At 65.0% G+C, this 57543-nt stretch carries 51 protein-coding genes and 1 pseudogene (1 of these 52 only partly in view); 22 read left to right on the forward strand and 30 right to left on the reverse strand.

Going from position 1 to position 57543, the window contains the following annotated elements; genetic code table 11:
- From nadD to CSC74_RS05425, 7 genes are all read right to left on the reverse strand, one after another.
- Positions 1 to 94 carry the beginning of a nicotinate-nucleotide adenylyltransferase gene (gene nadD, locus CSC74_RS05395; RefSeq protein ID WP_162313351.1) on the reverse strand. Its footprint begins 569 nt before the window's first position, so only the first 94 of its 663 coding nucleotides appear in the window; it begins with the start codon at positions 92 to 94; the stop codon falls past the left edge of the window.
- A gap of 176 nt (positions 95 to 270) precedes the next feature.
- Positions 271 to 1299 (reverse strand): DNA polymerase III subunit delta, encoded by a 1029-nt coding sequence (gene holA, locus CSC74_RS05400; protein WP_425501418.1) that lies wholly within the window; start codon positions 1297 to 1299, stop codon positions 271 to 273.
- A 5-nt stretch (positions 1300 to 1304) separates the two neighbouring features.
- Positions 1305 to 1838 carry an LPS-assembly lipoprotein LptE gene (locus tag CSC74_RS05405; RefSeq protein ID WP_162313353.1) on the reverse strand — a complete coding sequence of 178 codons (534 nt, stop codon included), beginning with the start codon at positions 1836 to 1838 and terminating at the stop codon, positions 1305 to 1307.
- 176 nt (positions 1839 to 2014) lie between these two features.
- A complete protein-coding gene (gene leuS, locus CSC74_RS05410; RefSeq protein WP_162313354.1) occupies positions 2015 to 4654 on the reverse strand; it encodes a leucine--tRNA ligase in 2640 nt (879 codons plus the stop codon).
- A gap of 373 nt (positions 4655 to 5027) precedes the next feature.
- On the reverse strand, positions 5028 to 5633 hold the full coding sequence (locus CSC74_RS05415; protein WP_162313355.1) for a DUF998 domain-containing protein: 606 nt from the start codon (positions 5631 to 5633) through the stop codon (positions 5028 to 5030).
- The gene (locus CSC74_RS05420) at positions 5630 to 5845 is read right to left on the reverse strand and encodes a helix-turn-helix transcriptional regulator (RefSeq protein WP_162313356.1); all 216 of its coding nucleotides are present in this window, start codon (positions 5843 to 5845) and stop codon (positions 5630 to 5632) included. Before CSC74_RS05420 ends, CSC74_RS05415 begins: the two co-directional genes overlap by 4 nt.
- Positions 5842 to 6486: a hypothetical protein gene (locus CSC74_RS05425; protein ID WP_162313357.1), complete on the reverse strand. Its 645-nt coding sequence runs from the start codon at positions 6484 to 6486 to the stop codon at positions 5842 to 5844. The genes CSC74_RS05420 and CSC74_RS05425 overlap by 4 nt, the downstream gene beginning before the upstream one ends.
- A 134-nt stretch (positions 6487 to 6620) precedes the next feature.
- Between CSC74_RS05425 and trxA the strand changes: the two genes are divergently transcribed.
- The 8 genes from trxA (at position 6621) to CSC74_RS05465 (ending at position 16485) form a co-directional block, all read left to right on the forward strand.
- Complete coding sequence (gene trxA / locus CSC74_RS05430; RefSeq protein ID WP_162313358.1) at positions 6621 to 7484, forward strand: thioredoxin; 864 nt, start codon at positions 6621 to 6623, stop codon at positions 7482 to 7484.
- 210 nt (positions 7485 to 7694) lie between these two features.
- Entirely contained in the window at positions 7695 to 9299 is a 1605-nt protein-coding gene (locus CSC74_RS05435; protein ID WP_246192947.1) for a FecR family protein, read from the forward strand.
- The gene (locus CSC74_RS05440) at positions 9296 to 10933 is read left to right on the forward strand and encodes a CHASE2 domain-containing protein (RefSeq protein ID WP_162313360.1); all 1638 of its coding nucleotides are present in this window, start codon (positions 9296 to 9298) and stop codon (positions 10931 to 10933) included. Before CSC74_RS05435 ends, CSC74_RS05440 begins: the two co-directional genes overlap by 4 nt.
- A 65-nt stretch (positions 10934 to 10998) precedes the next feature.
- Complete coding sequence (locus CSC74_RS05445; protein ID WP_162313361.1) at positions 10999 to 11451, forward strand: DUF4442 domain-containing protein; 453 nt, start codon at positions 10999 to 11001, stop codon at positions 11449 to 11451.
- A 255-nt stretch (positions 11452 to 11706) separates the two neighbouring features.
- Entirely contained in the window at positions 11707 to 12378 is a 672-nt protein-coding gene (locus tag CSC74_RS05450; protein ID WP_162313362.1) for a DUF502 domain-containing protein, read from the forward strand.
- Positions 12379 to 12411: 33 nt separating this feature from the next.
- Complete coding sequence (locus CSC74_RS05455) at positions 12412 to 13674, forward strand: PQQ-dependent sugar dehydrogenase (protein ID WP_211369550.1); 1263 nt, start codon at positions 12412 to 12414, stop codon at positions 13672 to 13674.
- Positions 13671 to 14468: a queuosine precursor transporter gene (locus CSC74_RS05460; RefSeq protein ID WP_162313364.1), complete on the forward strand. Its 798-nt coding sequence runs from the start codon at positions 13671 to 13673 to the stop codon at positions 14466 to 14468. The genes CSC74_RS05455 and CSC74_RS05460 overlap by 4 nt, the downstream gene beginning before the upstream one ends.
- 187 nt (positions 14469 to 14655) lie before the next feature.
- Complete coding sequence (locus CSC74_RS05465) at positions 14656 to 16485, forward strand: DUF885 domain-containing protein (protein WP_162313365.1); 1830 nt, start codon at positions 14656 to 14658, stop codon at positions 16483 to 16485.
- Between the two features lie 126 nt (positions 16486 to 16611).
- Here the strand turns inward: CSC74_RS05465 and CSC74_RS17640 are convergent, their stop codons facing one another.
- Positions 16612 to 16746, reverse strand: coding sequence for a hypothetical protein (locus tag CSC74_RS17640; RefSeq protein WP_281349714.1), 135 nt, complete (start codon positions 16744 to 16746; stop codon positions 16612 to 16614).
- A gap of 144 nt (positions 16747 to 16890) precedes the next feature.
- Positions 16891 to 18507 (reverse strand): phytoene desaturase family protein, encoded by a 1617-nt coding sequence (locus CSC74_RS05470; RefSeq protein ID WP_162313366.1) that lies wholly within the window; start codon positions 18505 to 18507, stop codon positions 16891 to 16893.
- A 272-nt stretch (positions 18508 to 18779) separates the two neighbouring features.
- On the opposite strand from CSC74_RS05470, the gene CSC74_RS05475 reads away from it, so the two are divergent.
- The 3 genes from CSC74_RS05475 to CSC74_RS05485 all read left to right on the forward strand — a co-directional run bounded on the left by CSC74_RS05475 (position 18780) and on the right by CSC74_RS05485 (position 21309).
- Entirely contained in the window at positions 18780 to 20471 is a 1692-nt protein-coding gene (locus CSC74_RS05475; RefSeq protein WP_162313367.1) for a CHASE2 domain-containing protein, read from the forward strand.
- Between the two features lie 16 nt (positions 20472 to 20487).
- A complete protein-coding gene (locus CSC74_RS05480; protein WP_162313368.1) occupies positions 20488 to 20994 on the forward strand; it encodes a hypothetical protein in 507 nt (168 codons plus the stop codon).
- Between the two features lie 69 nt (positions 20995 to 21063).
- Positions 21064 to 21309 carry a hypothetical protein gene (locus CSC74_RS05485; RefSeq protein WP_162313369.1) on the forward strand — a complete coding sequence of 82 codons (246 nt, stop codon included), beginning with the start codon at positions 21064 to 21066 and terminating at the stop codon, positions 21307 to 21309.
- Between the two features lie 127 nt (positions 21310 to 21436).
- Here the strand turns inward: CSC74_RS05485 and CSC74_RS05490 are convergent, their stop codons facing one another.
- Entirely contained in the window at positions 21437 to 21757 is a 321-nt protein-coding gene (locus CSC74_RS05490) for a type II toxin-antitoxin system RelE/ParE family toxin (protein ID WP_162313370.1), read from the reverse strand.
- Positions 21745 to 22002: a type II toxin-antitoxin system prevent-host-death family antitoxin gene (locus CSC74_RS05495; protein WP_162313371.1), complete on the reverse strand. Its 258-nt coding sequence runs from the start codon at positions 22000 to 22002 to the stop codon at positions 21745 to 21747. The genes CSC74_RS05490 and CSC74_RS05495 overlap by 13 nt, the downstream gene beginning before the upstream one ends.
- A 324-nt stretch (positions 22003 to 22326) precedes the next feature.
- Between CSC74_RS05495 and CSC74_RS05500 the strand changes: the two genes are divergently transcribed.
- The 3 genes from CSC74_RS05500 to CSC74_RS05510 all read left to right on the forward strand — a co-directional run bounded on the left by CSC74_RS05500 (position 22327) and on the right by CSC74_RS05510 (position 29142).
- Positions 22327 to 24408: a M13 family metallopeptidase gene (locus tag CSC74_RS05500; protein WP_162313727.1), complete on the forward strand. Its 2082-nt coding sequence runs from the start codon at positions 22327 to 22329 to the stop codon at positions 24406 to 24408.
- Positions 24409 to 24820: 412 nt separating this feature from the next.
- Positions 24821 to 26866, forward strand: a complete 2046-nt coding sequence (locus tag CSC74_RS05505) for a M13 family metallopeptidase (protein ID WP_162313372.1) — start codon at positions 24821 to 24823, stop codon at positions 26864 to 26866.
- A gap of 254 nt (positions 26867 to 27120) precedes the next feature.
- Positions 27121 to 29142: a M13 family metallopeptidase gene (locus CSC74_RS05510; RefSeq protein WP_162313373.1), complete on the forward strand. Its 2022-nt coding sequence runs from the start codon at positions 27121 to 27123 to the stop codon at positions 29140 to 29142.
- A gap of 244 nt (positions 29143 to 29386) precedes the next feature.
- Here the strand turns inward: CSC74_RS05510 and CSC74_RS05515 are convergent, their stop codons facing one another.
- Positions 29387 to 30049, reverse strand: coding sequence for a rhomboid family intramembrane serine protease (locus tag CSC74_RS05515; RefSeq protein WP_162313374.1), 663 nt, complete (start codon positions 30047 to 30049; stop codon positions 29387 to 29389).
- A gap of 38 nt (positions 30050 to 30087) precedes the next feature.
- Between CSC74_RS05515 and CSC74_RS05520 the strand changes: the two genes are divergently transcribed.
- Positions 30088 to 30702 (forward strand): 2OG-Fe(II) oxygenase, encoded by a 615-nt coding sequence (locus tag CSC74_RS05520; protein ID WP_162313375.1) that lies wholly within the window; start codon positions 30088 to 30090, stop codon positions 30700 to 30702.
- Between the two features lie 3 nt (positions 30703 to 30705).
- On the opposite strand, the gene CSC74_RS05525 is transcribed toward CSC74_RS05520, so the two are convergent.
- On the reverse strand, positions 30706 to 31041 hold the full coding sequence (locus tag CSC74_RS05525) for an MGMT family protein (RefSeq protein ID WP_162313376.1): 336 nt from the start codon (positions 31039 to 31041) through the stop codon (positions 30706 to 30708).
- Between the two features lie 40 nt (positions 31042 to 31081).
- On the opposite strand from CSC74_RS05525, the gene CSC74_RS05530 reads away from it, so the two are divergent.
- Positions 31082 to 31492, forward strand: coding sequence for a type III secretion system chaperone family protein (locus CSC74_RS05530; RefSeq protein WP_162313377.1), 411 nt, complete (start codon positions 31082 to 31084; stop codon positions 31490 to 31492).
- Between the two features lie 79 nt (positions 31493 to 31571).
- Here CSC74_RS05530 and CSC74_RS05535 read toward each other — a convergent pair whose 3' ends face one another.
- Entirely contained in the window at positions 31572 to 32693 is a 1122-nt protein-coding gene (locus CSC74_RS05535) for an inorganic phosphate transporter (protein ID WP_162313378.1), read from the reverse strand.
- Positions 32693 to 33319: a DUF47 domain-containing protein gene (locus CSC74_RS05540; RefSeq protein WP_162313379.1), complete on the reverse strand. Its 627-nt coding sequence runs from the start codon at positions 33317 to 33319 to the stop codon at positions 32693 to 32695. The genes CSC74_RS05535 and CSC74_RS05540 overlap by 1 nt, the downstream gene beginning before the upstream one ends.
- Positions 33320 to 33584: 265 nt before the next feature.
- Between CSC74_RS05540 and CSC74_RS05545 the strand changes: the two genes are divergently transcribed.
- Positions 33585 to 34898 (forward strand): hemolysin family protein, encoded by a 1314-nt coding sequence (locus CSC74_RS05545; RefSeq protein ID WP_162313380.1) that lies wholly within the window; start codon positions 33585 to 33587, stop codon positions 34896 to 34898.
- Positions 34879 to 35535: an exopolysaccharide biosynthesis protein gene (locus CSC74_RS05550; protein WP_162313381.1), complete on the forward strand. Its 657-nt coding sequence runs from the start codon at positions 34879 to 34881 to the stop codon at positions 35533 to 35535. The genes CSC74_RS05545 and CSC74_RS05550 overlap by 20 nt, the downstream gene beginning before the upstream one ends.
- 145 nt (positions 35536 to 35680) lie before the next feature.
- On the opposite strand, the gene CSC74_RS05555 is transcribed toward CSC74_RS05550, so the two are convergent.
- The 3 genes from CSC74_RS05555 to CSC74_RS05565 form a co-directional block, all read right to left on the reverse strand.
- Entirely contained in the window at positions 35681 to 37798 is a 2118-nt protein-coding gene (locus CSC74_RS05555) for a putative bifunctional diguanylate cyclase/phosphodiesterase (protein ID WP_162313382.1), read from the reverse strand.
- Positions 37795 to 38688, reverse strand: a complete 894-nt coding sequence (locus tag CSC74_RS05560; RefSeq protein WP_162313728.1) for a phosphate/phosphite/phosphonate ABC transporter substrate-binding protein — start codon at positions 38686 to 38688, stop codon at positions 37795 to 37797. The genes CSC74_RS05555 and CSC74_RS05560 overlap by 4 nt, the downstream gene beginning before the upstream one ends.
- 104 nt (positions 38689 to 38792) lie before the next feature.
- Positions 38793 to 39581: an RNA methyltransferase gene (locus CSC74_RS05565; RefSeq protein WP_162313383.1), complete on the reverse strand. Its 789-nt coding sequence runs from the start codon at positions 39579 to 39581 to the stop codon at positions 38793 to 38795.
- Between the two features lie 101 nt (positions 39582 to 39682).
- Here CSC74_RS05565 and CSC74_RS05570 point away from each other — a divergent pair, with 101 nt between their 5' ends.
- Positions 39683 to 40507 (forward strand): inositol monophosphatase family protein, encoded by an 825-nt coding sequence (locus tag CSC74_RS05570; protein ID WP_162313384.1) that lies wholly within the window; start codon positions 39683 to 39685, stop codon positions 40505 to 40507.
- 151 nt (positions 40508 to 40658) lie between these two features.
- Here CSC74_RS05570 and secF read toward each other — a convergent pair whose 3' ends face one another.
- From secF to CSC74_RS05600, 6 genes are all read right to left on the reverse strand, one after another.
- Positions 40659 to 41624: a protein translocase subunit SecF gene (gene secF, locus CSC74_RS05575; RefSeq protein ID WP_162313385.1), complete on the reverse strand. Its 966-nt coding sequence runs from the start codon at positions 41622 to 41624 to the stop codon at positions 40659 to 40661.
- 15 nt (positions 41625 to 41639) lie between these two features.
- The gene (gene secD / locus CSC74_RS05580) at positions 41640 to 43520 is read right to left on the reverse strand and encodes a protein translocase subunit SecD (RefSeq protein WP_162313386.1); all 1881 of its coding nucleotides are present in this window, start codon (positions 43518 to 43520) and stop codon (positions 41640 to 41642) included.
- A gap of 145 nt (positions 43521 to 43665) precedes the next feature.
- Positions 43666 to 44010, reverse strand: coding sequence for a preprotein translocase subunit YajC (gene yajC, locus CSC74_RS05585; RefSeq protein WP_162313387.1), 345 nt, complete (start codon positions 44008 to 44010; stop codon positions 43666 to 43668).
- 387 nt (positions 44011 to 44397) lie between these two features.
- Entirely contained in the window at positions 44398 to 45519 is a 1122-nt protein-coding gene (tgt, locus tag CSC74_RS05590) for a tRNA guanosine(34) transglycosylase Tgt (RefSeq protein ID WP_162313388.1), read from the reverse strand.
- A gap of 151 nt (positions 45520 to 45670) precedes the next feature.
- Positions 45671 to 46705 carry a tRNA preQ1(34) S-adenosylmethionine ribosyltransferase-isomerase QueA gene (queA, locus tag CSC74_RS05595; protein ID WP_162313389.1) on the reverse strand — a complete coding sequence of 345 codons (1035 nt, stop codon included), beginning with the start codon at positions 46703 to 46705 and terminating at the stop codon, positions 45671 to 45673.
- 37 nt (positions 46706 to 46742) lie between these two features.
- Positions 46743 to 47174, reverse strand: a complete 432-nt coding sequence (locus CSC74_RS05600; protein ID WP_162313390.1) for an Lrp/AsnC family transcriptional regulator — start codon at positions 47172 to 47174, stop codon at positions 46743 to 46745.
- A gap of 122 nt (positions 47175 to 47296) precedes the next feature.
- On the opposite strand from CSC74_RS05600, the gene CSC74_RS05605 reads away from it, so the two are divergent.
- Positions 47297 to 48793, forward strand: coding sequence for an aminotransferase class III-fold pyridoxal phosphate-dependent enzyme (locus tag CSC74_RS05605; RefSeq protein ID WP_162313391.1), 1497 nt, complete (start codon positions 47297 to 47299; stop codon positions 48791 to 48793).
- A 121-nt stretch (positions 48794 to 48914) separates the two neighbouring features.
- Here CSC74_RS05605 and CSC74_RS05610 read toward each other — a convergent pair whose 3' ends face one another.
- Positions 48915 to 49547, reverse strand: a complete 633-nt coding sequence (locus CSC74_RS05610; protein WP_162313392.1) for an inorganic diphosphatase — start codon at positions 49545 to 49547, stop codon at positions 48915 to 48917.
- A 251-nt stretch (positions 49548 to 49798) separates the two neighbouring features.
- Between CSC74_RS05610 and CSC74_RS05615 the strand changes: the two genes are divergently transcribed.
- Positions 49799 to 52168: a TonB-dependent receptor plug domain-containing protein gene (locus CSC74_RS05615; RefSeq protein WP_162313393.1), complete on the forward strand. Its 2370-nt coding sequence runs from the start codon at positions 49799 to 49801 to the stop codon at positions 52166 to 52168.
- 205 nt (positions 52169 to 52373) lie between these two features.
- Positions 52374 to 53006, forward strand: coding sequence for a uracil phosphoribosyltransferase (gene upp / locus CSC74_RS05620; protein ID WP_162313394.1), 633 nt, complete (start codon positions 52374 to 52376; stop codon positions 53004 to 53006).
- A 59-nt stretch (positions 53007 to 53065) separates the two neighbouring features.
- Here the strand turns inward: upp and CSC74_RS05625 are convergent.
- From CSC74_RS05625 to CSC74_RS05645, 5 genes and pseudogenes are all read right to left on the reverse strand, one after another.
- A pseudogene (locus CSC74_RS05625) lies at positions 53066 to 53479 on the reverse strand (REP-associated tyrosine transposase); the annotation flags it as partial.
- Between the two features lie 237 nt (positions 53480 to 53716).
- The gene (locus CSC74_RS05630) at positions 53717 to 54607 is read right to left on the reverse strand and encodes an MBL fold metallo-hydrolase (protein WP_162313396.1); all 891 of its coding nucleotides are present in this window, start codon (positions 54605 to 54607) and stop codon (positions 53717 to 53719) included.
- Between the two features lie 96 nt (positions 54608 to 54703).
- Entirely contained in the window at positions 54704 to 55285 is a 582-nt protein-coding gene (locus CSC74_RS05635) for a hypothetical protein (protein WP_162313397.1), read from the reverse strand.
- Between the two features lie 99 nt (positions 55286 to 55384).
- Positions 55385 to 57094: a gamma-glutamyltransferase gene (ggt, locus tag CSC74_RS05640; protein ID WP_425501434.1), complete on the reverse strand. Its 1710-nt coding sequence runs from the start codon at positions 57092 to 57094 to the stop codon at positions 55385 to 55387.
- 37 nt (positions 57095 to 57131) lie between these two features.
- Positions 57132 to 57383 (reverse strand): YfhL family 4Fe-4S dicluster ferredoxin, encoded by a 252-nt coding sequence (locus CSC74_RS05645; RefSeq protein ID WP_162313399.1) that lies wholly within the window; start codon positions 57381 to 57383, stop codon positions 57132 to 57134.
- Positions 57384 to 57543: the final 160 nt, after the last annotated feature.

Raw genomic sequence — 57543 nt, forward strand, 5'->3', positions numbered from 1 at the left:
CCGTGCAACCCAACTCGTCGCGCGCCGCACGCGCGATCGCGAGATGGCCGTTGTGGACCGGGTCGAAGGTGCCGCCGTAGAAGAGTTTCAGCATGGGGCGGAGTGAGGAGTGAGGAGTGAGGAGTGAGGAGTGAGGAGTGAGGAACGAGGAACGAGGAACGAGCGTGACTCGTTTGATGGCTGCTGGCTTGTGATTTCTTCTTGATCGGGATGAAGTCGGAATCAATATCCCTCTACTCACTACTCGTTCCTCACTCCTCGTTCCTCGCTTCAAGCCACCAGCAAACGCACCGCCCGCGCCTCCGCTATCGCCAGCAGCAAACGTTCCATCGCCACCCAGGCGTCGCCGTCGGCGCGGCCCTTGGCGATGCGGTCGATGCGCGAAGCCTCGGCGACGAAGCGGTCCCAGCGTGCGGGATTGGGATGCCGTTGCAAGGCGCGCTTGAACGGCGCCTGCCGCGCTTCCCATATGCCCTGCGATTTCATCTCCGCGCCCAGGTTGGCGCCGCGAGCCTGGGCCCGTGCCAGTGCAGCGGTGCGCAGCAACTCCCTGATCACCATCGGCATCAGGCCAGCCACCGCGTCGCCCTCGGCGCGCAATCCGGCAAGCATGCGCGATACCTGCGCCGCCTGGCCGTCCAGCACCGCATCTGTCAGCCGAAACACGTCGTAGCGCGCCGCATCGGCGACCAGCAACTGCATGGTCGCCGCATCCAGAGTGCCGCCCCCCGCCAACAGGACGAGCTTGTCGATTTCCTGCGCGGCGGCCAGCAGGTTTCCTTCCACGCGTTCGACCAGGATCTGCACCGCATCGCGGTCCGCACTCAATCCTTTCATGCGTAGCCGGCTTTCGACCCAACCTGCCAATTCGTGCGGCTTGATCGCCCAGGCGATTGAAATCATCCCGATCCGCGAAACCGCCTCGGTCCATTTCCCGTGGTGCGCCTTGCTCCATTCGCCCGCGGTGATCAGCAGGACCACGTCCGGCGGCGGGTTGGCGCAGAACGAGGAAATGGTTTCGATGCCGTCCTTGCCCGGCTTGCCGGTCGGCAGCCGTACTTCCACCAGACGCCGCGCGCTGAACAGACTGGGGGCGTTGAATGTGGCTTCGAGCGTGCCCCAGTCGAAATCCCGACCGTCGGCGTCGAACACCGCGCGTTCGCCTATGCCCTGCGCACGGGCGCGGCGGCGGACCGCGTCCGCGGCTTCCAGCACCCGCAGCATCTCTGGACCGGCGATGAGATAGACCGGATGCAGCGTCCCGTCATCGGGCAGTGCGACCATCCGCTCCGGGGTCATTTCCACTACTGCGCAGGACCCTGTTCCAGCGCTCCGCCCTGGATCACGCCATCCACGCGGCGCAGGATCGAAGCGGCCATCTCGCGACGGAGTTCCGTGGCCAGCACTTCCCTTTCCGTGGTCGTACCCGTGACGTTGACCGGCGGCGAGACGTAGTCGCGCGACAGTTCCACCACCTGCTGTGGCACGAGGATGCTGCCGTCGGCCCGGCGGAATACGAATACCGCCGCATAGCGCAGGCTGAATTCCTGGGCACGACCGAAGGCATCGATGCTGATCGGCAGGTCGCCCCAGCGCTCGGAAAGCACCTGCAAGGTCGCCACGTTCTTCGCATCCGCTGCGGCAGGGATCGCGCCTGCATGCTTGAGTCCGGTAGCCAGGGAGTCGGCCAGCGGGCTGTAAGGCGTCGTCGAAGTGACCCGCACCGGGCCCAGGTCCGCCGGCAGCGCGATCTTGCTGCGCAGGTGGAAGCCGCAGGCCGACAGGCCAAGGGCCAGGGAAAAAATCGCCGTCAGGCGCAGTGCGGGATTCTTGATCATGGGCGAAGTCTGGACGAGCCCGGCATGGGCGGCAATAGCGAACCCGGATGGCAGGTGAATATCCTCTTGCGGGAGCGGTCCGTGGAGCAATCTGCGGGAGCGGCGTAAGCCGCGAGCTTTTCAAGGGAAAGCCAAAGGCTCGCGGCTTACGCCGCTCCCACAGGCCGTGCCCACACTCAGGCGGCGACGATGTTGACGATCTTGCCCGGCACGATGATCACCTTGCGGACCTCCATGCCGTGCATGAACTTGGCGGTATTGGGTTCGGCCCTGGCCAGGGCCTCGACCTGGTCGCGCGGCAAGTCGGCGGCCACCATTATCGTGCCGCGCAGCTTGCCGTTGACCTGAATCGCCAGGGTCACCTGATCGCGTACCAGCGCCGAAGTGTCGACCTGCGGGAACGGCAGGTCTTCCAGCAGGGTTTCCTCATGCCCCAGCACCTGCCACAGGGCGTGGCTGGTATGCGGGGTGATCGGGTTCAGCAGCAGCACCGCCGTTTCCAGCGCTTCCTGGCGGATGGCCCGACCCTGGTCGCTGGCATCGTCGAACTTGCCCAGCGTGTTCGACAGTTCCATCACCGCCGCAATGGCGGTGTTGAAGCTGTGGCGTTGACCATAGTCGCCGGCGACCTTGTCGATCGTCTGGTGGGTCTTGCGACGCAACGCCTTCTGTTCCGCGGACAGCGAAGACGGGTCGGGAACCGGACCGGCGTGCGTACCCGAAGCCGCATGCTTCTGCGCCTGCGCCCACAACCGCCGCAGGAACCGCGACATGCCTTCCACGCCGGCCTCGTTCCATTCCAGCGACTGTTCCGGCGGCGCGGCGAACATGGAGAACAGGCGCACCGTGTCGGCGCCGTACTTGTCCACCATCGCCTGCGGATCCACGCCGTTGTTCTTGGACTTGGACATCTTCTCGCTGCCGCCGATCGACACCGGCCGGCCATCGGCGATGAGCTTGGCGCCGGTCACGCGGCCGCGCTCGTCGCGCTGCACTTCGACGTCGGCGGGATTGATCCATTCCTTGTTGCCCGTCGCCGATTCCCGGTAGTAGGTATCGGCGATCACCATGCCCTGGCACAGCAGATTGGTCGCGGGCTCGTCGCTGTCCACCAGCCGCGCGTCGCGCAGGAGCTTGTGGTAGAAACGGAAATACATCAGGTGCAGGATCGCGTGTTCGATGCCGCCGATGTACTGGTCCACCGGCAGCCAGTAGTTGCCGCGCTTGTCGACCATGTCCTTCGCCCCAGGCGAGGTGTAACGCGCGTAGTACCAGCTCGATTCCATGAAGGTATCGAAGGTGTCGGTTTCGCGTTCGGCCGCGCCGCCGCATTCCGGACAAGTGGTCTTGCGCCATTCCGGATCGGCCTTGATCGGCGACTTCACCCCGTCGAGCACGACGTTCTCCGGCAATACCACCGGCAACTGCGCTTCCGGCACCGGCACCGCACCGCAAGTCGCGCAGTAAATGACGGGAATCGGGCAACCCCAATAACGCTGCCGCGAGACGCCCCAGTCGCGCAGGCGGTAGTTGATGCGCCGCTGGCCGCGGCCCTGGCGTTCGAAGCGCTCGGCCAGCGCCTCGAAGGCGCCACGGAAACCGAGGCCATCGAACTCGCCCGAATTCACCAGCTCCAGGTCGGCACGGGTCTTGTCGCCGTACCAGTCGTGCCAGGTATCGGCATCGTAGGTCCGCTCGATCTCGTTCTTCGGCGCCTTCAGCGCGATCACCTGCTGGATCGGCAGCTTGTATTTGTGCGCGAATTCGAAATCGCGTTCGTCGTGCCCCGGCACCGCCATCACCGCGCCGGTGCCATAGCCCATCAGCACGAAGTTGGCGACCCATACCGGCACCCTGTCGCCAGTGACCGGATGCACCGCGCGCAGGCCGGTGTCCATGCCGCGCTTTTCCTGGGTTTCCAGTTCGGCTTCGGACACGCCGCCATGTTTCAGTTCTTCCAGGAAAGCGGCGAGCTCCGGATTGCCGGCTGCCGCTTTCAGGGCCAACGCGTGTTCGCCGGCGATGGAAATGAAGGTCACGCCCATCAGCGTATCCGGGCGCGTGGTGAACACCGTCAGGGGATCGCTCCCTTCCACCGCGAACTTGATTTCAAGCCCTTCCGAGCGCCCGATCCAGTTGCGCTGCATGGTCTTGACCGAATCCGGCCAGCCCGGCAATGCATCCAGTCCGTCCAGCAGCTCCTGTGCGTAATCGGTGATGCGCAGGAACCATTGCGGGATCTCGCGCTTCTCCACTATCGCACCGGAACGCCAGCCGCGGCCGTCGATCACCTGTTCGTTGGCCAGCACGGTCTGGTCCACCGGATCCCAGTTCACCACCGAATTCTTGCGGTAGGCCAGCCCCTTGCGCAACAGGCGCACGAACATGCGCTGCTCGTGCACGTAGTAATCGGGACGACAGGTGGCGAACTCGCGGGACCAGTCGATGGCGTAACCCAGCGACTTCAGCTGGCTGCGCATGTGTTCGATGTTGGCGTAGGTCCACTTGGCCGGCGCGGTATGGTTCTTGATCGCGGCGTTTTCCGCCGGCAGGCCGAACGCATCCCAGCCCATGGGCTGCATCACGTTCTTGCCGGTCATGCGCTGGTAGCGGCTGATCACGTCGCCGATGGTGTAGTTGCGCACGTGGCCCATGTGCAGCGCGCCGGACGGATACGGCAGCATCGACAGGCAGTAGAACTTGGGCTTGTCGGAGGTTTCGTTGACCTCGAAAGCCTTGTTCCGGTCCCAGAAGGACTGGGCGGCGGTTTCGACGGATTTGGGATCGTGGACGACGGGTTCGGTAGAGGCAGGCATGAAAGGCGGACTTCGGCGCGGAAATCAAGCTGCGAAGCGTACCGCAGTGCACCAGACACTGCCATCGCATTGGCTGCCATTGCACGCTTTCAGCGGGGGAATTCACTGGAAATCGACGATCTGCGGCGGAAACGCCAGTACGGGCGAGTCATGTTCCGCCAGGAACGACCTCGTCCGCGAACCCTCGGCTCAAGGAAATCTCCAGAAACCTCAAAACAAATCGTCATTCCCGCGAAAGGGGAAACCCAGCACCGTTGCTTTCAACGACCTTTAAAGTCACTGGATTCCCGCTTTCGCGGGAATGACGATCAAAAACAGGATTCCCCCTACCAGGCATGGGCGTGGACATACGCCTCTCGCTCATCGGCACGGATCAGGGTTTGCCTCCTGCGGCGCCTTGCGGCAAGCCAGCCAGGATCAGCCAGCCTAACCACGCCCCGAATGCCAGGCGCTGGGCGATGCCGGCAGCGATCACACTGGTCAGCACGAATGCGGCGACCAGCACGACCAGGGCGGCAAGCAGGCTCAAGCGCGCGAACCGCCTCCATCCGGGCCGGCGCAGCAGTCCTGCCGCCAGCAGGCAGGCACCCGGGACGAAAGCCACGCACCACAGCATCCACGCGGTGCCGTGGAAACGACTGGCATCGCTTTCCAGGTCGCGCGGATCCAGTGGCAACAAGCCCATGGCGATGAATCCCAGCGCCGACAGGAACACCAGCTGCGCGCCTATGCGCAACGGCCAGCCGGCGTCGCCCGGCAGGCGCCGGCGCAAATCCATTGCCACGACCCCGGCCAGCATCCCGGGCAACACGAATGCCATCAGATTGAAGGCCAGCGCATGCGGAAATCCCTTCGCACCCAGCAAGGCGACCGGATATTGCGATTGCAGGTAGCCCTCCAGCGCCGCACCGAATCCGGCGACCGCCGCCGCGAACAGAACGGCGGCTGCGATAGCTGCGTAACGGGTCGCCCGGTTCATTCCGTTTTCCATCTGAAGACCTCGTCGATGCCTACGCCGAATGCGCGCGCGATGCGGAACGCCAGTTCCAGCGATGGCGCGTATCTGCCTGCTTCCAGCGCGATGATGGTCTGCCGGGTCACCCCGCAGGCCTGGGCCAGCGCTTCCTGGGTCATCTCGCCGCGCTCGAAACGCCAGCGGCGGATTTCGTTGGCGATGGGCGTGCCGGTCATTGCCCGCTCCGATCGCGCCAGTAGAGGAACACCACTGCAGCGTATTCCACCAGCCAGCCCCACAGCAGCGCGAACCAGAGTTGCGAGGCGATGACCAGTGGTGTCGCCCAGCGCAGCTTTTCGGCAGGTGACAAACCCAGCATCACCATCAGGCCGACGACGCAGAGCACCAATGCCCCGCGGCCCCAGGCCGCCGCCCGTGCCTTGATTTCCAGATCGCGCTCGTCCTCCAGGATCGCCGCGCCGCGCCGAACGCGCAGCAGGTGGGCCAGGATCAGGTAGAACAGCACCAGTGCGGCCAGTTTCGAACCCAAGTGCATGGCTCCGCGCGCGGACAGACCAGTCGCCAACAGGTCGGCGTTGCCCAGCGACACCGCGATGATCGCGCCGAGGAACAACAGCATGACCCAGGCATTGATCTCCGCGGGCGCGGCCACGTGCTCGAATCCGGTCTTGCGCCACAACGCAAGCTGGATGGCCGCCAACGCGCTGCCGCAACCCAGCAACGGCCCGCCCATGCCGAGCCATGTCGTGCTCCCGGAAGGAGGCCAGAACACCAGCCACAGGCCGGCAACCAAGCCTGCAAGCCCCAGCAGGAGCCAGAGGGGATGCGACGACTTGAAAGGATGCGGCAGAACCATGGTGTCACTCCATGCATACATAATGTAATAAAAACATTACATACGATTTTTCCAATGTCAAGTTCTCTTTACATCAGCTTGTATCCTTTCCACCCGGCACCATCTCCTTGTCCAGATTTCCGAACGAGCCCGCCATGTCCGACCAAGCCCACGTTTTCGACGCCACTACCGAGACCTTCGAGGCCGAAGTCCTGCAGCAATCCCTGCAGACCCCGGTGCTGGTCGACTTCTGGGCCACCTGGTGCGGGCCGTGCAAGGCCCTGGGTCCGATCCTGGAAAAGCTGGCCGGCGAATACAACGGCGCCTTCCGTCTGGCCAAGGTCGATGTGGACAAGGAACAGGAAATCGCCGCCGCCTTCCAGATCCGCTCGGTACCCACCGTGTTCCTGGTCAAGGGCGGGCAGATCGTCGATGGCTTCCCCGGCGCGGTGCCGGAAGGCCAGTTGCGCGAGCTGCTGAAGAAACACGGCATCGAACCCGGCCAGGCTGCCAACGACGAGCCGGTGGCCGCGGAAATCGCGCCACTTGATCCGCATGCGGAAGTCATGAGCCTGCGCAAGGCCATCGAAACCGAGCCGGAAAAAGCCGAGCTCAAGCTGGACCTGGCCCTGGCCCTGCTCAGGACCGGCGCCGCCGGCGAAGCCGAAACCCTGCTCGATGCCCTGCCCGCCAACCTGGCCACCGACGATCGTGCCGTCCGCGCACGCTCGCGGCTGGGCTTCGTCCTGCTGGCGAAGGACGCACCGCCCGTGGAAGTGCTGGAAGCGGCCATCGCCTCCAACCCCGACGACCTGCGCGCACGTCATCTGCTGGGCGCGCAGCAGCTCGTTGGCGGCAAGGCAGAAGCAGGGCTGGAGCAATTCCTGGAGATGCTGCGCCGCGACCGTGGCTACGAGAATGGGCTGCCGAAGAAGGTGCTGATCGACGCCTTCCGCGTGGTCGAGGACGACAGTCTGGTAGGCCAGTACCGGCGGAAGATGTCCTCGCTGTTGTTTTGAACCCGCTGCCTCGGCAGGGCCAATAAGCGATAATCGTCACAGAATCCGGGCCGGTGACGACCCGGAATGGTTTTGACGCAGTGTCGAAGCCTTGCCGCCTGGGGGGCGGAACACGGTCCGGGCCATCCGGGAGTGGTAGGTCCCCGGAATGAAGAGCCCGCCGTGCCTGTGATCCGACGTTTTCCCTATCTTCCCCCATCGCTTCGTTTCTTGCTGATCTTGTTCTTCGCGCTCGGATCCAGTTCCCTGGCCAATGCCCAGGACTGGTCCTACCGCGTCCGCCCCGGCGATACGCTCTGGGACCTTGGCGCCCGGCACTTGCGATCCGACCGGCCTTGGCAACAACTGCAGGCACACAACAACATCGCCGACCCTTACCACTTGCGGCCTGGGCAGACGCTGCGTTTCCCGATCGCATGGCTGCGGCTGCGACCTGCCCCGGCCAGACTCCTGGCCCGTCGTGGCACGGTCACCTTGCGCGATGCCGAAGGCGCCGCGTCACATCAGGCGGTGGAAGGCCAGGTCCTCGGGATCGGCAACGAACTGGCTACCGGGCCGGACTCCAGCGCCACGCTCGAGTTCGCCGACGGATCCAAGCTTCAATTGCGCGAGAACAGCGTGGTCCGCCTGGACAGACTGAGCCAGTACGGGCATACGGGCATGGTCGACACGCGCGTGCGCCTGCAACAGGGACGTACGCAACAACAGGTCACCCCGGCCAAGGGCCCGGCGTCGCGCTACATCATCCAGTCGCCAGCGGCGACCAGCAGCGTGCGCGGCACGCGCTTCCGCGTGAGCGCCGGCGATGCAGGCAAGCATGCTGCGACGGAAGTGCTGGAGGGCAAGGTCCTCGTGAGCTCATCGCTGGGTAAAGGCCTGTTCCTGCCAGGGCAGGCGGCACTGCAGCACGAAGGTGCAGGACCCGCTACCGTCGCATTGCTGCCCGCACCCGTGCTGAAAGGTTCGCAGCAACCATTGGGCACGCTTCCCATCCATGTCTCATGGGAGCCTGTCGCCGGCGCGGCGGCTTATCGCATCGAGGTGGTGGACGCGCTGATTCCCGAGATTCTGGTTTTCGCCCGCGACACCGGCCACCTGGAAGCCGGGATCGACAGCTTGCCGCCCGGCGAATACCGCTTGCTGGTACGTGCGGTCACCGTCGAGGGCGTGGAAGGCGAGGACGCGCAAGCCCCCATGACGGTGGCCGATGCACCGGCGCCTCCCTTGACCATCCGCCCGGCGCAAGGCGAAACGGTTTCCAGCGCCCGACCACGCTTCGAATGGACCCGCAACCCCCAGGCCGCCGCCACCATCCTGCAGATCGCCCGCGACGCATCCTTCCGCGACCTGCTGGCCGAGCAGAGCACCAACGGCACACGCCTGCGCCCGGACCAGCCCCTGGCCCCCGGCGACTATTTCTGGCGTGTCGCATCCCGCGGCATGCAGGGCCAGCAAAGCGCCTTCAGCCAGCCCCAGCCGATGACGGTCACGGACGAACCGGTGGTCACCGGAATGCAGCCTCCGGTCGCGCGCAGGGGGCAGCTCACGATCCGCTGGCAACAAAGCGAATCGGCGCAGCGCTACCGCGTGCAGATATCCCGCGATCCGGCTTTTTCAAAGTTGTTGCTGGATCGCGAAGTGGAAGCTCCCGAGGTGGCCCTGGACCGGCCATCGGCCGGCACCTGGCACATCCGCTTCCAGCGCATCGAAGATGACGGCTATGCGGGGCCGTTCTCGGCACCGCAGGAATTCAAACTGCCTTGCCGGCTGTGCTATGTCGGCGGTGGCGCCTTGTTGCTCCTGCTGGCCTTATGACCCAGCGCGCGCACCTGTCGTGGCCGTTGCGGTGGCTCGCCGCCACAGCCGTGGCGACTGCGGCGGCGGTGCTGACTTTCAGCGCTGTGTTCTGGCGCCAGGACGATGCGCTTTACGATTTCCTGGTCGGGCGTTGGCATTACCCGGCCCAGCCCAGTGTGGTCCTGGTCGCGATCGACGACCGCAGCCTCGAGGCCCTGGGCCAGTGGCCATGGCCGCGTGAAGTACACGCACGCCTGCTCGACCGGCTTACCGAAGCCGGCGTGCGCAACGTCGCCCTCGACATGTTCTTCAGCGAGCCGGACCGCAACGGCGCAGGCAACGACCAGCGCCTTGCGGAAGCGATGCGCCGCAATGGGAAGGTGATCCTTCCAGTCACCGCAACCATGACCGATGCCGGCTCACCGCCAGTGGAACTGCTGCCCATGCCCGAACTGACGGCGGCAGCCGCCAGCCTGGCCCACAGCGATATCGAAGTGGACGCGGATGGCGTGGCGCGAGGGCTGTACCTGCGCGCCGGCCTGGGCGAACCGCACTGGCCCGCATTGGGCGCGGCGATCGCCGAAGCGGTCATCGAACTGCCGGGCCAGCCGGCCACGCCCGCGCAGCGCACATCCTCCCCTTATCTGTGGTCGCGCGATCGATACGTCGGCATCCGCTACGCGGATCTGCCTGGCACGTTCCCGCAGGTGTCGTATGTCGACGTGCTGGAAGGCCGGGTGCCGCCCGAGGCGCTGCACGATCGCCGCGTGATCGTCGGCCTGACCGCGACCGGGGTCGCGCCGCGCTTCCTGACTCCGACCTCGCGTGAAGTGTGGATGAGCGGCACCGAGTACCAGGCCAACGTCGCCTCGATGCTGCTCAGCGACAAGGCCATCGTGCCCATGCCCCGTTGGCAGCAAGCTGCAGCGGCGGCCTTGTTGCTGCTGGTGCTCGGTCTGGGCATGGTCAGCCGCTGGCGTTACCTGCCTGCCTGGCTCATCGTCGTATCCGGTGCGGCGCTGATCGTCGGCGTGAATGCCAGCCTGTTGCATGTCTTCAATCGCTGGTTCCCACCGACCGGCAGCCTGGTCACCCTGGCGCTCGCCTCCCTGCTCCTGTTCGGCAGTCGCATCCTGCGTCTGCAGAATCTGGCCCAGCGCGATTCGCTCACCGGCCTGGGCAACCGCCACCGCTTCGACCTGGCCTTGCGGCAGGAGATCAAGATCGCCCAACGCAGCGGCAAGACACTGACCCTGCTGCTGATCGATGTCGATCACTTCAAACGCTTCAACGACACGTTGGGGCACCACGCCGGGGATCTGGTGCTGACGCGCGTCGCAACGGCGATCAGCGGCTACGCGCGCCCTCGCGACGTGGCCACGCGCTTCGGCGGAGACGAATTCGCACTGATCCTGCCGGACACCACGCGCGAAGGAGGCATCCGCATGGCCTCGTCGCTACTGGCCGCGGTGCGCAAGCTGCCCGTGCCCGGCAACCACGCGGATCTGACCGGCATAACGGTCACCATCGGCCTGCATTCGCGGGTGCCCGACGAGATCACCACTCCGCGGGAAATCTTCGACCAGGCCGACCTGGCCCTGTACCAGGCCAAGACCGAAGGTCGCGACCGCTATTGCGCCTTGCCGGGGTAGTGTGGAGAAATTAACCATACTTATACGTATGGTAGGATTACCGCCCCTCCTGATTCTCCAAGCGCATGAAAGCCTCCACGCTGCGCCTGATCTTCAACCTCTGGCCTCCTTTCCTAGCCAGCGCCATCCACGTCACCCGCATCGCCCCCGACTGGCGCTACGTGCGGGTCGAGCTGCGTTCCCGCCCCTGGAACCGCAACTACGTCGGCACCCACTTCGGCGGCAACCTGTTCGCCATGACCGACCCGTTCTGGATGATCCCGATCAAGGAATGCCTGGGGAACGACTACATCGTCTGGGACAAGGCTGCCGAGATCGAGTTCGTCAAACCCGGCAAGGGCACCGTGCACGCCGAGTTCAATGTCGAAGACAGCGCGCTGGATGAAATCCGCGCGGTCACCGCCAGCGGCGAGAAAACCCTGCGCTGGTTCCCGGTGGACGTGGTCGATGCACAGGGCGACGTGGTGGCGCGGGTGCGCAAGCAGATCTACGTACGGCTGAAGCAGCGCAAGCGCTGAACGCGTTTTTTACTCGTCATGACCAGCCATTCGGCTGTTGAAAACCCCGCGCAGGCGGGAATCGCTCTTGCTCTTGCTCTTGCTCTTGCTCTTGCTCTTGCTCTTGCTCTTGCTCTTGCTTGGTAGCGTCGAGCTTTCTCGATTGCTTCGGCGATGAAGCGCGGAAAGCGAAGAGCGATTCCCGCCTGCGCGGGAATGACGATGAGAAGGGGCTCTGCAGCCCTCTGCCGCCCCACCCGCCGTTACAATGCCCGCATGACTACCCCGCCCACCGCCCAACGCCCTTCCCTGCAGAAACTGTTCCTGACCGGCCTGCTGACCCTGTTGCCGATCTGGCTGACCTGGGTGGTGGTGAAGTTCGTGTTCGTGCTGCTGTCGGATATCAGCCGGCCGCTGGTGGAGCCGATGTCGCACCAGATCGCCGCCTCGTTCCCCGATTCGATGGGCTGGTTCAACGCGCAGTGGGTGCAGGCCGGCATCGCCCTGGTGGCCACGCTGTTCGTGATCCTCGCGGTCGGCGTGCTGACCCGGCGCGTGATCGGGCAGCGCATGCTGGGCTGGTTCGAGTTGCTGATCCTGCGCATCCCGCTGGCCAGCACCATCTACACCAGCGCGCGCCAGCTGCTGGACATCCTGCAGACCAAGCCAGGCAATACCCAGCGCGTGGTGCTGGTGGATTTCCCGCACAAGGAAATGAAATCGGTTGGCCTGGTGACGCGCATCCTCAAGGAAGAAGGCACGGGACGCGAGCTCGCCGCCGTGTACGTGCCGACCACGCCCAACCCGACTTCCGGTTATCTGGAGATCGTGCCGATCGAATTGCTGACGCCGACCGACTGGACCGTGGACCAGGCGATGAGCTTCATCATCTCCGGCGGCGCGGTTTCGCCGGAGAGCGTGCCCTTCACCCGCGCAGGTGATCGCTAGGTCATGGAGTCGCGGTGGCGGAACGATCGCGCGTTGCGGTTGTCCGCCGCGCTCATCGCTTTGCTCTGCGCCGATGTGGTTCTGGCCGGTACCGATGCCAGCGCCGCCCGATCGGCGCCACTGTCGCTGACCGCACACCGCATCGAACTCGACGGCGGCCGCCGGTTCGACCTGCAACTGCCGGCCGGTTACACAATCAGCCCCGCCCTCCAGGGCCTGAAGCGAGTGCGTTTCTTTGCTCTCAGCCCCGACCGGCGAGTGTTCGCGACCGACATGCACGACCTCGGCGACAACCGGCGCGGCGTGGTCTACATCCTCGACGGATGGAATGCGGCGGGCGGCCGCTTCAGTGGTGCGATTCCCTATCTCACCGGCCTGCGCAACCCCAACAGCATCGCCTTCCATGTCGATACCGAAGGACGGCAATGGCTGTACCTGGCACTGACCGACAAGCTGGTGCGCTATCGCTACCGGAATGGCGACGACGCGCCGTCAGGCGAAGCCGAAACCGTGGCCACGTTTCCCGATTACGGCCTGTCCTACAAGTACGGCGGCTGGCACCTGACCCGCAGTATCGCCTTCGCCGACAACGGCAAGCTGTATGTCTCGGTGGGCAGCAGCTGCAATGCCTGCCTCGAGAAGGAGCCGATCCGCGCCTCGGTGCTGGAAATGAATCCGGATGGCAGTGAATCGCGCGAGTACGCGCGCGGATTGCGCAATGCGGTCGGACTGGCGTTCATCGACCATGGTCTGGTCGCGACCAACCAGGGCGCCGACCACCTTGGCCGCGACCGCCCGGAGGAAACCCTGTATCGGCTCGAAGATGGCGCCGACTACGGCTGGCCGCATTGCTACCAGTGGCAGGGCCGCGTCCGTGCCGATCCCAAATTCCCGCGCAGCGCTGGCTGCGATGCGGTGCCCAAGGCACTGGCGACATTCCCCGCCCATTCCTCGGCGCTGGGACTCGCGTACTTCAGCGCGACCGATACCAGTTCCCCGGCCGATAGCCCGGCATACCCGCGTCTCGCCGGCAGTCATCTCGTTGCCCTGCATGGCTCGACCAATGCGCGCCTCGGCCGTGGCTACCGCGTAGTGCAGACAACCGCGGATGGGAGCGAAACCCGTACATTCATCGATGGCTTCCTGCAGGGCGGCAAGGTGCTGGGCCGACCCTGCGGCATCCTCGCTTTCGGCGACGACTCGTTCCTGCTCAGCGACGACCGCCGCGGCGTGGTCTATTACGTCCGGCCCAGCCTGCCACCCACTCCACCCATCGCTCTTCCGGTCACGCCATGAACGATACCGCGCCACCACGCAGCCCCACCCGCACCCTCGACGATCGCGCAGTCCGCCTGTTCATCGCCCTGGCCGCGTTCTTCTGCGTCAACGCGGTGCTAGCCGAATTCATCGGGGTCAAGATCTTCGCTCTGGAAGACACTCTGGGCATGGCGCCTTTGCAGTGGAACCTGTTCGGCGAGAAAGGATCGCTGAGCTTCACCGCCGGCACCCTGCTGTGGCCGGTGGTGTTCATCCTCACCGACACCATCAACGAATTCTTCGGCAAACGCGGGGTGAAATTCATTTCCTGGGTGGCGGTCGCGCTGATCGTGTACGGCTTCCTGTTCGCCTTCGCCGCGATCGCGCTTGCGCCCGCCGACTGGTGGGTGACGGCCGCGCAGTCGCAGGGCGTGCCCGACTACCAGAAGGCCTTCGCCGCGATCTTCGGCCAGGGCATGTGGACGATCGCCGGTTCCATCGTCGCCTTCCTCCTCGGCCAGCTGATCGACGTCGCCGTGTTCCACCGCATCCGCAACGCAACGGGCGAGAAGCACGTGTGGCTGCGCGCGACCGGTTCCACCGCGGTGTCGCAACTGGTCGACAGTTTCGTGGTCCTGTACATCGCCTTCGTGCTGGGGCCACAGAAATGGCCGACATCCTTGTTCCTGGCGGTCAGCACGGTGAATTACGCCTACAAGATGCTCGCTGCCATCGCGCTGTTGCCGTTGCTGTACCTGATGCGGCACGGCATCCGCGCCTATCTGGGCCATGCACGCGAGAAAGAGCTGCGCGAGGAAGCCGCCTCCGATTGACCCGTCCCCACAGTGACTTCCTCCGGGGCGTAGGAGCGGGCCTTGCCCGCGATGCTTTTCGTGACGCAATCGCAAGAGCATCGCGGGCAAGGCCCGCTCCTACAACGGCAGTTCCGTGACTTTTGTCGCTGGCCTTGCGGGCACGCATGCGGCACTCTCGCTGGCTACCGCCTTCCGGAGCCTCGCGATGACCCGTCTGCTGCCCAGCTTGCTCGCCCTTGCCACTGCCACCATTCTGTTCACCGCAGTTCCACAGGTCGAGGCCGCAAGCAGGAATGCTGCCGGAACCGCCCAGGTCGCCAAGTCCGAGGGCGTGCACAAGGGCGCCCGGCTGACCAGGCTGTATGCCGAATACTGGGAAGAGGTGCTGAAGCTCAACCCGGTCCAGGCCACCTTCCAGGGCGACAACCGCTACAACGACCAGTTGCCCGATTTCGGATCGGCGGGGTACCGCAAACAGCAGCACGAATTCAGCGTGCGCTGGTTGAAGACCATCGAAGGCGTGGGCAGCGACGGCTTGGCCGGTCAGGACCTGTTGAGCTACGAAATCTTCGTCCGCGACGCGAAGAATTCGCTCGAGGGCGAACGCTTCCCCGACTGGATGATGCCGGTCAACCAGATGGGCAGCATCGCCAGCTATGCGGTGATGCTGGGCGGCGGCACCAGCGCGCAACCGTTCAAGACGGTCAAGGACTACGACAACTGGCTGGCCCGCGGCAACAAGCTGCCGCAGTTGTTCGACACCGACATCGCCAACATGCGCGAAGGCATGAAAGCCGGCGTGGTCCAGCCGCGCGCGCTGATGGTCAAGGTGATCCCGCAACTGGACGCGCTGATCAAGGACAAACCCGAGGACACCCTGTTCTGGGGTCCGATCAGCAACCTGCCCAAGGATTTCAGCGATAGCGACAAGCAACGCCTCACCGTCGCGTACCGCACGATGATCGCCGACCAGCTGCTGCCCGCGTATCGCGAGCTGCGCGCCTTCATCAACGACGAATACCTGCCGGCGACGCGCGACAGCGTGGGCATCGACAAGCTGCCGGACGGCCAGGCCTGGTATGCGTACAACGCCCGCAACACCACCACCACCGACATGAGCCCGGCGACGATCCACCAGATTGGCCTGGATGAAGTCGCACGCATCCATGGCGAGATCCGCAAGCTGATGGCCGAGACCGGTTTCAAGGGTTCGCTGCAGGATTTCTTCAAGTTCATGCAGACCGACCCGCGCTTCAGTTTCAAGGACGAGCCCGCACTGCTTGCGTACTACCGCGCCCTGGAAGCCCGCATCAACAAGCGTATTCCGGAACAGTTTTCGCTGATCCCCAAAGCGCCGTTCGAGATCCGCCCGGTGGAAGAGTTCCGGGCCAAGTCCGCCGCCGGTGGCGAATACCAGAGCCCCAGCGAAGATGGCAGCCGTCCGGGCATTTTCTACGTCAACACCTACGACCTGCCGACGCGCAAGACCTGGGACGCGGAAGACCTGTTCCTGCATGAGGCGATCCCGGGTCACCACTTCCAGCTGGCCCTGCAGCAGGAACTCGGCGACGTGCCGGCGTTCCGCCGCTTCGGTGGCGAGACCGCCTTCATCGAGGGCTGGGGCCTGTATTCGGAATCGCTGGGCAAGTCGCTTGGAGTGTACGAGACGCCTTACGACTACTTCGGCTACCTGCAGAACGAACTGTGGCGCGCGATCCGCCTGGTCACCGACACCGGCCTGCACAGCAAGGGCTGGACCCGCGAGCAGGTGATCAAGTACATGCTCGATAATTCGGCCGAGAGCGAAACACAATCCACCGCCGAAGCCGAGCGCTACATCGCCTGGCCGGCGCAGGCGCTGGCCTACAAGATCGGCGAACTGAAGATCCAGCAGGTCCGCGCCAAGGCCGAAAAGGAACTGGGCGACAAGTTCGATATCCGCGGATTCCATGCCGAGGTCCTGAAGGACGGCTCGGTGCCGCTGGACGTGCTGGAAGCCAAGATCGACCGCTGGATCGCGAGCAGGAAAGGCTGATCAGCGCAGGGAGGGTACTTCGTATCCGCCCTGCCGATCATTGTAGGAGCGACGCAAGTCGCGAAGCCCGGAAAATCGAGTTATCGGACTTCGCGACTTGCGTCGCTCCTACAGCACGCTGCATCGTCAGCCAGCCGCGATCGGATGCCGGCTCCTCCATTCCGCGAACAGCGCGCGCATCTGCGCCTGCTGGCGCGGCCGCCAGTATTTTGTTTTCTGCTCGAATCCCGAATCCGTTCCCCACTCGGGAATGGCGCGCACCGTTGCCTCGAACCACCGCAGCGCAAGCTCTCTGGAACCCATCGTCCAGTACGCCAGTGCATACGTGTAGGTGACCCAATAGGGATGGCCCCATGCAGTTGTTCGGCTCGGGCATCAGCGTGCGCTCCAATGAGGGAGGCTCCATCAACACAGATCGGAGATGATGACCTTCGCCGCATTATGCCCCGGCGCACCGGTCACGCCGCCGCCCGGATGGGTGCCGGCGCCGCAAAGGTAAAGCCCCGGCACGGCGCCACGATAATCCGCCTGCCCGATCATCGGGCGTGCGCTGAACAACTGGTTGAGCGACAGCGCGCCATGGAAGATGTCGCCGCCGATCAGACCGAAGGTGCGTTCCAGGTCCAGCGGCGTCAACACCTGCCTGCCGAGGATCGAAGCGCTGAAGCCCGGTGCGTACTTTTCCACCGTCGCGATCATCACGTCGGCGACTTCGTCGCGATGGTCGTCCCAGCCGCGTCCACCGGACAGTTCCGGTTGCACCTGCTGGCAGAACAGGCTGGCGACGTGCTGGCCCGGTGGCGCCAGCGTGCCGTCCAGGGTGGAGGGAATCAGCATCTCCACGATCGGTTCGCGCGACCAGCCGTGTTCGCGCGCATCCAGGTAAGCGCGATCCATGTAGTCCAGGTCCGGCGCCATGATGATGCCGGCGGTGAGATGGTCGCCCTCGCCCGGCAAGGCGCTGAAATCGGGCGACTTCGACAGCGCCACGTTCATGCGCAATGTGCCGGAGCCGCAGCGCCAATTCGCCATGCGTTCGCGGGTCGGCGCGGGCACCACGTTCGGCGACATCAATCGTTCGTACAGCAGTTTCGGATTGACGTTGGCGACCACCGCACGGGCGCGCAGGGTTTCGCCGGACTCGGTGACCACGCCGCTGGCGCGCCCCGGCTTTCCATCGGCTTTCTCGACGATGACCTCGCGCACGCCCGCATCGGTGCGGATCTCGACGCCGGCGGCGATGGCGGCTTTCGCCATGGCCTGGGTGATCGCGCCCATGCCGCCGATGGCGTGGCCCCACGCCCCCTTCACTCCGTCCACTTCGCCGAACACATGGTGCAGCAGCACATAGGCCGAACCCGGCGTGTACGGGCTGGCGTAATTGCCGACGATGCCGTCGAAACCCAGCACCGCCTTGATCGGCGTGCTCTCGAACCAGCGATCCAGGTATTCGCCGGCCGAGATGGTGAACAAGTCCAGCAATTCCTGGCGCAGGGTTTCATCCAGCGCGTGCAGGCGCTTGCCGAGGCGGCCGGCGCGCATCAATTCCGGCAGGGCCTTCCACCAGCCGTTGTCGGTGACGTTGGGTGGCGGCTGCAAGGCCAACGCGCGCAGCACATCGGCGATGGCTTCGAGGCGGCGTTCGTATTCGGGCAGGCGTTCCGCATCGCGGCGCGAGAACTTGGCCACTTGCCGTTCGGTCTCGCCGCCGCCGGTGAGCAGGTAGCGGTTGTCGGGCAACGGCAGGAAGTTGCTGCGCTTGCGTTGCACGATGCGTAATCCGTGCGCATGCAGGTCCAGGTCGGCGATGACCCTGGGCTGCAGCAGCGACACGGTGTAGGAGGCGACCGAATTGCGGAAGCCCGGGTGGAATTCCTCGGTCACCGCCGCGCCGCCGACCACGTGCCTGCGCTCGAGCACGGTCACCTTCAAGCCGGCCCTGGCGAGGTAGGTCGCACAGACCAGGCCGTTGTGGCCGCCGCCCACCAGCAGCACATCGCATTTGTCCGAGGCCTTGGTCATTCCGCTGCTCCCCGGCGGGAATCGCCGGTGTGGACGAATCATCGCCCGAAACGGCGACCATAACGCGGCCCCGCCTACAAAGAGGCCACTTGGCCCGTCTGCGCTCCTATAATCGGCTGAACGGGGTCCAGGCAACGCAATGGTTATGGGGAGCGGTCCGATGTCGACAATGCCGGGGGCCATGACATGCCATTCCCGCAGGCGTGTCTTGTGCAAGCATCGCTCCGCGCGCCTCAGGCACTCCTTGCCTTGTCGTGGATTCGATTGAGCCCGTGAACATCCCGCTTCCCTGGATCGCGCGATTCAAGTCCCGTCTGCTGACCGGGCTGGCGGCGGCATCGCTGGTGACCCTGTTGATCCTGTCCGGGCTGAGCTGGCGTGCCGACACTTGGCTCTACGATTCCGTCGCCCATGCCACTTCGCGTCCCGCCGATGATCGCATCGTGGTGGTGGCGATCGACCAGAAAAGCCTGGCCGAACTGGGGCGCTGGCCGTGGTCGCGGCGCACGCATGCCGAGTTGGTCGATCGCCTGACCACCGCCGGCGTGCGTGGCATTGGCCTGGACATCCTGTTGTCCGACCCCGCCTTGTACGATCCCGAAGGCGATGCCTTGCTCGCGCGGGCCTTGAACAGGAGCGGCAAGGTGGTGTTGCCGGTGTATGCCGAAGCCGGGATCCGCCACGGCCCCACCGTGGAATTGATGCCGATTCCCGAGTTCGCCGCCTCCGCCGCCGCGCTCGGGCACGTGGAGGCAGGCCTTGATGCCGACGGTGTGGCCCGCTCCGCATTCCTGCGCGCAGGCGTGGGTTCTGCGCACTGGCCTTCGCTGGCGCTGGCATTGAGCCAGTTGGGAGCACCCGGCGCGATCACCGCGCCCCTGCCCGGCCTGCGCATTCCCGAGCCGGAACAGATAGCGCCGCAAAGCTGGGTGCGCGACTACCAGGTGCGGGTGCCTTATGCCGACCCCGCTGATGGCTACCAGCGCGTTTCCTATGTCGATGTAGTGAAGGGCCGCGTTGCAGTGTCGAAGTTGCGCGGGCGCTGGATCCTGGTGGGCGCCACCGCCCCTGCGATCGGCGAGCAACTGGTCGTGCCGGGCGGCCACGCCGCGGATTCACGCCTGTCTGCGGTGTATTACCAGGCCAATGTGCTGAACATGCTGCTGCGCGGCGATACCATCGTCCCGCTCGGCCTGCCCACGCAATTGCTGTTGTCGATCGCAGTGGTCATCGCGCCCTTGCTGTTGTTCGGCTTGCGCGGCCCGCACAGGATCTGGCAGCCGCTCGCGGTCGCCGCCGCACTGGCGCTCCTGCTTTCGTTCCTGCTGTTGCGCTTCGGCCACGCCTGGTTTCCGCCGATGTCGGCGCTGGCGGTGCTGGGGATCGGTGCATTGCTATGGCTGGTGCGCTTGTTGCGGCGCACGCGCCATCAGGCGCAGTCCGATTCGCTGACCGGGCTTCCCAACCGCCTCCGCTTCGACGAGGAACTGGGGCAGGCGTTGCGCCAGGCGCAACGCAGCGGCCAGCCGCTGTCGCTGCTGCTGCTGGACGTGGATCATTTCAGGCGGCTCAACGACAGCCTCGGCCAGCAAGCCGGCGACGAAGTGTTGCGGATCCTGTCCACGATCCTGCGCGGCCGCGCGCGACGGCCGCGAGACTTGGTGGCGCGGTTGGGCAGCGACCAGTTCGCGGTGCTGTTGCCGGAAACCACGCCGCAATCGGCGGCCGCAATCGCCACTACTATCCACGTCGACCTGGCCAACCTGGCGACGCGCCCGGCCTGCCCCGAATCGACCCCGCCCTTCACCGCCAGCATCGGCATCCATACCGCCCGCGCCGGCGAGGAGACGACGGTGGAAGAAATCTTCCAGCGCGCCGACAACGCGCTCTACCAGGCCAAGCAGGATGGCCGCAATCGCAGCTTCAGTCATGCTGCGGAAAGCGGATCTATAACAACTAGTTAGCTTGCAAGGGGAGATCATGGAGGCTTGGCTAGGCCTTATAGGCGCACTCGCAGGCACCGCAATCGGCGGGCTTGTCACGTACAAGGTCGCGAACCAGCAGCATGTTCATGAGCGTCGCACGGAGAAGGAGCGGCGCCTGATTGCCGCATACGAATCCATCCATGACCTTCTTACGACAATTGCTGGTCAAGCATCTACGTTAAATCTTGGGGTTCTTGGTGCAGTCGGGTTCAATTCTCCAATCAAGGGTGACCTGCTAAAAGAAAAGATACAGCTAGATCGCTTGCGCATGCTCACCGATTTCTACGCTCCGACACTCGCGTCGGACGTAAAGGCTATTTCTGACCAATTTGCAATCGTCAGTCGCGCAGTTGGCGAAACAATGCTGCAAAAGCAGCATACGGACGAGTGGCGGTCAAAGATGGCTGAGACGGCAGCACTTGCCTCAGCCGAGCTAACTAATCTTGTTCAATCCGCGCAAAAAAAACTGGCCGATCTTGCCAGATCCGTCGTTGCAAGCTAACAATTCATTCAAGCCGAACCCGCTTCGTGGATCGGCTTAATTAGGCCTCAGGTGGCACGGGAAGGTTTCATGGCAGACAAAAAGGATTACTGGTTTTCGGCCAAGACCTACGGGTGGGGCTGGGGCCTGCCCTATGTGTGGCAAGGGTGGTTTGTTTATGGCATTGCAGCTGTCTTATTGATTGCCGGCGTTTTTATTTTTCCGCCAATCACTCGTCCCGTTGTTTTCCAGATTTACACATGGAGCGTAGTCTTGCTCCTTGTAGTCATATGTTGGATTAAAGGTGAGCCGCCACGTTGGCGCTGGGGCAAGTAGGTTGCCGTCGGAAACGGCGTCAGAGTCACTTCCTCGGCATGATCTGGGGTAAGTGTCTCTGACACCGTTCTTATCCGTCCCCGTTAGACCGGCCAAGCCGCAACGCACCTTCAGCTTCAATGAACTGTCAGACCTTTGTCTGCGTAGCGCGAGTGGTGAGTCGCCCTTTGCGGAGCACGCGCTCGGAACGCATGACATGCAACACGAAGACACGATAGCCGTCATGACGATAGAAGACGCGGCAGGGTGGCTCGATGATCTGTCGGTAGCGCGATCGCTTCAGCTCTTGCGGGCGGCTGCCGCTCTCGGGGTGATCCGCCAACTGCCCGACGTGCCCCACGATGCGCTTGACCAACTCCGCGGCCGCGGCCGGATTCTCAAGCGCGATGTAATCGGCGATAGCGTCCAGGTCGCTTAGCGCCGGCTCTGACCAGACTATTTCAGCCATCGCGCGAGGCGCGTCTTGGCTTGGGCATGGGTAGCTACGCGACCTTCGGCTATCGCCTGCTCCCCGCGAGCGATGCCCTCAAGGACGCTCATGCGTTGCTGCATGAGCTGGTAGGTCTCGACATCCACCAGGTACGCGCTGGGCAGACCATGCTGGGTAATGAGGATGGGCTCTTTATCCCGCTCGATATCCGAGAGCAGCTCAGTAGCCTGACGCTTGAGGGTAGTGACGAGTTCGGTGCGCATGAAGTGATACTAAAGTGCCACTACCGGACTCGCAAGGACTTCGGCAAAATCCAACATTCGCGGGCCTTCAACAACCGAATGGCTGCTCATGGCGATATGCAGCATATCCAGACCTTCCCCGCTCGCCTCGCCCTATCGCCAAAGCCCCGCCAAGCAAGGACTTAACCCGGTTTGTGAAGGAATGGTGACGTAGCCGGCATTACCTTCGACACCCTCAGGCCAGCGGTCGCAGGCGTAGAGTCTGCGCACGCCCCGGTCCGGGGCCTTCCTTTGTCCTATGCCCTGTCGGGCCGGAGTTTCCTAGTGATCCGCAAACCCCAGATCCTGTTGTTGTCCCTTGCCGTGACCGCGGCGCTGGCTGGCTGTTCCAAGAAGGAAGAGACGGCCGCATCCGCGACCGACGCCACCGCTGCGGCCACGGAACCGGCCAAGCTGACCCTGGACGAATCCAAGCTGCCGCCGGTCAACCGCTTCCTGGTCACCGACCTGGACACCAGCAAGAACGCCTGCACGGACTTCGGCGGTTACGTCAACGGCAAATGGCTTGAAGCCAACAAGATCCCCAACGACCGCACCAGCTGGGGCGCATTCGAGATGCTGGATGAGCGCTCCACCGGCGTGCAGCACCAACTGGCCGAACAGGCCGCAGCCGACAAGAACGCCACCGGCGTGGAGAAGATCGTCGGTGACCTGTGGTCCACCGGCATGGACGAGGCCAAGATCAACGCCCAGGGCATCGACCCGATCAAGGGCGAACTGGCCGCCATCGATGCGCTGAAGGACAAGGACGCCATCGTCGGCTACCTGCGCAGCAGCGCGGCCAAGGGCCAGAACGGCCTGTTCGGCTTCGGCGCCGAGGCCGACTTCAAGAATTCCAGCATGAATATGGCGTACGCCTCGCAGGGCGGTCTCGGCCTGCCGGACAAGGAGTACTACATCAAGGCCGAGAACAAGGCCAAGCTCGACGCCTACCAGGCGCATATCGCCAAGGTGCTGGAGCTGTCCGGCGTGGCCGCCGCCGATGCCGCGGAACAGGCCAAGGCCGTGATCGCGTTCGAGACCCGCCTGGCCAAGGCTTCCAAGTCCAGCGAGGAACTCTCGCGCGACGTGTCGCTGTACTACAACCCGGTCAGCCTGGCCGATGCCGACAAGCTGACGCCTAACTTCTCGTGGACCGAATTCTTCAAGTCGCAAGGCGTGGCCCCGCAGGAGAAGTTCTCCCTGGCCATCCCCGCCTTCCATGAGGAAGTCAGCAAGATGCTGGGCGACACCGACCCGGCAGCCTGGCGCAGCTACCTGCGCTTCCACACCGTCGATAGCGCCGCGCCGTACCTGAGCGACGCCTTCGCCAACGAGAACTTCGACTTCTACAACAAGACCCTGCGCGGGCAGAAGGAAATCAAGCCGCGCTGGAAGCGCGTGCTGGGCACGATCGAAGGCCAGGCCGGCGAAGCTCTGGGCCAGTTGTACGTGAAGGTCGCCTTCCCCGCCGAGTCCAAGGCCAAGATGGAAACCCTGGTCGGCAACCTGCGCACCGCCCTGAAGGCGCGCATCGAAAACCTGTCGTGGATGAGCGCCGAGACCAAGCAGAAGGCCATCGCCAAGTGGGAAACCTTCACCCCGAAGATCGGCTACCCGGACAAGTGGCGCGAATGGAACGGCTTGGCCACCAGCCGCGACAGCTACATCGGCAACGTCATCGCCGCCACCGAGTTCAACTACAAGTGGAACCTGGGCAAGGTCGGCAAGCCGGTCGACAAGACCGAATGGGGCATGAGCCCGCAGACGGTCAACGCCTACTACAACCCGCTGCAGAACGAGATCGTGTTCCCAGCCGCGATCCTGCAACCGCCGTTCTTCGACGCCAACGCGCCGGATGAGGCGAACTACGGCGGCATCGGCGCGGTGATCGGCCACGAGATGACCCACGGTTACGACGACCAGGGCGCGCGCTTCGGGCCGACCGGCAACTTCGAGAACTGGTGGAGCGAGGCGGACGCCAAGGGCTTCTCGGGCCTCACCGACAAGCTGATCCAGCAGTTCAACGAATACGACGCCAACGGCACCAAGGTCAACGGCAAGCTGACCCTGGGCGAGAACATCGCCGACCTGGGCGGCCTCAACACCGCCTACGACGCGATGAAGAAGGCGACCGACGGCGTGCCCGATCCGAAGACCGACGGCCTGACCCGCGACCAGCGCTTCTTCCTCAACTGGGCCACGGTGTGGCGCCGCAACTTCACCCCGGAAGAACTGACCGTGCGCCTGAAGACCGACCCGCATGCGCCGGCCAACTTCCGCGCCATCGGCACTCCGTCCAACATGCCCGCGTTCGCCGCCGCGTTCTCGTGCAAGGCCGGCGATCCGATGGTGCGGGGCGACGACAAGAAAGTCGTGATCTGGTAAGCCAGGCGCGATGAAGCAATGAGCACAGGCCCGGCATGTCCGGGCCTGTGCTTTTCCGGACACTACGAACCAGCAATGCAGGCAAAGGCTGGCGCGCGAATACCCGAGGAGCACGACCGATGAACACCACCAATCCACGACTGCTGACGCTGTCCCTTGCGATCATCGCCACGTTGGCGGCATGCAAGGCCGGCGATTCGATGGTGCGTGCCGATGATGGGAAGGTCGCGATCTGGTAGCTAGGGGGAGGGGGCGGGAAGCAAGAAGCAAGAAGCAAGAAACGAGAAACGAGAAACGAGGAAAAAGTAAAAGCTCCTCTTCCCTCACTCCTCTTCCCTCACTCCTCGTTCCTCGTTCCTCGTTCCTCGTTCCTCACTCCTCGTTCCTCCTCACTCCTAACAACGAGACCTCCATGCCCACCCGCACCCTCAAACCACTCGCCATCGCGCTCGCGCTGGCTCTCGCGCAGTCACAGGCAAGCGCCGCCGAGGCGGCCAGGCCCGTGTACGACGTGCATGAGCTGGATCCGGCCATCTCCGCCTGCCGGGATTTCAACGGCTACGCGAACGGCAGATGGATCGCGGCCAATCCGATCCCCGCCGACAAGACCCGCTGGGGCGCCTTCGACCAGTTGCGCGAACAAAGCCTCGATGCGCAGCACAAGCTGGTCGATGCCGCGAATGCGAATGCCGACAAGGCCACAAGCGGCTCGATCGAACAGAAGATCGGCTGGCTGTACCGCTCCGGCATGGACGAAGCCACGATCGACAAGGCCGGCTTCGATCCGATCAAGCCGGACCTCGCGACGATCGCCAGGATCAACGACACCGCCGGCATCGTCGCCTGGCTGGGCGATGCCTTCGCCAAGGGCGAAGGCCAGGGCTTCCGTTTCGGTTCCGGCACCGATTACCAGGACGCGACCCGCCAGATCGCCTTCGCCAACCAGGGCGGACTCGGCCTGCCGACGCCCGACTACTACAGCAAGGACGAGCACAAGGACCTCCGCGCGGCCTACCTCGCGCACATCGCCAAGGTGTTCGCGCTGACCGGTGTGTCCGATGCCGAAGCGAAACAGAAGGCCGATGCCGTATTGGCATTCGAGACCAGACTGGCCAAGGCCTCGCTGTCGCGGGTCGAACTGCGCGACCCGAAGAACCGCTACCGCTTCATGAGTTTCGAAGAAGCCAACAAGGTCACGCCGCACCTCGACTGGAACGCGTTCTTCAAGGCCATCGACGTGCCGGCCGGCAACGGCTTCTCGCTGTCGCAGCCGAAGTTCTTCGCCGAGTTCGACGCGATGCTCGCCGACGTGCCCACTGCGCAATGGCGCGACTACCTCGCCTTCCACGCCATCGACGATGCCTCCAATTACCTGTCGAAGCCGTTCCAGGACGAGAATTTCGCCTTCTACGGCCAGACCCTCAACGGCCAGCCGGAGCAGCGCGTGCGCTGGAAGCGCGTACTCGAGGCGGTCAACGGCGGCATGGGTGAAGCACTCGGCCAACTGTACGTGAAGGACTACTTCCCGCCCGAAGCCAAGGTGCGTGCGCAGCAACTGGTCGACAACGTGCGCAATGCGCTGAAGGCCCGCATCGAAGGCCTGGACTGGATGAGCGACGAGACCAAGGCCAAGGCGCTGGAGAAGTGGAGCACCTTCCTGCCGAAGATCGGCTACCCGGACAAGTGGCGCGGCTGGGACGGTCTCGCCGTCAAGCCGGACGGTTATTTCGCCAACCTGCGCGCGGCCAACGACTTCAACAACCGCTACGACCTCGACAAGATCGGCAAGCCGACCGATCGCTACGAATGGAACATGACCCCGCAGACGGTCAACGCGTACTACAGCTCCGGCACCAACACCATCAACTTCCCGGCCGCGATCCTGCAACCGCCGTTCTTCTACGCCGATGGCGACGATGCGATCAACTACGGCGGCATCGGCGCGGTGATCGGGCACGAGGCCGGCCACGGCTTCGACGACAGCGGCAGCCAGTTCGATGGCGCCGGCAACAACGTCAACTGGTGGACGCAGCAGGACCGCGACCGTTTCGAACAGCGCACCGCAAAGCTCGCCGCGCAGTTCGATGCCTACGTGCCGCTGGCCGACCATCCGGACAACCACGTCAACGGCAAGCTGACGATGGGCGAGAACATCGGCGACCTCGGCGGCCTCAACTTCGCCTACGACGCGCTGCAGGCGGCCGATGGCGACAAACCCGATCCGAAGATCGACGGCTTGAGCCGCGACCAGCGTTTCTTCCTGAGCTGGGCCCGGGTCTGGCGCGGCAACATCCGCGACAAGGCGCAACTGGTGCTGCTCAACGCCGATCCGCACTCGCCGGCCAAGTTCCGCGCGATCGGCGCGCCTTCGAACATGCCCGCCTTCGCCGCCGCGTTCCAGTGCAAGGCCGGGGACCCGATGGTGCGCGGGGCGGATGCGAAGGTCGTGATCTGGTAAGCCGGGAAGAGCGAGGAACGAGGGGAGAGGAGTGAGGAGTGAGAGAAAAGCCAAAGCTGCTCTCCCGTTCTCCGTTCTTCCACTCACTCCTCGTTCCTCGTTCCTGCTCGCTCCTCATCCGGCAAGTCCCTGGCCGGATTGAAAAAGCCCGAAGGCCCGGCATCGCCCGGGCCTTCGCTTTTGCGGACCACATTCAGGGCCGCACGCCGTGCCCTTGCTAGAATCCGTGCACTTCACCGCCACGGAATTCCCTGATGCCGCATTTGCGTCTCGCCCTCAGCAAGCCCACCCTGCTCGCCCTGGCCCTGCTGGTCGCCTTCGGCGCCACCGATGCCGAGGCCGCCAAGAAGAAAAAGAAGGCGAAAGCGCCGGCGGTCAGCGCCGAATGCAGCGATTTCTACACCAGCGCCAACGATGCCTGGTTCAAGGCCAACCCGTTGCCGTCCGATATAGGCTCGCTGAGCGTCCTGGGCCAACTGCGCGAACGCAGCCAGCAACAGCAGAAAGACCTGCTCGACGCCGCCATGCAGGCGCCGCAGGGCAACGTGCAGAAGCTGCTCGGCGATTTCTGGGCCAGCGGCCTGGACGAAGCGGCGGTGGAAGCCGATGGCGCCAAGCCGATCGCCCCGTTGCTGGACCGCATCAACGGCATCAAACGGGCCAAGGACGTGCCGGCCGCGATCGCCGCGCTGCACCAGGTCGGCATCCCGGTGGTCTTCAATTTCAGCCCGGACGTGGACCTGAAAGCGCTGGACCGCCATATCGGTTATTTCTCGCAGGGCGGCCTGGGCCTGCCCGATCCGGCCTACTACACGCGCACCGATGCCGAGACCCAGGAGTTGCTGGGCCGCTACCGCGCCTATGTGAAGCAGATCCTCGCCCTCACCGGCACCAAGGCCGGGAAACTCGATGCCGAAGCGGCCCAGGTCATCGACCTGGAGACGCGCATCGCCCAGGCCTCGCGGCCGCTGCTGGATCTGGGCAACCCGCTGGCGAACTACGTCCCGGTCGCCACCAAGGACCTGGCCAAGCCGTACAAGAACCTGCAGCTGGATGCGTTCCTCAAGGCCCAGGGCGTCAACGACGACATCGTGTCCCTGGCCAACCCCGCGTTGTTCGCCCAGCTCAACACCCTGGTCGCCAGCATCAAGCCCGACCAGTGGAAGACCTATCTGCGCTGGCAGGTCGGCGACGCGATGGCCCCCTACCTGGCCAAGTCGTATCGCGATGCCTCGTTCGAATTCCGTGGCCGCGTGCTGCGTGGCGAAGCCGCCCCCACGCCGCGCTGGCAGCAGGTGCTGGATGCGATCAATACCGGCGCCGGCCCGATGCTGGGCCGCGAATACGCGGCGCGCTACCTGCCCTCGGCCAGCAAGAGCAAGGCCGAATCGGTTGCCCAGGACGTGCGCGATGCCCTGGTCCGCGGCATCGAACGCAACAGCTGGATGAGCGCCCCGGCCAAGGCCGAAGCCAAGTCCAAGATCGACAAGCTGAAGATCGAGATCGGCACCCCGCGCCGCGATCTCGACTACAGCGTGCAGCCGATGGGCCGCGGCAGTTTCGGCAGCAACATCCTGATCGCTTCCACCTGGCGCCACCGCGAGGAAATGAAGCGCATCGGCAAGGGCAATGCCGACCGCCGCTGGGACGTGCTGCCGCAACAGCCGGCGCTGGCCTACGACCTGGCCCAGAACCGGCTGATCGTGACCGCGGCGGTGCTGCAGGCGCCGGTGTTCGACGTCAGCCGCGGCGACTCGGCGCTGTACGGTTCCTACGGCGCGCTGGTCGGGCATGAATTGAGCCGCGGATTCGACAAGCGCGGTCGCATGGTCGACGCCAGCGGCGAGATCCGCGACTGGTGGACCCCGGCCGACCTGGCCGCCTGGGAGGCGATCGGCATGCGCGTGGCCGCGCAATATGCCGGCTACGACTATCCCGGCGTCACTGGTTCCAAGGTCAACGGCAACCTGACCCGGGACGAGAACATGGCCGACCTGGCCGGCGTGGAACTGGCGTGGGACGCCTTCACCAACGCCCAGCTGGCGCCGAACCTGGGCGCCAAGCAGACCCTGTTCCGCACCTGGTCGGAGCTGTGGGCGCAGCAGGTGTCGCCGGCCGAGGCCGCGCAACGCGTCACCACCGACGTGCACGCCCCCGGCCAGTGGCGCAGCAACGGCCCGCTGGCCAACCAGCCCGCGTTCGGCGAATCCTTCACCTGCAAGGCCGGCCAGCCGATGCGCCGCAGCGACGCGGAGCAGATCAGGATCTGGCGCTGAGTCGTACGCAACAACTGCAAAATAAAACGGCGCGCAAATTCGCGCCGTTTTTTGTCTGTGGGATCTTTTGATCCTGTGGGAGCGGCGTAAGCCGCGATGACACCCAGATATCTTTTCGGCCCCGGCGGATTGAAGCCAATGAATTCCAATGGCTTCTTTTCTGCTCAAGATACTTTCGGGGGTCACTATCGCGGCTTACGCCGCTCCCACAGACCCTCAGACCTGCAGTCACACACATCCCGCATCAGCGGACGATCCGCGGCCCCGGTGGACGACGCTTGTTGAACGGCGGTTGCCCGCGCCAATAGCGGATCAACAGCCATCCGAACAGCATGCCGCCCAGATGGGCGAAATGGGCCACGCCCGGTTGCCAACCGGTGAAACCCAGCATCAATTCGGCCGCGCCGTAGACGATCACCAGGGTGCGCGCCTTCATCGGGATCGGCGGGAACAGCAACATCACCCGCTGGTTGGGGAACAGCATGCCGTAAGCCAGCAGCAGGCCGAACACGCCGCCGGACGCGCCGACCGTAGGATAGGGTTCGCCGCCATGCGAAACCGTCCACCAGCCGACCACCACCTGCAACAGGCCGGCGCCGACGATGCACACCAGGAAGTAGGTGAGGAAACGGCGATCGCCCCAGGTGTATTCCAGCGGCGCACCGAACATGAACAGCGCCAGCATGTTGAACGCCAGGTGCGGAAAGCTTCCGTGCATGAAGCCATAGGTCAGCAGCTGCCAGGGCTTGAACTCGTAGCCCGCGGAAAACAGGTCGAGGCCGTTCGGCCCCAAAGGCCACAACATCATCGAAGCCAGCGCTTCGTCGCCCAGCGCTTGCTGCAGCAGGAATACCACCACGTTGGCGATCATCAATGCCTGAGTGATCTTGGGAATTCTGGGGAACATCGATAGTTCTCGGAGTGCCTGGCCCTTATCATACCGGCATGCCTTCCCTGCCCGTGGCGGTCCTGCATGACCCAGCCACGCTTGCCGGGGCCCTGAGTGAACACGGCGCGTGCCTGTTGTCGGATTTCCCCGCGCCCCGGGTCGGCAGGGCATTGCACGATGCCCTGAAGCAGCGCCAGGTCGCCGGCACCTTGCGGGCCGCCGAAGTCGGCCATGGCAAACAACATCATCTGCGCATCGCCATCCGTGGCGACGACACCCAATGGCTGGATGGCGATTCAGGTCTGGCTGCCGCCTCTTTCCTTTCGAGTCTGCAGGCCCTGCGCGTGGCGATGAACCAGCATCTGTTCCTGGGCCTGGAGGAAGAGGAAGCGCACTTCGCCTGCTATCCGGTCGGTGCCCGCTACCACCGCCATCGCGACCAGTTCCACGACAGCGATGCACGCGTGCTGTCGCTGGTGAGTTATCTCAACCATGACTGGCGGCAGGACCAGGGCGGCGCCCTGCGCCTGCACCTGCCGCAGGGATCGATCGACGTATTTCCGCACGCGGGAACCAGCATCGTTTTCTCGAGCGAGATCGAGCACGAAGTGCTGCCGGCGACGCGCGAGCGATCCAGCATCGCCGCCTGGTTCCGCAGGCGCCCACGCTGACCGCTAGTCCAGCGGACCCCACACCTGTTCATCCACCGTCCGCGCGGCCTTGAGCCCGCGTACCCGGCCATTCACGACGGTCACGCCCTCGGCACGCAGGCGCTGGCATTGTTCGCGGTAACCCTTGGAGCCTTCCGGCAGGGCGATGCGTCCGTCGGATCGCAGGACCCTGTGCCAGGGCAATTTCGGATCTGTGTTCTCGCTCAGGGTCTTCGCCGCCAGGCGCGCGCGTCCGGGCAGTCCGGCGCGATGCGCCACTTCGCCGTAACCGGCGACCTGTCCGCGCGGGATCGCGCGGACGGCGGCGAGGATGCGTTCGGCGGGAGACTTGTCGGCCATGAGGCATTAGCATAGCCGCGGCGATCCGAAGGAGCACGACATGCAGAATTTCGAGCAGATCCGCAGCCACCTGAGCAAAGCCGGCTACAAGGTGACCATGCACGAGCCGTACGTGGCTTGCGTGGAGTTGTCGCTGGCCGGCGGCAACCGCCACCAGGCGATCTTCCTGTCCGAACTGGGCAACGACGACGAACGCGGCTACCTGCGGGTGAGCACGGTGATCGCGCCGATCACCGGCATCGACGCGCGCCGCGCGCTCGGCTTCAACTGGCAGAGCAGCGTCGGCTACCTGGCCATCGGCGACCTGGACGGCGTGCCCTACCTCCAGCTGTGCGAGAACCGGCCGTATGAAGGGCTGACACCCTCGGAAGTGGACCGCATGGTCCTGGAAATCGGCGGCCTGGGCGACAGCATGGAGCGCGCGCTTTCGGCAGAAGGCGATCTGTTGTAGGAGCGGGCCTTGCCCGCGATGCTCTTAGATCATTGACCCGAGAAAGGCATCGCGGGCAAGGCCCGCTCCTACAAGAGCCTTACGTCCAGCCCAGCGCCTCGATCAGCCGCCACAGTCCGTAGGCGATACCGCCGGCGGCGGGAATGGTCAGGATCCACGCCCAGACGATGCGTTCGATCACGCTGAACTTCAGCGCCTTGGGATTTTTCGCAAATCCCACGCCCATGATCGCGGTGGAAATGCTGTGGGTGGTCGACACCGGCATGCCGAAGTGCGCGGCCACGGTGAGGATGGTGGCCGAACTGGTCTCCGCGGCGAAGCCGTGGATCGGGTGCAGCTTGACCATCTTGTGACCCAGGGTCTTGATGATTTTCCAGCCGCCCGAGGCGGTGCCTGCGGCCATCACCACCGCGCAGGTCAGCACGATCCACAGCGCGATCTCTTTCTCGTCGCCGCTTCCCGGGTGCAGGAACGCCAACCATGCCGGCAGGTCGTCCAGCGCGCCGGTCGCTTCGGCGCCGAACAGGGTCAGGGCGATGACGCCCATGGTCTTCTGCGCATCGTTGTGCCCATGCGCGTAGCCCATGTAGGCCGCGGACAGGATCTGCGCCTTGCCGAAGAACGCATTGACCCAGCGCGGCCGCGCCAGCCGCGCCAGCGGTCCGCCGGCCTTGGCCATCGCCGCGATCAGCGCCCACAGCAGCAGCATCACCAGCACGCCCAACAGGAAACCGGCGATCGGCGAGGTGATCATCGGCAGGAACACCTTCCACAACAGGCCCTTGTTCTTGGCCCAGTTGCCGACCTGCTCGGACCAGATCAACGCCGCCCAGTTGTTGTGCGCCGCCGCCAGTGCCGCGCCGCACAAGCCGCCGATCAGCGCATGCGAGGACGAGGAAGGCAGGCCTTTCCACCAGGTGATCAGGTTCCAGATGATGCCGCCCAGCAACGCGCACAGGATCACCTGCGAGCTGGCGTCCACCACCCCGGTATTGATGATGCCGCTGGCGATGGTGGCCGCGACCGCGGTCCCGGTGAGCGCGCCGATCAGGTTCATCACCGCCGCCAGGATCACCGCCCAGCCCGGCGCCAGGACCTTGGTCGCGACCACGGTGGCGATGGAATTGGCGGTGTCGTGGAAACCGTTGACGAACTCGAACACGAGCGCGGCCAGGATCACGATCAGGACCAGAGCCAGCATCAGCTGTTCTTCAGCACGATCTGGTAGGCCACCACGCCGGCCTCGCGGCAGCGGTCGATGGCTTTCTCCAGGATCTCGAAGAACTCCTTGAGCAGGAACATCTGCAGGTTGTCCAGGCGCCCGGAATAGATGTCGCGATACAACTCCAGCATCAACCGGTCGGCCTCGTTCTCCAGCGCGCGCAGCTTCTCGTTGAGCGCGGTCATGCGATCGATGTTCATTTTCTGCAGGTCGTGGACCATCTCCACCACCACCGCCGCGGCCTGCTCCAGCATCGCCGCGCGCGGCGCGAAATCGATGCCTTCCAGGTGCTTGACCGCCAGCGAATAGCGGTCGGCGAACTTCTCGACCTGCTTGGGGATCTTGTACAGCGCCGAACCCAGGGCCTCGATGTCCTCGCGCTCGAGCGGGGTGATGAAGCTGTCGACCAGGGCGTGGCTGATCTTGTCGGAGGCGGCGCGCTCGCGCTGGCGGGCCAGCTTGAAGGCGTCCAGCGCCGGCTGCCGGTCGGTGGCCTTCATCATGCTGTGCAGGGCCTTGGTGCTGTCGTAGGCGGCTTGCGCGGCTTCGTCGAGCAGGGTGTAGAACTGCTGGCCGGAGCCGAAAATCGTCTGCAGCGAAAACATGGGGCGTGTCCCGCCGTCACGGGAGGGACGGCAACCGGAAGGAATTATGACGGTTTAGGGACAGGCTGTGGCACCCGCCCCGGCATTACCGGGGCGCATGCGTCCGACCCCGGTCCCGTCGGGCAAAGTCCCGGGCCGGTTTGCTAGACTCCGCACCGCGCCCAGGCGCACCTTATGGAAGACGACCCTACCTCCCCCCTTCGCGCCGGCCCGCACCTGGTCGTGCGCGACCCCGCAGAAGCCGGCCCCGGCGAGGATCGTCCGCGTGCTTGAGCTGCTGATCGTCATCGCCCTGATCGTCCTCAATGCCTTCTTCGCCCTATCGGAGATGGCATTGATGACTTCGCGCAAACTGCGCCTGAAGCAGATGGCGCAGGAAAGCCGGGGCGCCAGAGTGGCGTTGGCCCTGGCCGAGCATCCCGACAACCTGCTGTCCACGGTCCAGGTCGGCATCACCGGCATCGGCGTGCTGACCGGCGTGTTCGGCGGCGATGCGATCGGCGCGATCATCGCCAACTGGCTGACCGGAATATGGCCGACTGCCGCCTCGTATTCGGCAGCCATCGGCATTGGCACCGCGGTCACCCTGATCACCGCCAGCTCGGTCATTTTCGGCGAACTCATTCCCAAGCGCCTGGCCCTGACCAATGCGGAAAACATAGCCGCCGTGGTCGCCATTCCGCTGGACTGGCTGTCGCGCATCGCCCGTCCGATCGTGTTCGTGCTGGGCGCGATCAATCGCCTGGTCCTGCGCCTGCTCGGCATCCGCGACGACGACCGCAACGCGGTCAGCGAGGAAGAAATCCGCATGCTGGTCAGCGAAGGCCACGCCCAGGGCGTGATCGACGTCGACGAGCGCAACATGGTCAACCGGGTGCTGCGCCTGGGCGACCGCACCGCCGACAGCCTGATGACCCCGCGCAAGAGGATCGTGTGGCTGGACCAGTCCGCGAGCTACGAAGAAAACATCGAGACCATGCGCGAGTCGCAGTTCTCGCGCTTCCCGGTATATCGCGGCGGCGACCAGGACGTGGTCGGCGTGCTCGAAGTGAAGTCGCTGCTGGACCGTTTCGCCGAACGTTCGCCGGAGATCTTCCGCAGCCTGCGCGAACCGTTGTTCGTGTCCGAGTCAACCCATGCGATGAAGCTGCTGGAGATCCTGCGCGAGGAGCAGCAGTCGCTGGCACTGGTGGTCGACGAATACGGCGAGATCCAGGGCCTGGTGACCCTCAGCGACCTGATGGGCGCGGTGGTCGGCCGCCTGCAGGCCTCGGAGAACAGCGACGAGGACGCGCTGGTGGTCGTGCGCGACGACGGCTCGCTGCTGGTCGACGGTTCGTTGCCCAACGACGATCTGCGCGAACTGCTGGGTGGCGTCGCCCTGCCCGACGGCGACGAAGCCGACTACAACACCATCGCCGGCCTGGTGATCGAACATTTCGGCCGCATCCCGCATGTCGGCGAACATCTGGACTGGGCGGGCTGGCGCATCGAGGTGGTGGACCTGGACGGTGCGCGCATCGACAAGTTGCTGCTGCAGAAACTGCCGGAAGACGAAGATGACGAAACCAGCGCCTGATTCCGGCACCACGCCGGAACCGGGCGCCAGCGAGCACGTCAGCACCCGCGCGGTGCTGGATGCTTTCGCCGCCGGCGATCCCGACGACCATCTGCGCATGGGCGACCTGCTTTCGGGCTTGCGCCAGACCGCTTTCGGCATGCTGCTGTTCGTGGCCGTGCTGCCCGCCTTCCTGCCCATCCCCGGCCTCGCCGGCGCGATCAGCGGCCCGCTGGTCGTGCTGATCGGCGCGCAGTTGCTGCTCTGCCTGCGCAAGCCCTGGCTGCCGGGCTTCCTGGCCAGGCGCGGGCCGCATCGCCGGTCGATGGCGCGCTTCCGCGACATGATGGCGCGCTGGCTGGGCTGGCTGGAGAAACTGGTGCGTCCACGCATGGAAGGCGTGCTGGACCATCCGCTGGCCAGCGCGTTCACCGGCCTGCTGCTGGTCCTGCTGGGCCTGCTGCTGGCCTTGCCGATTCCGTTCACCAACTACCTGTTCGGCGTGCTGTTGCTGCTGTTCGTGTTCGCCCTGCTGGAGCGCGACGGCGCATTGATGCTGATCGCCTGGCTGGCCGGCGCGATCGCCGTGGTCGTGTTCGGCTTCGTCTCCGGCAACCTGGTGCAGATGCTGGTGCACATGGTGGACGGCTGGTTCTGATCCAGCTTTCCGGAATTTCGCTACGCCTCGGCGCGCGTAGGAGCGACGTGAGTCGCGATCGAGAGAACGGCGGGATCCATTCGCGACTCACGTCGCTCCTACGCGCGCTACCCAGCACCTTCGGCGGGCCGGGGCCCGCCCTATGTCAGACCAGCAGCAGCGCGAACTCGGCCGCGCTCATCGGGTAGCCCATCCAGTAGCCTTGCGCCAGGTCGCAGCCGCGCGCGCGCAGGATGTCGAACTGCGCTTCCTTCTCCACGCCTTCGGCGACCACGGTGATGCCCAGCGAATGGGCCATGGCGATGATCGCCGTGGTCAGGGCCAGGTCGTCCGGATCGCGCTGCATGTCGGCGATGAAGCTGCGGTCGATCTTGACCCCGTCCACCGGCACCCGGCGCAGATGGCTGAGTCCGGAAAAGCCGGTGCCGAAATCGTCCAGCCACACCTTGACCCCGGTGCGGTGCAGCTTCGCCAGCAGAGCGCTGGCGTGCGCCTCGTCGCTGATCACCGCGGTCTCTGTCAATTCCAGGTGCAGGCGTTGCGCAGGCAGCCCTGTATCGCGCAGGCAGGAAGCGACTTCTTCGGGCAGGTCGCCGCTGCGCAATTGCCGCGGAGAGACGTTGACCGCCACGAACGGGGCTTCGTCCATGCCGCTCCCGGTGGGCCAGCGCGCCGCCGCGGTGCATGCGGCGCGCAACACGCGCGGGCCGATACTTTCGATCAGGCCGCTTTGTTCGGCCACGTCGATGAACACCGACGGCGCGATCGAGCCCATTTCCGGATGCTGCCAGCGCAACAGCGCCTCGGCGCCGACGATGCGGCTGTCGGCCACCCGGAAGATCGGCTGGTAGACCAGGCTCAGCTCGCCACGCTCCCAGGCGCCGCGCAGTTCCTGTTCCATGTGCACGCGGCGCTCCACCGCCTGCTCCATGGCGCGGCTGTAGAAGCGGTAGCAGTTCTTGCCGGCGACCTTGGCCTGGTACATGGCGATGTCGCCGTTCTTCATCAGCGCGGTGGCGCCGGACGCATCTTCCGGGAACAGGGTGATGCCGATCGAAGTGCCCAGGAACACCTGGCGCCCTTCCACCACCAGCGGCTGCCCCAGTTCCTTCACCAGCGCCTCGGCCAGCCGGGTGGCGGAGGCGCGCACGTCGCCCTCCTGGATCAGGATCACGAACTCGTCGCCGCCGAAGCGCGCCAGCAACGACTCGTCGCCGCCCATGCGCTCGACCACGCTGCGGATCCGGTTGGCGAACTGCAACAGCACCTCGTCGCCCGCCTCGTGGCCCAGGGTGTCGTTGACGCGCTTGAAGTCGTCGATGTCGGCGAACAGCACCGCAAGCTGGCGACCGGCGCCGCGCAGCATCATCAGACGGTGGTCGAGGCTTTCGCGGAACGCGAGACGATTGGTCAATCCGGTCAGCGCATCGGTATAGGCCATGCGCCGCACGTCGCGATCGTGGCGGGCGATGCTGTCGTTCATGTCGCTGAAAGCGCGGACCAGATCGCCCACCTCGTCCTGGCGGTCGCTGACCAGGTGCTTGGCATCGTAGTCGCCGGTGCCGATCGCGTTGGCCGCGTCGGCCAGTTGCCGGATCGGTTTCACCAGCGTGCGTTGCACGTACCAGACGACAACGACACTTACCGCGACCAGCGCCGCCAGCAACGCCACGAACCAGCCCATGTGCCGCCTGCCCAGTTCCAGCAGGCGGTTATTGAGATTGCCGGCGGCGCGTTCCTCGTTGGCGCGGATCTCGGCCAGGGAAAAGCCCACGCGGACCCCGCCGATGCGCTGGTTGCCGATGCTGATCGCCTCGGATACGTCCATCACCTGCGGCGACCATTGGGTCAGCAGGCGGTCGGACGCGACCGCTGCGCGCGCCAGCGGATCGTTCATGACCTGGCCGTAGGCGGCGATGTCGTAGGAACCGTCGTGGACGATCTTGCCATCCACACCGTAGACCAGCACGTAGGCGACGTCGGGTTGGCGCGAGGCGGCGCGCACGATGATGCCGATGGCGTCCAGGTCGGAGTAGTACAGGGGGTTGGTCAGCGAATCGGCGAGTTGTTCCACCGTCGCCTCGCCACGCCGGCCCAGCGCATCCGCGGCCATCGACTGCATGGCTTCGCGGCCGAGCACGTCCACTTCGCTCTGCATCGTCGATTGCCGCTGCAGCAACAACGCCAGCAGCGCCAGCACCACCAGCAAGGCCACGCCCATCGCCAGCAGGAACCGGGCCTGCAGACCGAAGCGCAGGCTCATTCGACCTGCTCGCGCACGCGCCCGATGCCATCGCGCAACCGATCCAGGCCCTGCTGCGAAGCAGGGTCCACCGGCATGAAGCGCGTGGTGCGGAAGAACAGGGTCATCGCCTCGCGCGCGGCGGGATCATCGGCCGCCTGCAGCAGCACCTCGCGCAGCCGCGCCTCGACCTTCGGATCCAGGTTGCTGCGCACCATCTCCAATGCACGCGGGTATTCCGGGGTCTGGTAGATGGCCTTCATGTCCTGGCGGAAAGCCGGCGGCATCCGTCGTGGATCTCCCCAGTCCAGGCTGCTGAACACACCGGCGTCCACCAGGCGCTTGTGCACCCAGGCGGCGATGTTGAGTTCGGAGCGCGCGAACACGTAACCCACCGAGTCGGGCGTCGGCCGGTCCATCGGCGACAGCAGTATTTCCAGGTTCAATCCCTGGTCCAGCAGCGCCGACGCCGGCACGATGTAGGCGCTGGTGGAGGCGGTGCTCTGGAAGGCGATGCTGTGGCCCTGCAGGTCGGCCAAGTTGTCTATACCGCTGTCCTTGCGCACGAAGAATACCGAATGATAACGGCTGACCCCGCCGCGTTCGGTCAGCAACAGCGGCCTGGCGCCCGCGCGTTTCTGCAGCTGCATGCCGGTGCCGGCGGTTTCGGTGACCCAGTCCACGCGCCCGCGGCGCAGGTAACTGGTCATCTGCTGCGCGTCGCGCGCCATCAGGATGCGGCCTTCCTTGATGCCCACATCGCGCATCCGCGGCACCACGTAGTCCAGCAATGGCTTGAGTTGCTCGTAGTGGGCCTTGGGATCGTCGCTGATGCGGCCGAGGACCAGCACGCTTTCATCGATGCCAACGGGCGCAGATAGCGCCGCAGCTGCGGCGCCCGGCAGCGACATGGCCAGCAATGACAGGGCAAGACCAAACCAGACGGTGCGCAACGTTGGGGCTCGCATCAGCAGCAGAGTTGAGACTAGCCGAAAGCTCCGGCCGGGGGTAGTGATTAGTCCGGTTTCGTGGTCGCCAGCCGGGCCATGCGCTGGGCGTCGGCCAGGATCCCGCGCATCAACCGCACTTCCTGCTCGTTCAGGCCGGCGCGCAGGAACAGACGCCGCAATTTGCGCATCGCCGAATCCGGTGCCCGGCCCTTGTGGAAATCGATGTCGTCCAGGGTCTCGCCGAGTTGGGAGAAGAAGCCTTCCATCTGCGCATGCGACGCCGCCGCTTCCTGCCGCACTCCGTTGTCCGGCGAAGGTTGCCCGCCCGCGGCCAGCAGTGCCACCCGCAATTCGTAGGCCAGTACCTGCACGGCGGCGGCGAGGTTGAGCGAGCTGTATTCCGGATTGGCCGGGATGTGGACCGAGGCATGGCAAAGCTGGAGTTCCTCGTTGCTCAACCCGGTGCGCTCGCGGCCGAAGACCAGGGCGACCTGGTCCGCGCCGGCAAGATCGACGACCCGCGACGCCGCGGCACGCGGATCCAGTTCCTCCAGCGCCACCCTTCGGCTGCGCGCGGTGCAACCCAGTACCAGGCGGCAGTCGGACACGGCCTCGGCCAGGGTCGCGACCACGCCGGCCGCGGCCAGCAGGTCGTCGGCGCCGGCGGCCCGACGGAAGGCCTCGTCGGCCGGGTATTGTTCCGGCGCCACCAGCACCAGCCGCGACAGGCCCATGGTCTTCAGCGCGCGCGCGGCGGCGCCGATATTGCCCGGGTGCTGGGTGCCGACCAGGACGATGCGGATGCGGGCGGCGGCTTGCAGAGGGATTTCGAGTGCGGCGTCAGGGGTGTTCATGGGTGTAGATGTTAAACTGCGCGGGCCGGTCTTCGCGCCGTGCCGCTCTTTACCACTCGTTTCCTTCCACCCGCCGCCAGTCCGCCCGAGGTCCGTCACCCATGTTGAATCCAGTCGTCACCATCATGGTCAAGGCCGCGCGCCAGGGGGGCAACGTGCTGTTGCGCAACATCAACAAGCTCGACAGCCTCAACGTGGTGCAGAAGGACCGCCTGGATTACGCCAGCGAAGTCGATGCCGACGCCGAGAAGGCCGTGATCAAGGAACTCAAGCGCGCCTACCCCGACTACTCGGTGCTGGGCGAGGAAAGCGGTGGCCAGGCCGGCAAGAACGGCCGCTACACCTGGGTGATCGATCCGCTGGACGGCACCAGCAACTACCTCCGCGGGTTTCCGCACTACTGCGTATCGATCGCCCTGGTCGACAACGGCGAACCCACCGATGCGGTGATCTTCGACCCGCTGCGCAACGAACTGTTCACCGCCAGCCGCGGCAGCGGCGCCCAGCTCAACGAACGCCGCATCCGCGTCCACGACCGCAAGGACCTGGCCGGCACCACCATCGGCACCGGCTTCGCCCCGCGCGAACGCGCCCGCGCCGGCGCCCAACTGGAATGCGTGCGCGAACTGCTGGTCCAGGCCGAGGACGTGCGCCGCACCGGTTCGGCCGCGCTGGACCTGGCCTACGTGGCTTGTGGCCGCAGCGACGCCTATTTCGAGGCCGGACTGAAGGCCTGGGACATCGCCGCCGGCGTGCTGCTGGTGCGCGAAGCCGGCGGCAAGGTCTGCGACTACCGCGGCGCCAACATCCCGCGTCTGGATTTCCAGGGCGCCAAGGACCACCAGGTCGTCGCCGGCAACATCAAGGTCTGCGAAGCCCTGCAGAAGGCCATCGTCACCTCGGGCTACGCCGCCAGTTTCAACTGACCCCACGTCCGTAGGAGCGGGCCTTGCCCGCGATGCCTTTCGTGGGTGATCGCAAGAGCATCGCGGGCAAGGCCCGCTCCTACAAAATTTGGATGCACGAAAAAGGCCGCGAACTTCGCGGCCTTTTTCGTTCTGCGATGGCAGCCGGAGATTACGGGCGGCGGGCCAGCGCCGCTTCTTCCTTGGCCTTCGGCATCAGGTCCTGCTTGGTCACCGTCAGGAAGCCCATGGTCAGCAGCGGGCAGGCGATGAAGATCGAGGAGATGGTACCGATCACGATGCCCATCATCTGCGAGATGGCCATGCCTTCCAGCGAGCCGCCGCCGTAGATGTACAGCGCCAGCACGGTCAGGAAGGCCACGAACGAAGTGATGATGGTGCGCGACAGGGTCTGGTTGATCGAGCGATTGAGGATTTCGTTCGGCTCCACCCGCAGGTTGCGGAAATTCTCGCGCACCCGGTCGAAGACCACGATGGTGTCGTTGATCGAGAAGCCCATCACCGACAGCAGGCCGGCCAGCACGGTCAGGTCGAACTCCCTGCCGGTCAGGGCGAAGAAGCCGGCCACGATCAGCACGTCGTGCAGGGTGGTGAAGATGGCCGCCACCGCGAACTTCCATTCGAAGCGGAAGCCGATGTAGATCAGGAAGCCCACCACCACGAAGATCAGCGCGTACAGCCCGTTGAGCGCCAGTTCCTTGCCGACCTGCGGGCCGACGAACTCGTTGCGCATGATCCTGGCCGTGTTGTCGGGTAGCGACGCGGCATTCAGGACTTCCTGCGCGGTGCGGTTGTTGGTTTCCGTGTCGACCTTGCCTTCATGCGGCTGCAAGCGCACCAACAGGTCGCTGCCGCTGCCGAAGGTCTGTACCTGCGCGCTCTCGTAGCCGGCCGCGGCCAGGCGATCGCGCACGCCATCGACCTCGGCGGGCTGCTGGAAGCGCAACTCGACCACCGTGCCGCCGGTGAAGTCGAGGGCGTAGTTGAAGCCGTTGACGGCCATCGCGGCGATCGCGCCCACGGCCAGCAGCACGGCCACTCCCAGCGAGATCCAGCGCAGGCGCATGAAATTGATGTTGGTGTCGTTGGGCACCAGGTGCAGCGGGAAAAGTTTCATTCTCGGGCGCTTCCGTTAGATGGCCAGGGACTTGAGCTTGCGGCGGCCGCCGTAGATCAAGGTGGCGATGCCGCGCGACACGGTCACCGCGGTGAACACCGAGGTCAGGATGCCGACGATCATGGTGATCGCGAAACCCTTCAGCGGGCCGGTACCGAACGCGAACAGGGCGACGCCGGCCAGCAGCGCGGTCATGTTGGAGTCGAAGATGGTGCCGGAAGCCTTGTCGTAGCCGGTGGCGATCGCCGCCTGCGGCGGCATCCCGGCGCGCAGCTCCTCGCGTATCCGTTCGTTGATCAGCACGTTGGCGTCCACCGACATGCCGATCGACAAGGCCAGGCCGGCGAAGCCGGGCAAGGTCATGGTCGCGCCGAACAGCGACATCACCGCCACCACCATCAGCAGGTTGAGCAGCAGGGCCACGCAGGTGAGCAGGCCGAACATCCGGTAGTACACCAGGAAGAACGCCAGCGCGAACAGGAACGAGTACATCACCGCCTTGGTGCCGCGGGCGACGTTCTCGGCGCCCAGGCTGGGGCCGACCACGCGTTCCTCGACGAAGTCCATCGGCGCGGCCAGCGAGCCGGCGCGCAGCAGCTTGGCCAGGTTCTCGGCTTCGGTCTTCTCCAGGCCGGTGGTCTGGAAGTTCTTGCCGAACACGCCGGCGATGCGGGTCGGCGCCAGCGCTTCCTCGCTGACCTTGGTCGAACGCACCTCCTTGCCGTCGACCATGGTGACCTGCGGGATGCGCTCGATGTACACCACCGACATCAGCTTGCCGACGTTGGCGCTGGTGAAATCGAACATGCGCTGGCCGGCGGCCGCGTTGAGGGTGATGTCCACCGCGGGCGAACCATTGCGGTCGGTGCCGGTGCTGGCGGTGACCATCTGGTCGCCGGAAGCGAGTACGCGCTTGCTCAACAGTACCGGAACCGGCTTGCCGTCCAGGCCTTTTTCACGCAGGTAGTAGATGCGCGCTTCCGGCGGCACGTTGCCGCTGGCCAGCGCGTCCTGCGCATTGCCGTCCACGACCGAGCGGAACTCGAGGGTCGCGGTGGCGCCGATCAGGCGCTTGGCCGCGGCGGTGTCCTGCACGCCGGGCAGCTGCACGACGACGCGGTCATCGCCCTGGCGCTGGATGATGGGCTCGGCCACGCCGAGTTCGTTGACGCGGTTGCGCAGGGTGGTGATGTTCTGCTCGATCGCATCGCCGGAGATCTTGGACAGCTCGCTCTGCGGCAAGGTGATGATGATGCGGTTGCCATCGACCTGGTAGCTCAGTGCCGATGCGGCCACGCCGGCGGCGGCATTGCCGCCCGACAGCGCCACGCGCGCCTTGTCCACGTCCTGGTCCGCCGGCAACGTGACCACGATGCTGTTGTTGGCGCGACGCTCGACCGACTCGTACTTGACCCGCTTGTCGCGCATGGTCACCCGCGCGTCTTCGGCATAGGCATCGACGCGCTTGTCCAGCGCCGCCTTCTGGTCCACCTGCAACACGAAATGCACGCCGCCCTGCAGGTCCAGGCCCTGGACCATGGGTTTGGCCCCGACCTTGCCCATCCAGTCCGGAACCGTGGAAGCCAGGTTCAGGGCGATCGTATAGTCCTCGCCCAGACCTTCGCGCAGCGCGTCGTTGGCCTTGGTCTGCGCCTCGAAGCTGGGCATCCGCACCAACAGGCTGTCCTTGTCCTTGTCCAGCGACTTGGCCGTGACCCCCGCCTTCTTCAGCGTGGCGTCGATGCGCTGGTTCAGCGCCGCGTCGATCGCGAAGCCGCGGTTGGGAGTGACCTGCACCGAAGGATCCGACGGATACAGGTTGGGCAGCGCGTACAGCACGCTCAGCACCACGACCAGCAGGATGGTGATGTATTTCCAGCGCGGGAATTCAAGCATTGGGGATTTCCAGAGAAGCGTAGCCCGGGTGGAGCGTAGCGGCTTTCAACAGCGAAGCTGGTCTACCCGGGGGGATTTTTGTTCCGGTGAGAAGGAGCCCCGGGTATCGCCTTCGGCTCCACCCGGGCTACGACTACGGCTAGTCTTAGGCGGACTTCAGCGTGCCCTTGGGCAGCACGTTGCCGACGGCGGCCTTCTGCACGCGCACGCGCACGTTGTCGGCCACCTCGACGGTGATGAAGTTGTCGCCGATGTCGGTCACGATGCCGGCGATGCCGCCGGAGGTGATGACTTCGTCGCCCTTGGACAACTTCTCCAGCATGCCCTTGTGTTCCTTGGCGCGCTTCATCTGCGGACGGATCATCAGGAAATACATCACCGCGATCAGCACGATCGGGAACAACAGGGACATGCCGCCAAGGCCACCGGCAGGCGGCGCGCCCGCGGCTTGGGCGTGGGCGGCGGGAATCAGGAAATCGAGCAGGTTCATCAGATAGTCCGTTAGGGCCGGAAACAGCCGGGAATTATGCCATGGGGGCAGCCAGCCGTCCGCGCAAGCGTGGAAATCAGCCGAAACAGCCAGGAAATGCCCCGAATGCCAGTGAAAGACCGCGGGAACCGGGGAAAGGTTCCTGCTTCCCCTCTTCCCCCCCGGCGCCCGCAGAGCTCGCCCCGTACTTGATACGGGGGTGTGCAGGGCTGAGAAGGGTCTGCCCGAATGCGTTAGCCGGGGGGAGCTAATGTGGAGCGGCGTCCCCGCCGCGAGCTCTTGATCTTTGGTTCTTGATTGCACCCAACGAGCAGGATCAAAGCTCGCGGCGGGGACGCCGCTCCCACGACAGCCTGGCAATTCTTCCGGCAGGAGAAGGAAAAGCCCCTACCCCCTGGCCGCGTGGAACCCCGTCCTGAATTCCGCGAACCTGCCCTGCTCGATCGCCGCGCGCATGTCCGCCATCAGCTTCTGGTAGTACCAGAGGTTGTGCAGCGTACCCAGCATCGGCGCCAGCATCTCGTCGCACTTGTCCAGGTGGCGCAGGTAGGACCGCGAGAATCCATTGCGGCATGCATAGCAGCCGCAGCCCGGCTCGATCGGATCCAGGTCCTGTTCGTATTTCGCGTTGCGGATGCGCACGGTGCCGGTGGAAGTGAAGTAATGGCCGTTGCGCGCGTTGCGGGTGGGCATCACGCAATCGAACATGTCGACCCCGCGCGCCACCGCCTCGACCAGGTCTTCCGGCCGGCCCACGCCCATCAGGTAGCGCGGACGGTCCTGCGGCAGTTGCGGGCAGGTGTGCTCGAGCATCGCGTTGCGCTCGTCCTCGGTCTCGCCCACCGCCAGGCCGCCTATCGCATAGCCGTCGAAGCCGATCGTCTTGAGGCCGTCCGCCGAACGCGTGCGCAGATCCTGGTGCACCCCGCCCTGGACGATGCCGAACAACGCCGCGTCGTTTCCCTCATGCGCACGCTTCGAGCGTTCGGCCCAGCGCAGAGACAGCTCCATCGACGCATCGACCACGCGCTTGTCCACGGGTTTTCCGTCGACGTTCACCGGCGGGCATTCGTCGAAGATCATCACGATGTCCGAGTCCAGCACTTTCTGGATGCGCATGCTTTCCTCCGGACCGAGGAAGACCTTGCTGCCGTCCACCGGCGAGTTGAAGGTCACGCCCTGCTCGGTGATCTTGCGCTGGTGGGCCAGCGAGAACACCTGGAATCCGCCCGAATCGGTGAGGATGGGTTTGTCCCAGCGCGCGAAACCATGCAGGCCGCCGTGCTTTTCGATGACTTCGAGGCGCGGGCGCAGGTACAGGTGGAAGGTGTTGCCGAGGATGATCTCGGCGCCGAGTTCCTTGACCTGCTCCGGGAATATGCCCTTCACCGATCCGTAGGTCCCCACCGGCATGAACGCCGGCGTTTCCACCGTGCCACGCGGGAAGGTCAGGCGGCCGCGTCGCGGGACCCCGTCGGTTTTCAGCAACTCGAAGGACATCCTGCTCATGCGGAAAGTATCTCAAGACAATGAAACCCGCTAACGCCATCCCAGCGAAAGCTGGGATCCATTTTGATCTTGCTCCCGGTGCAAAGCTTCAAAATGAAGATGGATCCCAGCTTTCGCTGGGATGACGACTGAAGATATCCAGGGGAGTCGATCACTTCGAAGCCTCCGGAAACAACAGCATCGCGTCCCCATAGGAAAAGAACCGGTATTTCCCGCGCACCGCGTGCTCGTACGCGGCAAACACGCGCTCTTTTCCAGAAAACGCCGACACCAGCATCAGCAGCGTGCTTTCCGGCAGATGGAAATTGGTCAGCAGCGCATCCACGCTGCGGATGCGGTAACCGGGGAAGATGAAGATCTGCGTTTCGCCCGCGAAAGGCCGCAATTCGCCTTCGTGCGAGGCCGATTCCAGCGCCCGCACCACCGTCGTGCCGACCGCGACCACCCGGCCACCGCGCGCGCGCGTCGCCCGGACCTGTTCCACCAGCGCCGCGCCCACATTCAACCATTCGCTGTGCATGCGATGTTCGCGCACATCGTCCACGCGCACCGGCTGGAAGGTGCCTGCGCCCACATGCAAGGTGACGTGGCCGAACTCGACGCCGCGTTCGCGCAACGCCTGCAACAGCGCATCGTCGAAATGCAGGCCCGCGGTCGGCGCCGCCACCGCACCGAGCTCGCGCGCGAACACGGTCTGGTAGCGCTCGTCGTCGTCGGCGCCGGGATCGCGATGGATATAGGGCGGCAACGGCAGGCGTCCCGCCTTCAGCAGCCAGCTTTCCAGCGCGCCGGCGACATGGAAACGCAGCAGGTAGAACTCGCCATCGCGGCCCAGCACTTCGGCCTCGCCGCCCGCATCCAGGGCGATGCGGCTGCCCGGCTTCGGCGACTTGCTGGCCCCGATCTGCACGCGCGCGGCGTTGTCGGGCAGCAGGCGTTCGATCAGGACCTCGACCCGGCCACCAGTGCCCTTGTTGCCGAACACGCGCGCGGGAATGACCCGGGTGTCGTTGAACACCAGCAGGTCGCCCGGCGCCAGCCACTCCGGCAGGTCGCGCACTTGCCGGTCCACGAAAGCAGCCTCGCCCGGCGGCACCACCAACAGGCGACTCGCCGAGCGCTCGGGCAATGGCGCCTGCGCGATCAGCGCTTCGGGCAACTCATAGTTGAAGTCGGATTTCTTCACGGGCTGGACCAGGAAAGGCCGCGCATTGTACGTGACGCTATCGCTCGAACTTGGTCGAAAGGATGATCGAGCTGGCGGTCCGCTCGACGCCCTCGATAGCGCCGATGCGGTCGGTCAGCACGTCCATGTCATTGACCGTCGGCACCGCGCCGACCGCGATCAGGTCGTAGGAACCGCTGACCGAATGCAGGGCCCGCAGCTCCGGCATCGCACGCAGGGCGGCGGCCACGGACACGGCCTGCTTCGGATACACGGTGATCATGATGTGGGCGCGGATCTGGCCGCGCTCGTATTCGTCGTCGATCCGTACCGTATAGCCGCTGATCACACCTTCGCGTTCCAGCTTCTCGATCCGGCTCTGCACCGTGGTCCGCGACAGGCCCAGGCGACGTGCGATCAGGGCGGTGGAGGCCCGCGCGTTTTCGCGGAGCAGGGACAAAAGCAGTTCGTCGGAGGCGTTGAGCTTCATTTTCCACAGGAGTTTTCGTCGATACGACGAAAATTAGGCTAAATTCGCACGAATCACAACTGTTAAACGACGAAATAATCTAGATAATAGAAAGATTGTCGTTCGTCTGCGGGAGGAAACCCATGAACCTGATCGAAAAACTCGCGCCGCTGCGCGCCCACACCGGCAAGCGCATGACCGTCGGCCTGGACGACGCTACGCTGCTGCGCCTGGCCAAGTCGCACCCGGACCTGGAGGCAGCGATCGCCGCCGCCGCCGCGGAACACGAAAGCCTGCGCGATGAATTCGCCGACTTGTTCGACCTGGACGAAGAGGCGCAGCTGCGCGCCGTGCAGGGCGGCTACGTCAATTTCTACGCCGAAGATGCCGTCAACCCGTACGTCGCCCTGACCGCGCGCGGGCCGTGGGTGGTGACCATCAACGGCGCGGTGCTGTACGACGCCGGCGGCTACGGCATGATCGGCTTCGGCCACACCCCGGCGGCGGTGCTGGAAGCGATGTCCAAACCGCAGGCCATGGCCAACATCATGACCCCGAGCCTGTCGCAGCTGCGCCTGGACCGGGCCCTGCGCAAGGAAATCGGCCACAGCCGCGGCGGTTGCCCGTTCGCCAAGTTCCTGTGCCTGAATTCCGGTTCCGAATCGGTCGGCCTGGCCGCGCGCATCGCCGACATCAACACCAAGCTGCAGACCGACCCGGGCGCCAAGTACGCCGGGCGCGCGATCAAGCGTGTGGTGGTGAAAGGCAGCTTCCACGGCCGCACCGAACGCCCCGCGCTGTATTCGGATTCCTCGCGCAAGGCCTATGAGCAGTACCTGGCCAGCTATCGCAACGAGGATTCGGTGATCGCCATCGATCCCTACGACGGCGAAGCCTTGAAGCGCGTGTTCGCCGACGCCGACAGCAAGGGCTGGTTCGTCGAGGCGGTGTTCCTGGAGCCGGTGATGGGCGAAGGCGATCCGGGCCGCTCATTGCCGCCCGCGTTCTACGCGGTCGCGCGCGAACTCACCCGCAGCCACGGCAGCCTGCTGCTGGTCGATTCGATCCAGGCCGGCCTGCGCGCCCATGGCGTGCTGTCGATCGTCGATTACCCGGGCTTCGAAGGCCTAGACGCGCCGGACATGGAAACCTATTCCAAGGCCCTGAACGCCGCGCAGTATCCGTTGTCGGTGCTGGCGGTGAACGAACGCGCCGCCGGCCTGTACCGCAAGGGCGTGTACGGCAACACCATGACCAGCAACCCGCGCGCCCTGGACGTGGCCTGCACGGTGCTCGACCTGCTGACCCCGCAGGTGCGCGAGAACATCCGCAAGCGCGGCGCGGAAGCGATGGAGAAGCTGGAGAAATTGAAGTCCGAGCTCGGCGGCCTGATCACCAAGGTCCAGGGCACCGGCCTGCTGTTCTCTTGCGAACTCGCCCCGCAGTTCAAGTGCTACGGCGCCGGTTCCACCGAGGAATGGCTGCGCGAACGCGGCCTCAACGTGATCCACGGCGGCGCCAACTCGCTGCGCTTCACTCCGCACTTCGCCATCGATTCGGAAGAACTGGACCTGCTGGTGGCGCTGGTCGGCAAGGCCCTGCGCGAAGGCCCGCGCGCGCAGCAAGCCGCCGCCGCCTGACCTGCTCTTGTAGGAGCGCCCATGGGCGCGAGCTCTTCGTCCCGATCGCGGGAAGATCAAGGGCTCGCGCCCATGGGCGCTCCTACATTCAAACTCAAAGCATCGCGAGCAAGGCCCGCTCCTACAAGGCGCGCTTCTGCTCGAATCGCTGCAGCGACCGCCGGATCAGCGCACGCGCCTCGGCCGCATCGCCGAACCCATCCAGCTTCACCGGATTGCGACCCGCCGGCAGGTCCTTGTAGACGCGGAAGAACGCCTCGATGCGTTGCCGCTCGATCAGCGGCAGATCGCCCAGGTCGCGGATCCCGGCGTAGGTCGGATCGATCTTGTCGGTGGGCACGCCGATGATCTTCTCGTCGCCTTCCCCATCGTCGGTCATCCGCAGCACGCCGATCGGGCGGAATCCGATCAGCACGCCCGGATGCAATGGCTCGCGCGTCAGCACCAGCGCGTCCAGCGGATCGCCGTCGCCGGCCAGGGTGCGCGGCATCGAGCCATAGTTGGCCGGATAAGCCACCGGCATCGACTGGAAGCGGTCGACGAAGACCAGGCCGTCTTCGTTGATCTCGTACTTGGTGAAGCTGCCGGCGGGTATCTCGACCGCCAGCACCGTCTCCTGTGGCGCGCTCTGCGGTTGCGCAGCCAGGAAAGGATGGAGGATGCGTTCGCCACCATGCACCGACCAGGCGAATGCGAATGCCGGAAGCAGCGACAGCGCGAACAACGCCGCTGGACGACGCGATGCAGGTTTCATGGATTCTCCAGGGACAAGGCGCGATCGATCGCAGAGGATCGCGAAGCCTTTCTACGGCCGCGACATGAAATCCATGTGTCATCCATGTGACGCGGCCATCGGCGCGTTGCCGCTGGTTGCCGGTTCTTCCGCGATTGCGCGAACCGGCAATCAAACTGCAATTGTTCTGCATCAATAGCGCCCGACGTCATATTTCCGCCACAACGCTCCCGTAGAACGTGGGGATTGATATTCCACGGGGAAACGTTGCGATGAAGAAGAAGATACTGGCGACCAGCATGTCGCGTGCATTGGCCTGCCTGGTGTTCGGATCACTGCCGGCCATGGCCCAGGCCGAAGTACAGGCTCCCGGCGGCGCCGGCGACGCCAGGCAGCTTGACACCATCGTGGTCCAGGGCGAGATCGCCTATCGCGACCGCACCGACGACATCGCGCCGACGCTGGTTTACGACCTGGAATACTTCCAGCGCTTCGAACCCAACACCGTCGGCGACATGCTCAAGCGCGTGCCGGGCGTGGGCTTCGTCGGTTCGGACATCATGGAATACGACGGCGCGCAGCTGCGCGGCCTCGGCGGTGGCTACACCCAGGTGCTGATCAACGGCAAGAAGGTGCCAGGCGCCGGCGACGACCGCTCGTTCTACGTCGACCGCATCCCGGCGGAAATGGTCGACCATATCGAAATCAAGCGCAGCGCCAGCGCCAACCGCAGCGGCGACGCCATGGCCGGTGCGATCGACATCGTGCTGCGCGACGCCTACGAATTCACCGGCAGCTACATCCGCGTCGGCGTGAACCGCTGGGACGACGGCGAAGTGAACCCGACCTTCGGTGCGGTGACCTCGTTCGAAGCGCTCGGTGGCCGCCTGCTGGCCGGCTTCAACGTGCAGGATCGCTACCGCGCCAAGTTCAAGCGTTCCGACCGCTTCACCGACAACACGCTAGAAGAGAAGGTCAGCTGGGAAGACCAGACCGAAGTGAAGGACGGCCGCGACTATTCGGCCAACCTCAGCTACACCGCCGACGTCGGCGAGACCGGCCGCTTCAGCATCGACGGCTTCTACGTCAAGACCGACCGCGACGTCAGCGAAGTGTCGTTCGAAGAGGAACTGGACGACGACGAAACGATCAACGCGCGCGTGCCGGGCCTGGACCCGTACGACCAGAAGAACTACGGCATCAGCGCCGAGTACAAGTTCGACATGGCCGGCGGCACCACCACGCTGAGCGCGGACCACGCCCGTTTCGAGAACTCGCAGGCCACCACCGAGGGCGAACACGTTTACATAAGCGGTGCAGGCAACTGGGACGACAGCTGGAGCATCCCTGCCGACGCGGAATGGGACGAAACCGCCTACGAGGCCGAATCCGTTTCCGCCAAGGACTCCGAAACCGGCTTCAGGTTGTCCCACGCGCGTCCGGTTGGCAGCGCCGAACTGGAATTCGGCGTGGACTACCGCACCAAGAAGCGTGAAGGCCTGCTCATCCGCTACGAGTGGGAAGCCGAGGAGGAAGATGAAACCCCGAACTCCCTGGCGGATTACGAGCTGGATGGCAGCGTGGCCTCGGTGATCGAGGAAAAGCGCCTGGACCCGTACATCATGCTCAGCAGCAAGGGCGAGTCGTTCTCATGGGAAGCCGGCCTGCGCTATGAGACCACCAAGTCCGAGATCGACTACCTGGAAGACGAGGAAAGCGCAGGTCGGGTCAGCAAGGACTACAACGAGCTGCTGCCATCGGTGAACCTGCGCTGGGACGTGAGCGAAGCCGACCGCATCAACCTGTCGCTGGCCAAGACCATCAAGCGCCCGAACTTCAACGAACTGATCCCGGCACTGCTGGACGGCGAATTCGGCGACAACGACTACATCGGCAACCCGGAACTGGATCCGGAAACCGCCAACGGCCTCGACATCGGCTTCGAACACCGCCTCGGCAAGAAGGGCGTGGTCGGCCTCAACTTCTTCTACCGCGACATCAGGAACCTGATCGAAATCGTCAATACCGGCGAGCCCAGCGAGGAGATGCAGGACACCTGGGAAGAAATGATCGAGGACGGCGACGCCGTCGACCTGGCCGATGCCATTGCGCAGGAACCGGCGGAGAGCTGGCTGTACACCTCGGCCAACGTCGGCGACGGCAAGGCCTACGGTTTCGAGTTCGACTTGTCGACCCCGCTGTCGGCGTTCGGCCTGGACAACACCGGCGTATTCCTGAACTACTCGTGGGTCGATTCCAAGGTCGACGATTTCATGGGCGAACGTCGTTTCAACGACCAGGCCAAGAGCACCTTCAACATCGGCTTCATCCAGGACCTGCCATCGCTGGCCGCCAGCTTCGGCATGACCTATCGCAAACAGGGCGATGCCTATGCCCGCCTGCTGGGCGAGGAAGCCATCGTCCGCTATGGCGACGAACTGGACGTCTTCGTCGAAAAACGCTTCGGCGACAACTTCTCGGTGCGCCTGAGCGCGAACAACCTGCTGGATGCCTCGAAGGACGAATTCTTCGACAAGTTCAACACCCAGGCCGACCAGATCGCCCGCGATTACGACGAGTACGAACTCGAATCCGAAGAAGCCGGCCCGAGCTACCAGCTGGTCATGCGCTGGGCGTTCTGATCGCGATTCGTCCCGTTACAAAGAAGAAGCCGGCGCAAGCCGGCTTCTTCTTTGTAGGAGCGGCTTCAGCCGCGATCAGATCCCCAGCATGCCCGCGAAACCGGCCGCGCAGCGCCATTGAAGGGCGGTCGCGGCTGAAGCCGCTCCTACAATCATGGCGTGGTTTGATGCAGACTTCCGGCACCCCACTCCACCGCAGGCCGCCATGAAGATCGTCGAAGTCCGCCACCCGCTGGTCCAGCACAAGATCGGCCTGCTGCGCGAGGCGAAGCTCAATACCAAGGATTTCCGCGAACTAGTGACCGAGCTCGGTACCCTGCTGGGCTACGAGGCCACCGCGGACCTGGAAACCGAACCCGAAACCATGGCCGGCTGGGCCGGCGACGTGCAGGTGCAAAAGATCGCCGGCGCCAAGATCACGCTGGTGCCGATCCTGCGCGCGGGCCTGGGCATGCTGCCGGGGGTGCTGGCGCTGATCCCGACCGCACGCGTCAGCGTGGTCGGTTTGCAGCGCAACGAGGAGACCCTGCAGCCCGTGCCCTACTTCGAGCGGCTCACCGGCCGGCTCGACGAACGCGACGCGCTGATCCTCGATCCGATGCTGGCCACCGGCGGCACCTTGATCGCCACCATCGACATGCTCAAGCGCGCTGGTTGCAAGCGCATCAAGGGCATCTTCCTGGTCGCGGCACCCGAAGGCCTCGCCGCGCTGGAAGCAGTGCATCCGGATGTCGAGGTCTACACCGCCGCCATCGACGAACGCCTCAACGAGCGTGGCTACATCCTGCCGGGGCTGGGCGATGCGGGGGACAGGATCTTCGGCACCCGGGTCGGCTGACGCGTAGAGCCGAGCTTGCTCGGCTGCGCACCACCCGAAGCAGCGGAGCAAGCTCCGCTCTACAGGTCGGCTTCGGTGTTTATCCACGGGCAGTGCCAGTAGGGATAATCCGCCAGGGCCTCGACAAGGCGGCTGCGCAGCGGATTGGTGGCGATATAGCGCGCCTGGCCGGCAAGATCCTTGTCTCCGCGCAGGCAATGATCATGGAACCCGGCCTGCCAGATCGGACCGGACGTACCGCCTGCAGAATTGATCGCGCGCGCCGAGCGTGACTTGAACGCCTGCACGCATCTACTCAGATCGTCCCTTCTCAACTCGAACAGCCAGTGCAGGTGGTCAGGCATCACCACCCACGTCAGGTTGCGTACCCATCCTTCTGTCTCGGCCCGCATCAGTTCATCGACCACGGCGCATGCGCAGATATGCTTTGCGAACAGGGGTTTCCGATTCAACGCAACCGTGGTGACCACGTAGAATGCGCCGCTGCGGGGTTGCGGCCATGGAGAAGACGTGGACTGGACATGACCGGGATCTTACCGATGCATTACCTGCCCAGGAATCAGAATTTGCCACCAGGGCCTGTCGGAAACCACCCCGTAGAGCCGAGCTTGCTCGGCTGCACACTACCCGGAGCAGCGGAGCAAGCTCCGCTCTACGACGCGTACTGTCCGGAGCAGCGGAGCGAGCTCCGCTCTACGACAAGGAGGGCATTACGCCGCCAACGGCCGCGCCAGCAACTCCGCCACTTCATGCGCGGTGCCGAACTTCCCCTTCTCGTCGCGCGTCACCTGCGCCAGCGCGCATTCGGTGTCGTGGGTGAAGAACAGATGCACGTTGCGCGCCAGCTTGTCTTCCAGGAACGCGCGCTTCTCGTCGATCAGCAACTCCGCGTTCCGGTCGTAGCCCATGGTGATCGGCACATGCACCCAGGAACGCCCCGGGATCAGGTCGGCGCAGAACACCACGCCACCGTGCGGTTCGCCATCAATTTTTTCGGGCCCGATGATTTCAGCCAGCATCAGTCCGGGCGTATGCCCATCGCTGTAGCTGAAACGCACGGTCTCGCCCAATACCCGCGAATGTTCGCCTTCGACGATCTCCAGCCGGCCGCTGGCCTGCAGCAGCCCCGGCAGTTCCGGGATGAAACTGGCGCGGTCGCGCGGATGCGGGTTGATCGCGCGCTGCCAGTGCTGCGCACCGACCAAATAAGTGGCGTTCGGGAACAGCAGTTCGGGCGCCCTGCCCTCCGCCCATGGCGCCAACAACCCGCCGGCATGGTCGAAATGCAGGTGGCTGAGGACCACTACATCGATGTCCTGGTGTTCGAAGCCGGCGGCGCGCAACGAATCCAGCAGCACATGCTGCGCTTCCTGCACGCCATAGCGTTCGCGCAGTTTCGGTTCGAAGAACGCGCCGATACCGGTCTCGAACAGCACCGTCTTGCCACCGAGCGGACTGGCCAGCAACGCGCGGCAAGCCAGCGCGATGCGGTTCTCATCATCCGGCGGCGACCACTTTTCCCACATCGCGCGCGGCGCGTTGCCGAACATCGCGCCGCCATCGAGTTTCTGCGAATTGCCGAGCAGGGACCAGAGCTTCATGCCGCGATTGTACCCTTGGCGTACGTAGGAGCGACGTGAGTCGCGACTGAATTCCCCACAACAAGGCCATCGCGACTCACGTCGCTCCTACGCGCTTCATCGGCCTTCGGGAGCCGCCGAGAAGTAGAAGGTGAAAGCGCCCTTGCCCTCATCGGCGGCCTTGACCACGATCGGCGCCAAGGGCCCCGGGCCCGCGAGGACGCCCTCGCCCAGCACCACCGGATCGGACTTCTTGAACCAGCCACTGCGCCAGCCCTTGATCGTCACCGGGATGCGCTTGCCCGGCATCAGTTCGAGCGTAGCGCGGGCGCCGCGGTTTTCGTCCACCACCACGATGTTGCGTCCACCCTCGGAAGTCATCGACTCCTGCTCGAAAGCGAACAACGGCTGCCCATCGGCCTCGATGGCGAAGCGCCAGTCGGCATTGCCGACCGCGCCATCCTGCTGCACGGCGACCCGCTGCAGTTGCAGGCGGAGTTGTTGCGGCAGCGCGGGCTGTTCGAGCTTCGCTTCGGCAGGCTTCGCTTCGGCGACGACCGCGGCCGGCACCGGAACATCGCCCTTCAGGTCGTTGCGGATGTTGATGTAAACCGTGGTCAGCGCGGCAAGCAGGGCCGCGCTGCCGGTAAGGATGGCGGGCAGATGGCTGATGACCGGCTTTTTCTCGTTGTCCGCCACGCGGGAATCCTGTCGCAGGAGTGGATAGGCATGGATTTTATCGCTGTTCCCTGCCCTTCTGGGCACTCCTGCGCACGCATCGCCGCTCGGGGAACGTACTCAGGGAACCGGAGCCAGCTCCACCTTGCCCGCGCCGACCGGATTGCGCGGATCGCTGCCCGTCGACAGCGTGTCCGTGCGCTTGTCCCATTCCACCGTCTGCAGGTTGCCCCAACGGTGGCTGGAACCGAGCCCGGCTTCATCGCCGCCCTGCAATTCGTGGCCCATCGCCCGCAGCGCCTGCGTCGTTCCCGGGGCGAACGCGCCGCTTTCCGCCTGGATCAGGTCCGGTAGCCATTGATGGTGGTAGCGCGGCAGCGCCGCGACCTCCTGCGCACCCAGGCCGGCGTCGTAGCCAAGCATGCCCAGCAGGACCATGGTGATGATGCGACTGCCACCGGGCGTACCCAGCACGGCGACCTTGTCGGCCGATTCCATGAAGGTCGGCGTCATCGAACTGAGCATGCGCTTGCCCGGCTTCGGCGCGTTGGCTTCATAGCCCATCACGCCGAAGGCGTTCGGAGTGCCGGGCTTCAACGCGAAATCGTCCATCTCGTCGTTGAGCAGCACGCCGGTGCCCTTCGGGATCAGGCCCGAGCCATACAGCAGGTTGACCGTCTGGGTGCCGCCGACCCGGTTGCCCTCGGCGTCGATGATCGAAAAGTGGGTGGTTTCCTCGTCCTCCAGTGGCGTCGGTTTGCCCGAAAGCAGTGCGCTGGGCGTGGCCCTGTCCGGATGGATGGTCGCGCGCAGGCCTTGCGCATAGTCGCGATTGGTCAACACGTCCTGCGGGATGTCGGTGAAATCCGGGTCGCCGAGGAAGAAGGTGCGGTCGCGATAGGCGCGGCGCATCGACTCCACGACCAGGTGCACGCGATGCGCTTCATCGAGTTTCTGCAGGTCGTAGGGTTCGAGGATCTGCAGCATCTCGGCCAGGGCGATGCCGCCGGACGAAGGCGGCGGTGCGGTGGTGACCTTCCAGCCGCGGAAGTCGAAACTGATCGGCGTGCGTTGCTTGACCCGGTAGGCGGACAGTTCGTCGGCGGTCCAGCGGCCGCCGGCCTGCCTGACCCCGGCGAGCAGCTTCTTCGCCGTCTCGCCGCGATAGAAGCCATCGAAACCCTTCTCCGCCAGCAACTCCAGCGTATGCGCCAGCTCCGGCTGCCTGAAGGTGTCGCCTTCCGCGATCGGCTTCCCGCCACGCTCGTAGACTTCGCGCGTACCGGGATAGCGGCGCATCACCTCACGGCGTTGCTGGTAGCCGCCGGCCATGCGCGCATAGACCGGGAAGCCTTCATGGGCGATGCGGATCGCCGGCGCCAACGATGCAGCCAACGGCAGGCGACCGTGCTTCTGCGCCAGTTCGACCAGCGCCGCCGGCAGACCGGGGATGCCCGCCGACCACGGGCCGTTCTGCGAGCGCTCCGGATCGAGCTTGCCGTCCTTGTCCAGGTATTGGTCCGGCGTGGCCGAAGCCGGCGCGTATTCGCGCGCGTCGAGGAAAACATCCTTGCCGGTCTTCGCGTCATGCAGCAGGAAGAAACCGCCGCCACCCAGTCCGGAGCTGATCGGCTCCACCACCGACAGCGTCGACGACACCGCGACCGCCGCATCGAAGGCATTGCCGCCGGCGCGGATGATCTCGAAACCGGCATCGGTGGCCAGGGCATGGCCGCTGGCGATGGCGGCGCCCGGCGGGTGGGTCGCCTTGCCGGCCTGTGTGGAATCCGCAGCGAATGCGGGGGAGAGGGAACACAACGCCAATGCGATGGCGAAAATACTGCGAAGTCTCACGTTCACTCCTGTCCTAAGCGGTTTGCTGGAGCCGCCGCAGCTTCGCCAGCAGGTCCTCCTCGCTTTCAGGATACGCCGGATCGGGGTCGATGCACTCCACCGGGCAGACGACCACGCATTGCGGTTCGTCGAAATGGCCGACGCATTCGGTGCAGCGCGCCGGATCGATGACGTAGATGGTCTCGCCCATGGTGATGGCCTGGTTGGGGCAGGCCGGCTCGCAGACGTCGCAGTTGACGCAGAGTTCGTTGATCTTCAGCGACATTTCAATGCCTGCGAAAGCAGCAATGGAGCCAATGTGGGAGGGGCGTAAGCCCCGATGCTCTCGGCCATGTCGCTATCGGGGCTTACGCCCCTCCCACAAAAGCCCCGCCTGCGCGGGATGACGCTTCCGCAAAGGCATGGCCGCGCTGCGGCCACGCGCT

The sequence above is a fragment of the Pseudoxanthomonas yeongjuensis genome, from assembly GCF_010093345.1.
GTDB classification, from domain to species: Bacteria; Pseudomonadota; Gammaproteobacteria; order Xanthomonadales; family Xanthomonadaceae; genus Pseudoxanthomonas_A; species Pseudoxanthomonas_A yeongjuensis.

Bases quoted from the DNA above. Each gene is read 5' to 3' on its own strand.
- CSC74_RS05560 (WP_162313728.1), bottom strand. From the start codon at position 38,688: ATGTCGCTGCCGGGCGCCGCAGCTGCGGCGCTATCTGCGCCCGTTGGC.
- CSC74_RS05425 (WP_162313357.1), bottom strand. From the start codon at position 6,486: ATGGTTCTGCCGCATCCTTTCAAGTCGTCGCATCCCCTCTGGCTCCTG.
- CSC74_RS05465 (WP_162313365.1), top strand. From the start codon at position 14,656: ATGACCCGTCTGCTGCCCAGCTTGCTCGCCCTTGCCACTGCCACCATT.
- CSC74_RS05515 (WP_162313374.1), bottom strand. From the start codon at position 30,049: ATGTTCCCCAGAATTCCCAAGATCACTCAGGCATTGATGATCGCCAAC.
- CSC74_RS05530 (WP_162313377.1), top strand. From the start codon at position 31,082: ATGCAGAATTTCGAGCAGATCCGCAGCCACCTGAGCAAAGCCGGCTAC.
- CSC74_RS05415 (WP_162313355.1), bottom strand. From the start codon at position 5,633: ATGAACCGGGCGACCCGTTACGCAGCTATCGCAGCCGCCGTTCTGTTC.
- CSC74_RS05450 (WP_162313362.1), top strand. From the start codon at position 11,707: ATGACTACCCCGCCCACCGCCCAACGCCCTTCCCTGCAGAAACTGTTC.
- secD (WP_162313386.1), bottom strand. From the start codon at position 43,520: ATGCTTGAATTCCCGCGCTGGAAATACATCACCATCCTGCTGGTCGTG.
- tgt (WP_162313388.1), bottom strand. From the start codon at position 45,519: ATGAGCAGGATGTCCTTCGAGTTGCTGAAAACCGACGGGGTCCCGCGA.
- CSC74_RS05615 (WP_162313393.1), top strand. From the start codon at position 49,799: ATGAAGAAGAAGATACTGGCGACCAGCATGTCGCGTGCATTGGCCTGC.
- CSC74_RS05485 (WP_162313369.1), top strand. From the start codon at position 21,064: ATGGCAGACAAAAAGGATTACTGGTTTTCGGCCAAGACCTACGGGTGG.
- CSC74_RS05535 (WP_162313378.1), bottom strand. From the start codon at position 32,693: ATGCTGGCTCTGGTCCTGATCGTGATCCTGGCCGCGCTCGTGTTCGAG.
- CSC74_RS05605 (WP_162313391.1), top strand. From the start codon at position 47,297: ATGAACCTGATCGAAAAACTCGCGCCGCTGCGCGCCCACACCGGCAAG.
- CSC74_RS05525 (WP_162313376.1), bottom strand. From the start codon at position 31,041: ATGGCCGACAAGTCTCCCGCCGAACGCATCCTCGCCGCCGTCCGCGCG.
- holA (WP_425501418.1), bottom strand. From the start codon at position 1,299: ATGACCCCGGAGCGGATGGTCGCACTGCCCGATGACGGGACGCTGCAT.
- CSC74_RS05445 (WP_162313361.1), top strand. From the start codon at position 10,999: ATGAAAGCCTCCACGCTGCGCCTGATCTTCAACCTCTGGCCTCCTTTC.
- CSC74_RS05570 (WP_162313384.1), top strand. From the start codon at position 39,683: ATGTTGAATCCAGTCGTCACCATCATGGTCAAGGCCGCGCGCCAGGGG.
- CSC74_RS05470 (WP_162313366.1), bottom strand. From the start codon at position 18,507: ATGACCAAGGCCTCGGACAAATGCGATGTGCTGCTGGTGGGCGGCGGC.
- secF (WP_162313385.1), bottom strand. From the start codon at position 41,624: ATGAAACTTTTCCCGCTGCACCTGGTGCCCAACGACACCAACATCAAT.
- CSC74_RS05510 (WP_162313373.1), top strand. From the start codon at position 27,121: ATGCCGCATTTGCGTCTCGCCCTCAGCAAGCCCACCCTGCTCGCCCTG.
- CSC74_RS05645 (WP_162313399.1), bottom strand. From the start codon at position 57,383: ATGTCGCTGAAGATCAACGAACTCTGCGTCAACTGCGACGTCTGCGAG.
- CSC74_RS05420 (WP_162313356.1), bottom strand. From the start codon at position 5,845: ATGACCGGCACGCCCATCGCCAACGAAATCCGCCGCTGGCGTTTCGAG.
- CSC74_RS05555 (WP_162313382.1), bottom strand. From the start codon at position 37,798: ATGAGCCTGCGCTTCGGTCTGCAGGCCCGGTTCCTGCTGGCGATGGGC.
- CSC74_RS05610 (WP_162313392.1), bottom strand. From the start codon at position 49,547: ATGAAACCTGCATCGCGTCGTCCAGCGGCGTTGTTCGCGCTGTCGCTG.
- CSC74_RS05480 (WP_162313368.1), top strand. From the start codon at position 20,488: ATGGAGGCTTGGCTAGGCCTTATAGGCGCACTCGCAGGCACCGCAATC.
- CSC74_RS05550 (WP_162313381.1), top strand. From the start codon at position 34,879: ATGACGAAACCAGCGCCTGATTCCGGCACCACGCCGGAACCGGGCGCC.
- CSC74_RS05405 (WP_162313353.1), bottom strand. From the start codon at position 1,838: ATGATCAAGAATCCCGCACTGCGCCTGACGGCGATTTTTTCCCTGGCC.
- leuS (WP_162313354.1), bottom strand. From the start codon at position 4,654: ATGCCTGCCTCTACCGAACCCGTCGTCCACGATCCCAAATCCGTCGAA.
- CSC74_RS05505 (WP_162313372.1), top strand. From the start codon at position 24,821: ATGCCCACCCGCACCCTCAAACCACTCGCCATCGCGCTCGCGCTGGCT.
- CSC74_RS05540 (WP_162313379.1), bottom strand. From the start codon at position 33,319: ATGTTTTCGCTGCAGACGATTTTCGGCTCCGGCCAGCAGTTCTACACC.
- CSC74_RS05490 (WP_162313370.1), bottom strand. From the start codon at position 21,757: ATGGCTGAAATAGTCTGGTCAGAGCCGGCGCTAAGCGACCTGGACGCT.
- CSC74_RS05600 (WP_162313390.1), bottom strand. From the start codon at position 47,174: ATGAAGCTCAACGCCTCCGACGAACTGCTTTTGTCCCTGCTCCGCGAA.
- trxA (WP_162313358.1), top strand. From the start codon at position 6,621: ATGTCCGACCAAGCCCACGTTTTCGACGCCACTACCGAGACCTTCGAG.
- CSC74_RS05630 (WP_162313396.1), bottom strand. From the start codon at position 54,607: ATGAAGCTCTGGTCCCTGCTCGGCAATTCGCAGAAACTCGATGGCGGC.
- CSC74_RS05440 (WP_162313360.1), top strand. From the start codon at position 9,296: ATGACCCAGCGCGCGCACCTGTCGTGGCCGTTGCGGTGGCTCGCCGCC.
- upp (WP_162313394.1), top strand. From the start codon at position 52,374: ATGAAGATCGTCGAAGTCCGCCACCCGCTGGTCCAGCACAAGATCGGC.
- CSC74_RS05520 (WP_162313375.1), top strand. From the start codon at position 30,088: ATGCCTTCCCTGCCCGTGGCGGTCCTGCATGACCCAGCCACGCTTGCC.
- CSC74_RS05565 (WP_162313383.1), bottom strand. From the start codon at position 39,581: ATGAACACCCCTGACGCCGCACTCGAAATCCCTCTGCAAGCCGCCGCC.
- CSC74_RS05460 (WP_162313364.1), top strand. From the start codon at position 13,671: ATGAACGATACCGCGCCACCACGCAGCCCCACCCGCACCCTCGACGAT.
- yajC (WP_162313387.1), bottom strand. From the start codon at position 44,010: ATGAACCTGCTCGATTTCCTGATTCCCGCCGCCCACGCCCAAGCCGCG.
- CSC74_RS05495 (WP_162313371.1), bottom strand. From the start codon at position 22,002: ATGCGCACCGAACTCGTCACTACCCTCAAGCGTCAGGCTACTGAGCTG.